The following is a 57054-nucleotide window of genomic DNA, read 5'->3' on the forward strand; positions in this document are numbered from 1 at the left end:
CAAAACGAAAGGTCAAGAGTCAAATCTTGGCCTTTTTTATTTGGGAAAGAATGGAATCGCAAAACTCTATCTTTTCCCAGAGACCTTCTCCCTACCCTCGCTTCTTTTCAGTCACACTCCTTCAAAAACATATAAGCTGTTATAACACCCGTCGACGAACTTCGACCAAACATGTAAGATACGATTCAAAGCAAAACTTGAATCGAGGTAACATGAAATCGGAAACGAATCAGGTCATTATCATCACGGGAGCCAGCGACGGAATCGGAAGGGAGTTGTGCCTTCTATATGCGAATCGGGGCGCAAACTTAGTCATCGCTTCTCGCAATCTAGAATCACTTGAGAATTTAGCGACGGAGTGCGAACGAATGGGCGCACAAGCGCTTGCGGTTCAAACGGACGTGTCTTCCTCCGAAGATTGTAAAAAATTAATGCGACACGCTACGGAGCGGTTCGGAAGGATCGACATTCTCATCAATAGCGCGGGAATTTCCATGAGCGCTTTGTTCGATTCTTTGCAGGATTTATCCGTATTCCAAAAACTCATGAACGTAAATTATCTCGGAGTGGTTCATACTTCTTATTACGCCCTACCTTACTTGAAGAAAAGTCGAGGTATGATCGTAAACATATCGTCCTTACAAGGAAAGACGGGTTTCCCGAGATCCACCGGATATTCCGCATCGAAGTTTGCGGTTCAAGGTTTCAGCGATTCGCTACGAATCGAATTGATGGGATCTGGAGTCGACGTTCTCGTCGTTTCACCGGGACCGATTGCGACCAAAATGAACTATAGAAAATTCGACGCAAACGGAAACGTAACGCAAGAGGAGAATTCCGAATCCGTGGAAAGAAAACTCATGTCTCCGGAAGAGTGCGCCCGTCTCATAGCCAAGTCGATTTCCAAAAGAAAAAGAGAACTGGTGATGACCTTCGGCGGCAAGCTCATACCTTGGATAAAACTTTTTGCTCCTGTCTTCGTGGATCGAACGATTGCGAACGCGGTGAATCGATTCTATTCTCGGATTTAATTTATTTCCGGGCGTAACCGCGAAAAAAATCTTTTCTTTTTAACCGGGGTCATACAATACTTTTCGATTCTTGTGATCGGAGTATTCATGAAAAAAATTCTTCTCTATTCTATGTCCGTATTTTATCTTTTTGCGGGCATCAACCACTTCGTAAATCCCGCTTTCTATCTGAGAATGATGCCTCCTTATCTGCCCGCGCATTCGATGTTGAATTGGATCAGCGGAGGCGCCGAAATACTCTTTGCCTTGGGGCTTTGGTTTCGTCCAACGCGCACATGGGCTTGTTATGGAATTATTCTTTTGTTGATCGCGGTGTTGCCCGCAAATGTACAGATGCTTCAAGCCGCGTTAGCGGGACAGGATTTCGGTTTTCCGATCTGGGGTTTATACGTTCGATTGCCCTTTCAGCTCGTTTTCATTGCATGGGCTTGGTTCGTAAAAGACGTTGAATAGTTGAAACGATCATCTCGCAAAGATCCAGTCCGGCGGAATCCCCAAACGAAACGCGTCTCCTAAAACGAAAATTCCGTTTCGAATTCTCCAGGCTTCGATCTTTTTCATCGTTTCCGAATTCGCCTTTTTATTGAAGGCCGCAAAAACTTGGTCGAGATACCAATCTCCGTTGAAATGAAACAACGATAAGGTACAACGTTCGGGGGAGAATATTCGATAAATATAATATTTTCCTTCGACGATGTCCGCATCGTAACTGAAGATACAGTTGTGTTGGGTTTTCGATTCGAGGAACAATTCCTTGCGAGAATGGATCGGTTCCAGCCAATCTTCCGTGTCGATCTGTGGAAGTGGATAATTCTCATCCGGTCCCGCAAAAACCTCGGTTTGTAGTTTGGAAATCATTTCCTTTTCCAGACGATACAGATGATCCAAAGAACGAACCTTCCAATAAGGGGAGAATTTTTTGACCTCGTAATAGATTTGAAAAATCTCTTCACAGTTTTCGATTTTCAAATCGGAATTATGAAAGCGTGTCATAAGATCCGTTAAGAAGGGAATATCCCATTTGCCTCGCCAGCTTTTCCTTTGGGCGATCAAGAAGAATTCCAAAAGGAATTCGTTGATGATCGATAGATGATGGAACGGTTTTCGATAAGCCGGAACGGAATATAAACTCTGAAACGTTTTGAGATAACCTTTGTGAATCGCGGAACGGCTGATCTTATCAAGCGCCTTTAGGGAATCCGGATGAAAGCCGAAAAACTCCGCGACCTTCCTTCTTTTTTGAAAAGGAAATCGCAAGCGAACCTCTTCGAAATTTTCGGGAACGAACTCGAGGAAGAATTCCGGATGATCGATACAGAATTGCAGGGCGAAAATCATACGTTACGTATTCTACCTTACATATTAGACAACCGATTCACGTTTCTATCGTAACGTTTATAAAAATGAAACGATTTATAACAATTCTCCCCGATTTCTTAAGGAGGATATGAGTTTGGACAATAAGTCCTCTTTCATATAACTGCCGTATTCTTTCCAATTCAAATATAAACTTTTTTCAACGCGCTCCGACCAAAGGATTCGACCGGTTTGAACTTCGAGACATCGTAAGGAAAACGCGATCTTACCGTCTTTAGAAGAGGAACTCTGCGGGCCTTGAACGTAATCAAAATCGTCCATGAGAATCAATCGATCCGCGTTTAATAATTTTCCCAATTGAAGTCTGGAACTTTCCGTCAGACCGGACAATGAAAGTTGAATCTCCGCGATCACCGGATTCAAACGGTTGCGTTCCACGAGAGATAAGCCGTGTCTTAAAAAAATACTTTCTATCGATGTATAAAGTTCGGAAAAAATTTCATAACCGGGATCGCCCGTTTTTCCCATCGAAACAAAAGCAAAATGATGAGGTTCTCCTTGAATAAAACGGGAAGTAAGTTCCGGGGCCTGACCCAAATCGTTTTTCAAATCCTTTTCGAATTGTTGAAACGCGACTCTCATAATCGAAAACGTTTTTTTATTTTGCGAATGATCGAATCGATCGGTCAATGCGGGAAGAATCGGTCCGAAGAATAAGGGAGCGATTCCGAAAAAAGATCTATGATCGACCGCATATTTGTAAGTACGAATGACTTGATTTTTTTTCTCATCGTATAACTCGAATTCGACGCGCCCGTTCGTGGATTCGATCATCGGAAAAAGTCCGACGGTTCCGATAAACGGAAGAATGGACAACACCGGCGGTTTTACGTCTTCAACGGAGGATTTGATTCTTAATAAAATTTCGGCGTTCGGATTTAAGATAAACAATGGGCTTTTGCGGAACTGCGAAAGAATTTCCGTGGAATAATAACTTTCCACGTCGTCGTTCGAAACGGAAACGTTCAGACCCTTTCTTCTTAAGTCTTGAATCGCGGTGTCCTTTTCGTTCGGATCGAAGTGTATTCGAATGGGAACGCTACCTATAAACGGATTCTTACTTTTATGAAAGAATCTATGGGTTCCAAGCGCGTCTCCGTTTACGTTCGCTTGATGAAGATAACATTGAAGGGAAAAAAAGGAGATCAACAAGATTGTGGCAATTCGCTTAATAATCATAGGTTTACGTCTTTGTCTTAGTATCAAAAAATTTCCAGAATTCTACCTTCTTTTGCAACGGAGTCAATTCAAAAACTCAAGCGTGCCGGTTCCAAATCTTTCCGTGTACGTATCCGGTTTAGATATAAAACGAAAGGTTGGACGCAAAGTTACGGGTCTTGAAGAAACGATCAAATTATAAAATCCTAAACTATCGTTTCAAAAAAGATTTGCCCGTGTCCATAAAATCAAGTGAATTGCCTTCGTGAATCTTATGAACAAGTTTATCCTAACGTTGGTCCTTCTTCTTTCATTCGTATCGTTTCGATCGGATGCGTCTCCCGTTCTCGGTAAATGCGAAGTGTTTCCCGCAAATAATATTTGGAACACTCCGATCGATCAATTACCCGTACATCCTCTTTCCGACGTATATGTGCAAAACATCGGAGTCAAAAAGAAACTGAAAGCGGACTTCGGTTCCGGTCTTTGGGAAGGAAGCCCGATCGGAATTCCGTTCACTTTAAAAACGGGATCGCCGTTGCGCATAACGTTCGAATACGCCGATGAAAGCGAACCGGGACCGTATCCGATTCCCGCAAACGCTCCCATCGAAGGCGGGGAACAAGGCGACGGAGATCGTCACGTTCTCGTTTTGGACGAAAAAACATGCAAACTTTATGAACTATATCACGCGCGTAAAAAAGGAAACACATGGACCGCAGTTTCCGGAGCGATCTTCGATCTCAAATCCAATACGTTGCGTCCCGACGGTTGGACTTCCGCGGACGCGGCGGGTTTACCGATTTTACCCGGACTTGTTCGTTATGAGGAAGTGAAGGCGGGTGAGATCAATCACGCGATTCGTTTTACCGCGAAGCGCACGCAGAAAAAATATTTTTGGCCCGCGCGTCATTTTGCTTCTAAGATTACGGATGAAAAAGTTCCTCCGATGGGAGCGCGGTTTCGTTTGAAGGCGAGTTTCAACATAGACGGCTTTAGCAAAGAGAATCAGGTGATTCTGCGCGCGTTGAAAAAATACGGAATGATTCTCGCGGACAACGGATCCGATTGGTTTATGTCCGGAGAACCGAACGAGAATTGGAACAACGATCTTCTCCACAAACTCGGAAAGATCACGGGCGATCAATTCGAAGCGGTAGATTCAGAAAGTTTAATGCTTTCTTCCGATTCCGGAGAAGCAAAACAAAATTGATACGATGAAAGCGGGGCGCCTCCTTCCGATTCGCATCGGAAGGACCGCGCTCTTTCGCGACTCGCTCCGCTCGGTCACTGCGTGACCGCCTTCGGCGTCGCTTCGATCGCTGGCGCAGGGGTCGCCCGTTAAACGGATGTTATACGGAAAGACGAAACTTATTTTCCTTCGTACGCTTCTTTGAGCTTTTTGATATCGATCTTATTCATTTGCATCATAGCTTCCATAACCCGATTCGCTTTTTGACGATCCTTGTCCTGCAAATATTCTCCCAAGATCGGCGGAATGATCTGCCAGCTGACTCCGAAACGATCCTTCACCCAACCGCACTGTTGTTTTGCTCCGCCTTTGGAAAGTTTTTCCCAATAGTCGTCTATTTCGGCTTGTGTCTCGCATTGAACGAAGAATGAAAACGCTTCACTGAACGTAAACGCATGCGCCAACCCGCTGTCCATGGCCATAAAATCCTGACCTGCTAATACGAAATCGACTCGTTTTATGTTTCCTTCGGTTTCTCCGTCCTCTTTCGCATATAGTTCTATGTTTCCTATCTTTGAGTTCGGAAACTGGGAAGCGTAAAAACGAATCGCTTCCTCCGCCTTTCCGTGTTGTTTTCCGACGAACAATAAAAACGGTCTGACGTTATGAGATTCTTTTGAAAGATGAATCTGCCAAGAAACCCCACACTTGTCTTGAACCCATCCGAATTTTTCGCCGAACGGATAGGGGCCGAGTTCCATCAGAATTTTTCCGCCTTCGCTCAGTTGTTTCCAAGCCTGATCTACTTCGGTTTCCGTTTTACAATCCACAAAGAATGAAATCGCCGGGGTGAATTGAAAGTGAGGTCCTCCGTTGAATGATAAGATCGTTTTTCCGAAAACGGAAAACGTCGCGGACATCGCCGTGTTGCCTGCCTTACTCAAACCGGAAACTTTCGAATCGGAGAATGCCAAAGGGTATATTTCCGCGGCGTCTCCGAGGTTGTTGTTAAACATTAAAAAGGGGGATATTTTCTGCATGGGATTCCTCTATTTAGTAAATTCGAATATTCTAAATCGATTGTTCTCGTTGCGGTTTTAAACGGGAACTTTTTCGAAAATTTTGGCTCCAGCCCAACTGCAAGGCAACGCGATCGCAATGATCGCGAGGGAATACCAGGCAGGACCGGCTTCCCACATCACAACCGCTCCAATCACGCTGATGATGACACCCACGACTCCGAGCGCTAAAGCGTGTTGCATCGGTTGATCCGGAGCGAGACGGGCGGTAATATAACCGCTCAAAATTCCGAAGACGATTCTATAACCGGTCGCTAAAACAAAAAGCGGATCGGACATGATCACTCCGAACGGAGGATAAATTCCCGTTTGATGAAGAATCATATCCACGGCTGTGGAAAGAATTCCGATCGTTAAAAATCCGGCGAGAACCGCTCCGATACTTTTGAAAATTTTTCGATTCATATTCTTTCCTTTTAAACGAGAGTGGATAAAAATTCTTCAAGTCGATTGTAATTGTAGGTGAGTCCGCTCTCCATCGGAGAAAGAATCACTCCCTCTCTCGCTTCCTTGGATTCATACAATACGGTGATCGAAAGTAAGGTAGTCTTCGCATTAATTTCGGTGAGAACCGTCGTATCCAAAGCTTCTCCCGCGTACCAGGATTCGTCGAAAACTTCCGTGGCGATCATACGTTCAGGAATTATGATTTCCTTATATACTCCGCCCATACCCATATCTCTTCCGCCTTCATTGCGCCAAACATAACGATACGCACCTCCGACTTTTAAGTCGATCTCGCATACGACCAGAGTCCAACCCGGAGGACCTTCGAACCATTGTTTGAGCAATTCCGGTTTTGTTAATGCGTCGAAAACCAAGGGACGAGGTGCGTTGAATGTGCGGGTGATTAAAATTTCCCGTTCGCCTTGTGCGACTACTTGCAGATTTTTTGTATTTTCCATGATGAACTCCTAACTTTTTGTTCCGCTTTCTTTTTCTTTGATCTTCGTTTGTAATTCGTCGAGAAGCGCGTCCAATTTTTCGAATCGCCCTTCCCATAACTTACGATACTGCTCCAGCCAATCGAACGCTTCTGCTAAAGGTTTTGCTTCGATTTGTCTCGGTCTTTTTTGAGCTTCCTTTCCGCGAGAAATCAAACCCGCGTTTTCCAAAACCTTCAGATGTTTTGAAATAGCAGGTTGGCTCATCGAAAACGGTTTTGCCAAATCCATTACGGAGGCTTCTCCGTTTGCCAATTGAGCGAGAATGGCCCGTCTTGTAGGGTCGGCAAGCGCCGCAAACGTGGCGTCGAGACGATCGGATTCTTTGAGTAATTGACCCATCTTGAATATAACTAGTAGGTTATATAAAGAGAATATGCAAGTCTTTTTTGAGAAAAGGATCGTTTTTCGGGGAAGAAACGGTTTTTTACGGCTTATAGATCCGTTTTACATTCGTTTGTAACGGAACCGTGAGACATTGTATCGTTCTTAAAAGCGGAAGTCGATTCAAATGAAGCGAGTATACAAACGGTTCGTATTCGGTTTAATGTTTCTGCAAATTTTTTGCGGAAGAATGGATTTGCCATACTCTACGAAAACGCTCTCCGCAGAAAACGATCGACTCGAACAACTCGAACAACTCGCGGGTTGGGCTACCGAGAATCTTTTTCAGACTTCGAATGGTAGGATTCGCACCAACACGATCCTAGTCCAATACAAGGGAAGAATTATCCTCGAAGTATATTCGTCCGAGTTTAACGAGAATTCTCTTCAGCCGACTTGGTCCATTAGCAAATTCTTATTAAACAGCGCCCTTGGGCTCGCGGTCGCGCAAGGAAAAGTTGATTTGGATCATCCGGTGAGGGATTATTTAATCCGAAGTGGAAATTCTCTCCCGAAAGAATTGAAAGTGCGCGATCTTTTATTCTTCGTTTCGGGAATCGATTGGAGAGAAGGATACGAGTTGAATCCGTTTCGTTCCGATGTTCTGGAGATATTATACGGACATGGAAATTCGGATATCGCGCGATATGTTTTCCAAAAAGAATTTTCTCATCCATCGGGTGAAAAAGTATCTTATTCGAGCGGCGATTCCAATCTACTTTCCGCGGTGATCGCCGAACGATCGGGTAAGAATTTTCCCGAAGAATTCTTTCGTTCGATCGGGATTCGATCGTTTGTCTGGGAAGTCGACGGGCAAGGAGTTCCGATCGCTTCTTCTTATGTATATTTATCCGCGCGCGATCTAGCAAAAGTGGGAGAATTTTACATTCAAGAAGGTTGGAAGCATTCCTCCCGAACACTTCCGAAAGATTGGATCGCAACTACATTCAAAAAACACGATGTTGAAAAACCACTTCCTTGGTATTTATCCTGGCTTCCATTTCCCTCCATGGGCGGACACGTGTATTTGAATCATACGAAGGGAAGCGATTCCGAAATTCTTTTTCAGGGGCTTTCCTCCGATTCCTTTTTTGCTTCGGGTCATTGGGGACAATATCTCATCGTGGATCCTCGAAAGGATCTTGTGGTCGTCCGTTTTGGTAACGATCGTTTGGGAAGATTTCCGATCCGCGAGTTTTTGGAACGTTTACTTCCGCTTTTGGAATCGAGAGGCGATCAAAAAAACGATGAAACATTTTAGAAAATTATTATATTCTTTCCTGATCGTTGTCGTCCTCGGTTTTACGATTTACGGTTCCGTCTTTTTTCTGCGTATGATTCCGGATTCCTTGGGAAGAATTTACGCCACATTCGCTTCTAAGGAAGGATGTTCCTGTCTTTTTGTGGTCAGAGCTCCCGAAGACTATTGCAAAGACTACGTTCGTCAATTTTTTGCGCCCGATGTTTGGGATCGGACCGAGGATTCTCTTCGCATCGAATTTCATTCTTTCTTTTCCGATTTCGAAAGTAAGGCGATCTTTCAAGGTTCGAAAGGTTGTCGTCTCAATTTTTAAATGCAAAATTAGGCTTTTTAAAAAATCTGGTTTTAGTAACTCAGAGCGTATCTTTCATGATTAAAATATCCGGCCTGAATAAGGCATACACAACCAAGGTTCTTTTCGACGATTTAAGTTTGAGCATCAATCGCGGAGAAAAGGTCGGTCTCGTCGGCCGCAACGGTCACGGCAAGTCCACACTCTTTCAAATGATTCTCGGGAACGTGGAAGCGGATTCCGGTCTGATTTCGGTTCCGAAAGGTTATAAGATCGGTCACCTTCAACAACATCTTCATTTTACGAAACCTACGGTTTTGGAAGAATGCGCGCTCGGTCTTCCCGAAGGCGAGGAATACGAAACCTGGCAGGTTGAGAAAATTCTTTCCGGCTTGGGATTTTCCGAAGCGGACATGGAGAGAAATCCGAACGAGTTCTCGGGCGGTTATCAGATTCGGATGAATCTGGCGAAGTTACTCGTATCCGCTCCGGATATGCTGATGCTCGACGAACCGAACAACTATCTCGATATCGTAACGATCCGTTGGCTCGAAGAATTCTTACGCGAATGGGAAGGCGAAATCATATTAGTAACTCATGATAGAGGTTTTATGGACGCGGTTGTCACTCATACGATTGCGATCCATCGTACCAAGGCGATCAAGGTTCAAGGCGACACGGATAAACTTTACAATCAGATCAATCAATCCGAAGAAATCTATGAGAAGACCCGTTTGAACGAGGCCAAAAAAAGAAAACAGGAAGAGATCTTCATCGCAAAATTTAAAGCGAAGGCGAGTTTTGCAAGCCGCGCTCAATCTCGAGTCAAGAAATTGGAAAAACAAGGAGAGATGAAAGCTCTCGAAAAAATCGAAGACTTGGAATTGTATTTTAACAGCGCTCCCTTTGCGGCGAGTCAAATGCTTTCCGCGGAGAATATTTCGTTCTCTTACGATGGTAAGGCTCCGTATCTGATCGAAGATTTTTCGATCAGCATAGGCAATCGGGAAAGAATCTGCATCATCGGTAAAAACGGTAAGGGTAAGTCCACTCTTTTGAAAATTCTCGCGGGCGAACTCGAACCTTCGAGCGGTGTGGTTAAAAAACATCCCGTGTTAAAAGAAGGTTACTTCGGTCAAACGAACAAACTCAATCTAAACGAAAGTGCGACCGTGGTGGAAGAAATCATGATTTCGGATAAATCCTGCACCGAGTGGCACGCGAGAACGATCGCGGGCGGTCTGATGTTTTCAGAGGATCAAGCTCTTAAAAAGATCAAGGTTCTTTCCGGAGGGGAAAAAAGCCGCGTGTTGCTCGGAAAAATTCTCGTGACTCCTTGTAATCTTCTCTATCTCGACGAACCTACGAACCACTTGGATATGCAATCCTGCGATTCTTTGATCGAGGCGATCGACGGATTCGACGGTTCGATCGTGATGGTTACCCACGACGAACTTCATTTGCGCGCGGTTGCAACCAAGTTGATCGTATTCGACAACGATACGATTCGTATCTTTGACGGTACATACGACGACTTTTTGAGCGATGTGGGTTGGTCGGACGAGGATATATAAGGAAAGGATTCTTCTTTTTGAATATTCTGTATTTTGAATTTGTAATCGATTGCGCTCCGGACCGGATTCTTTGGTGAGAACGGTTTTCGGAGCGCGTTTCGTTTCCGATTTTACTTGGCGGTCATTCTTGTGGAGATCGCAATTCGATTCCACGAGTTGATCGTGTTGATCAATACGATCAGAGCGACGAATTCCTTTTCGTTGAAGTGTTTTCTGACTCTTTCGTAAGTTTCGTCGGGAACTCCTTTCTCCGAAATTTTCGTAACAACTTCGGTCAGTTCCAGCGCCGCTTTTTCCTTATCCGTGTAGAACTGAGCTTCCTTCCAAGCGTCGAGAAGATAGATTCTTTTTTCCTCTTCGCCCATCGTTCTCAAATCCTTCGTGTGCATATTGATACAGTACGCGCATCCGTTCAGTTGCGAAGCGCGGATCTTGACGAGTTCGTAAAGAATCGGATCGAGCCCGCCTTGTTTTGCGAAATCTTCCATTTTCAGCATCGCCTGCAACGACTCGGGATATACGGTCGCGTAATTCAATCTTGTTTCCATGTTTTCTCCTATCTACAAAGGAAGACGGGTCGTGTAACGTTTTGTGACGGAGAAAGGAAAAATTTTTAGGAAGATTCCCAAGAAGAAAAGTATGCGATGACCGCATCCGTCGCTTGATCGCGCATCATCTTTGAGATCCGATTCTCCAGATAATAACCCCGTTTCATACAAGCGAACGCGATTTCAACGCCGAGGGTGGCGACGTCCGGTTTTTTCGGAAGAAAAAAGGGTTTGTCCAGATTGGCGAGTTGGATGCGAACTCCGGCCCCGATATGATCGATCGTAATCTCCTGCGCGAGATATGCGTTTCGACTGAACGGACCGCCTAACACGAGTATGCTGGCCACCGGCGTGGAATCGTAATAATCCGAAGCGGCGTTTACGAGAATCCGTACCAGTTTCTGCCAGGAAAGTTTCATATCCTTGGAACCTTTTGTCCCGAGAATTTCTCCCACCTTCGCCAAATGTTTTTCCGCGAGATGTGTGAACAACGAATACTTATCCGGAAAAAATTGATAGATACTAGCGCGCGGAACTCCCGATTTTTTGGCGATTTCAGGAATCGAGGTTTCTTCGGGTCCGAGTTTTGCGAGCATTCTTTCCGCGGTTTCCAAAACAAGGGCGACTCTCGCTTGGGAACGTTCCTGCAAAGGGGGTTTGGATCGGACGATCGAGGAACCGTTCGATGCGGTTTTTAGTTTAGATTTTAAATTCAATTCTTCCCCGATCTAAAAATTCCTTGCACTCAAATCCGACTTAAGTAAGGTCTTTCGAAAATATAACATTTGTTGGATTTTTATTTTCGTCAACGAATGTTCTTTTAACGGTAAGGAGAATCGGATGAAATCGAACGTTAAAGTTTGCGTGGTCGGCGCCGGGCCGAGCGGGATCGCGGCGGCTAAGAATTGTGTCGAGTACGGTTTGAACGTGGTCGTTTTTGAAAAGAACGATAAGGTCGGAGGGAACTGGGTCTTCAACGCTAAAACGGGCCATTCGAGCGTCTATGAAAACACGCATATCATCAGTTCCAAGGCTTGGTCCGAGTACGAGGACTTTCCGATGCCGGACGATTATCCCGAGTATCCAAATCATAAACAACTTCAGGCTTACTTCGAATCTTACTCGAAACATTTCGGTGTGTATAAAAAAATCCGTTTCAATCATACGATTCAAAAAATCTCGAGAATGGAAGACGGAGATTGGAAGGTGGAATATCTAGACGCTTCCAAAAAGAAGAAGGTCGAAGTATTCGACGTTCTTATGGTTGCGAACGGTCATCACTGGGATCCTAAGTATCCGGAATACGAAGGAAAATTTACGGGCAAGTTCTTACATTCGCACGACTTCAAAGGAGTTACGAACGAGTGGAAAGGCAAGGACGTTCTTGTGATCGGAGGAGGGAACTCCGCTTGCGACGTAGCAGTTGAATCCGCAAGGGTTGCAAATAGCGTAAAGTTGTCTATGAGAAGTCCTCAGTGGTTTTTTCCGAAGTTCCTTTTCGGTATGCCTTCCGATGTGTTTGCGGCGAGAACTCCGGGATGGATACCGTCCATCATCAAACAATACACGTTGACTAAGATGCTTCACGTATTACAAGGTTCTTATAAAAATTACGGTCTTCCCGTTAATACGACATTGGCTTTGAGCCATCACCCGACTTTGAATTCGGATCTTCTCGATTTTATCCGTCACGGAAGAATCAAACCTCGTCCTGCGATTAAAAAACTGCACGGCAAAGAAGTCGAGTTCGTCGACGGCACAAGGGAGAAGTTCGATATAATCTGCGCTTGTACCGGTTTTTGGACTACGTTTCCGTTCTTTGATAAGTCGCTTATCGATTTTCAACACGTGGAAAAAATTCCTCTTTTCCGCAAGATGATACACAACGATTATCAGAATCTTTATTTCATAGGTTTGTTTCAACCCGTGGGTTGTATCTGGCCTATGGCGGATTACCAAGCTAAACTTGCGTGCCTCGAGATTTTAGGAAAATACAAACGACCTAAGGATCTAAAAGCCGCAATCGAATACGAAATCGCACATCCACATTTCACGTTCGGTGGAGGTCAAAGACACGCAGTGGAAGTGGATTATCACGCTTTCCGTAAGGAGCTTAGATTGGAACTTCTGAAAGCGGGAGTCGACATAGGCAAACCACCCGGCGGCAATAAGAAGTTGTATAAGAATTTCGCGAAAGTCGCGAGTTAAAACATACAAAAAAGAGTCGGCCTATGTCCGCAAAAACATCGGCCGACTTAAGTAACTTTTTGGATTCGAATAAAGGAGAACGTTATTCTTTCTTAGCGCTTCCGAAGATTCTCTTATGCCAATCCCCGTCGAAGCTTCATTATAGAAATTACATGTACCAATGCGATGAACGGAACTCCGAATCCGGGAATCAGGATCAAAGGCAGGTTCCCGATCAGACTCGAAGAGGGCGTTTCTAAGATCAAACGCTGAGGCCCGTCGGACGATAGGGTTCCCAAGGTAACCGCGGTCATAAAATCGAGAATTCCTAATATATTAAATATCCATAATATTTTTGTGGGATTTTTGTTTTCGTCGCGTTTGATCGCCCAAATTACGAACGGAGCGAGCGTAGCTACGAAACAATCTCCGAGTCCCGCGGTGAACGCGAATGTCGGCGGTAGTTTTCCGTTTAAGTGAAACCAAATGAACAACGAGCCCACATAACGTGCGATATGCAAAACGATCCAAGTCTCCTGTGGGATGTTCAATAAAACTTTTTGAATGAAAGCAGACCGAGCGATTACGATACTTCCTAAAAGTACCGGCAAGAAGATCGCGAGACCGACTGGGATCGGGGAAGGTTTTTCGGGTCGAAAGACACCGTTTGCGCCCAATATCCAGATCAATCCGAACCAAGCGCTCAGAACGAGGGACAGAGGTAATACAAACCTCGAATTTATCCTTGTGACCTGTTTCAGGATGATGAATAAACTCAATACGAAAGTGAGTCCGGTCGCAAAAATTCCGAAAATCAGTTCAAACTGTGTAATCATAGAGGGTGCCTGCATATTGATTTGGTAGTAACTATTATTTTAATAGTTACTACCAAAACGTCCTTGACACCGCCTTGTCAACAAACTTTTTTTAAATCAATATGAAGAAAGTGGAACGATCCTACGGACTCGACTGCCCGGTGGCAAAAACCTTGGATTTAATCGGAGAACGTTGGACGATTATGATTCTGAGGGATTTTTTTACCGTGTCCGAGGTACGGCGTTTTATCGATTTTGAAACGGCTTTGGATGGAATAACGCCGGCTCTTTTGTCCGATCGGTTGAAGAAACTTGAGAGAAACGGTTTTATCAATAAGATTCTTTATTCCGAATCTCCACCGCGTATGGAATATAAACTTACGGCAAAAGGAAAGTCGCTGGGTCCGATTCTCAAAGCCTTGCGTACATGGGGCAACACGAACACGTGACGAGTGAGAATATTAGTTTTTTATAATCAACTCGCCTGCGCCTTTTGATTCAAACGTTTTTGAGCGGATCTAAGTTCTCCGTCCGCAATGAGCAAGGTCCATTCCGGAAAATGTCTCGCTAAAAAATACTGAAGCCAGGAATCCCAAGTCGCATAACCTAAGAATTTCTTCCCCGGAAGCCATTTCAAAAAAGCGTTCGCGACTTTTTCGACGGAGTGAACGGCATTGATCGCGGAACCCATTTCGATTTCCTTAACAAGATCCGGTTTGTCCTGATTCTCTTTTTCCAAGCCGGGAGTATCCGTGGTCGGCGGAAGAAAAACTTTAACTCGAACTCCGTGAAGCATCATTTCCTGACGTAGGGATTGCGCAAATCCTGTGATCGCAAATTTACTCGCGGAATAGGCGCCGTAACCGTAGATCGAAAAGGTGGCGAGCATGGAGGATATCATCACGATGTCGCCAAATCCCTGTTTGACGAACTGATCCTGGAACGCGCGGATGGTGTTGACGTGCCCGAAAAAATTCACGTCCATCAACTGACGAAAGTCGGATTCTTCCAGATCGCTTACTTTTCCCACTTTCGCATAACCGCTGTTACATACGAGTAAATCAATATTTCCTAATATTCCTAGCGCCTTTTTAGCGGCCTTTTTGATTTGGGAAGGATCGGAAACGTCCGCGACTACGAAGTCGAATGTCGCGTCTTTCGAGCCGATCTTTCGGAGTTCGTCCACGGCCGCTTCCAAGGTTTTTTTATTTCTCGCGGAAACGACGATGCTCGCTCCTTGTTTCGCCAACGCGATCGCAAGCCCTTTGCCGATTCCGGTGGAACCGCCCGAGATAAAAACTTTTTTACCGTTGTAAGAATGATTTAGGTTCATGATTTTTTAGATTCACTTTTTGATTTTGTATCCGGTTTTAAAAATCAACCAGACCAGGGTTAAACAAATCGTAAGAAACAAGAAGACCATCGAAAGGCTTACGCCAACGCTTACATCCGCGATCTCGTAAAAACTCCAACGAAATCCGCTTACGAGATAAAGAACCGGATTGAAAAGAGTTACCTTTTGCCAAAAAGGTGGAAGCATACTCGCGGAATAAAAACTTCCTCCTAAAAAAACAAGGGGAGTGATGATGAGTAAGGGAATGATCTGAAGTTTTTCAAAACTATCGGCCCATATCCCGATGATGAATCCGAATAAGCTGAATGAGATCGAAGTCAACAAAAGGAAAAGAATCATCACAAACGGGTGTGCGATTTTAACGGGGACGAACAAGGACGCGGTCGCAAGCATGATCGTTCCTAAGATCACCGATTTGGATGCGGCCGCTCCGACGAAACCGATCACGATTTCCGCCATCGAAATCGGAGCCGCAAGAATTTCGTAGATCGTTCCCGTAAACTTGGGGAAGTAAATTCCAAAAGAAGAATTGGAAATACTTTCCGTCAATAACGACAACATGATCAAACCCGGAACGATAAACGAACCGTAACCGACTCCGTCCACTTCTTGGATTCTGGAACCGATCGCGGAACCGAATACGACGAAGTAAAGAGAAGTTGAAATGACTGGAGAAGCGATGCTCTGAAAAAGTGTTCTCCAAGTTCTGGACATCTCGAAAAGATAAATGGCTTTGACAGCGTGCAGATTCATTGTGACTCCTTAACCAACTGAACGAAAATTTCCTCCAAAGAACTTTGGGTCGTATTCAAATCCTTGAATTCGATCTTCGCCTTTTTGAGATCCTGAAGTAATGCCGATATACCGGTTTGTTTTCCGTGAGAATCATACGTGTAAAGAAGTTGTTTTCCGTTGTTTATGATCTCGAGTCCCTTCGTCTTTAACGTAGCCGGAATTTTTTTCAAGGTCTGAGTCAGATCGATCGTCAGTTGTTTTTTACCGAGCTTGTGCATTAGCTCTTTCTTATCTTCGACGAGGATCAATTCTCCCTTGTTCATCACGCCGATTCTGTCCGCGATCTCTTCGGCTTCTTCGATGTAGTGTGTCGTTAAGATGATAGTCACTCCGTTTTCACGAAGGTTGCGGACGATGTTCCACATATCCTTTCTGAGTTCCACGTCCACGCCCGCGGTGGGTTCGTCCAAGAAAAGAACTTTTGGTTCGTGGGAAAGAGCCTTCGCGATAAGGACGCGGCGTTTCATTCCTCCCGAAAGGGTGAGAATCATCTGATCCTTCTTTTCCCAAAGAGAAAGGGACTTTAAAAGTCTTTCGATATAATCGGGGTTAGGCGATTTTCCGTAAAGCCCTCTCGTAAAACTTACGGTAGCCCAAACGGATTCGAACGCGTGAACGCTGAGTTCCTGAGGAACCAAACCGATCAAGGATCTCGTGTAACGATAGTCCTTGAGAATGTTCTTGCCTGCGACGTGCACAGAACCGCCGCTCGGGTTTACGATGCCGCAGATGACGGAGATTAAAGTCGTTTTACCCGCGCCGTTCGGACCGAGGAGCGCGATGATTTCTCCGTCTTGAATTTCTAAAGAAACGTTTTTCAAAGCCTGAAATCCGTTCGCATAATATTTAGAAAGATCGTTTACGGAGACGATGGATGATTTCGTTTTCGGTTTCATATTCTTTCCTGAATTTTTTCGTAATGTAAAATCAATTGGATAGAATGTCTAAAATACTAAATCAGGTTTCCCCGCCCAGCATCATTTCGATTTTTCAAAAGGGATTTGGAATATGATTTTATCATTCATTCCCCAAAGAGACTGCGAGTAGGGTGAGGTCGTCCGTAAGATCCTGCGATTGTCTGAATCGATAGAGGATTTGAAGATGAGAATCCAATATCTCCTGAATCGGAGTATAAACGTTTTGCTGAAGATAAGAATGAAATCTTTCCTCTCCGTATAACTGCATTAGGCTTTTATCAAATACTTCGAAGGCCCCGTCCGAAAAAAGAAAAAGTCGGAACGGGTTTTCGAATCGAAATGATTTTGTCTGAAACTTCGCCGCGTTTTTTAAACCGAGAATCGGACCCGTTTTAGGTAACACGATCTTTTCCTTTTCCGAAAGAATCAACTGCTCCGGATGACCTCCCGAAGCGTATTGAACCTTCCCCGATTTCGGATCCCAATCCAAAACGAAAGCCGTAAAAAGGGAGTTCAACGTTCGGAACATGGGAAGAATTTTTTCATTCAATTGTTCTAATATGTTTCCGGGTTCCTCGTCCGAGTCTTTCAGTGTATCGTAGTCCGCTTTGATCGCCATTGTCAAAAGCGCGGCTTGGGTTCCGTGTCCCGTCGCGTCGGCGATAAAAAATCTCCAGGAACCGTTTTTCGTTTTACGAATATCGTATATATCGCCGCCGATCGGGCCCATAGGAAGATAGGTAACGGACCAAAAAAACGGCCAGTCCTTGGATTGAGGATTCGGGAACATGGACTTCTGTAATTTTTCGGCGGTATGAAGATCCGATTGAAGCACGTTCAAAGCGTTGTCCCTCTGAGATTCCAAATTTTTTCTTTGAGTGACGTCGCGAATGATGATTCCTATGTAATGATCCTTTTCGATTTTCCAATCGGTAAGGGACAACTCCAAAGAGAATTCGGTGTCGTCTTTTTTCAATCCGATCATCTCGAACGGTTTAGGAGTTCCTCGTTTGCGCTTCGAAGAAAAATAACGTTGTACACCATTGCGGTGTTTTTTTCTATTTCTTTCGGGAAGAATTCTTTCCAAGGGAGAATTTAGAATCTCTTCTCCTTCCCATCCGAAAATTTTTACTGCGCCTTCGTTCCAGAAGAGGATCTTTCCCGATATATCCGAAACCAAAATCGCTTCCTGAACCGAAGCCGAAATCGCGCGGAACTTGATCTGTAATTCCTGATTGAGAGTGTCCGTAAACTTTAAAAGACTTCTGTAACGGATCGAAATCAAAAGCGATTGAAACGCGATGAACAATAAAAACGTATAAGGGACGATAAACGGAGTCGGAAGGATGCTAAGCCTGGATAACGTGTCGTTGAGCGCTCCGATCAGAAGAAGAAAACAAGACGCCAAAAAAACGAACGAACCCGTTCTTTTGTGGATCGTCGCAAGGACCATCACTACGAACACAACTCCGATCATTACGATCATATAAAGTAGATACGATTCCACGAGGGTTTCCAGAGGATCTCCTTGAAGGAACCAGAAGGCCGCAAAGAAGACGAGGTTCGGCGCGAGAAAAATCCGAAAAGGAATCGTTTTGAATTCGTTCGGAAACAAGGAACGGATATAACTCAAAAACACGGAAGCAAGTATAAAAAGACTGCCCACGTCGATCCTGAATTCCAAAACGGGAGGAAAACCCGGAAACATTTCAAAAATGTAATGTTCTTCGGTGAAAAGAATTCTCAGTGCAAGGATCGCACAAACCGAGGAGAGATAAAGCGAAGAGGATTCTTCCTTCGTAAGAAGATAAAATACGAAACTGGAAAATCCGAAAAAAAGAAGGGCTCCGAACGTCAAAAAATCGAAACTACGTCTGGTCTTATCGGCTCCGGCCATAAACGAGTCCGTTCCCAATTCGGGAGTTCTTCGTATGCCTCCGACTCCTTCAAACCAATTCGAAATTTCTAATACGATTTCGGTGTTCGGGTTTTTTTCGTCCACGGAAAAACGAACGATCGGCTTTCCGATTTTTCTCACTTCTTCTTTTGCGTCCGGAGAAGGGGTTCCGAATTGCAAACCGATTCTTCCGTTGACATACGCGCGATATGCGTTGTGAATCTCGTGAAACTTGATCGCGTATTCTCCGGGCGCGAGCCCGGTTATTTGCAGGCGATACGTCGCAAAGCCGAATGCCTTTCCCTTATAGTTCGGGTATTCGCTATTTTCCCAAAAGCCCGGAACTTGGATTGGGCCGAGCGGTTTTGTTTTACCGAAACCTTCTTCGAATTTCCATTCTCCCTCTAAGGGAAGAATATGACCTTGTTCTAATAGGTTGGCGGGAATCGAAATGATTCCGTTCTTCGCTTTTGGAAACGGTTCTACGGATCGTTTACAAAAAAAGACGAAGCAGGAAAGCAATAAAATCGTAATACAGTTTCGAATCGTTCGTCTTGATAGGCGAATCATGAGGACCATTCATAAAACGTAAACCTTAGGACAGCAATCCTTTTCTATTCGTTTTAGATTTTAAAACCGGTATTTCTTTTTTGGGAATTTGCGATTCCGATTTCCCAAGTTTTCGGATTGCCCGCGAGGATCACTTGGTTTTTGGCTCTTGTGATTCCTGTGTAAAGAATCTGCCGATTGAGAAGTTTGTGCGATCGTTCGTCCTCTTTGGATTCGGGGTGATCGGGAACATAGATTAGAATTGTATCATATTCCGAACCTTGACTTTTGTGAATGCTCATCACAAACGCTGGTTCGTGTTCGGGAAGAGTGTCGAGCGCGAACGGAAATAATTTTCCTTCGATCGGAAACACGGCTCTGAGTTCTCCGGTCGATTCCATTCTCAATACGATTCCGATGTCGCCGTTGAATAGTTTTCTACTTTTGTCGTTTTGAAGAATCAGGATCGGAAGTCCGATAAAGTAAAGTCGTTTGGCAAGACGTTTCGGATGGAGGTTCACGAACGAATTCTGATTTCGTTTGCGAAACAAGTCCTGAACGGCGACGTTCATAATCCTTGTTTGAATCGCTTCTACGCCCCAGTAGCCGTTTCTAAAAACCGTAAGACAGCGGAATCGTTTGAGTTCGTTTTGGAAATTTTGAACGAACCCGGGTTCGTTTAGATCGGAAGAATTTTTTATCTTCCAAGTTCCGATTCTTGAAATCTGAGGAAAGAAAATTTCGTTCCAAAGTTTATCAACTACCTCGTCTCTCGAACTCAGATCCTTGTTTTTATTCGAAGGATTTTGCAACCATACGACTTCGCTTTCGTATTTCGAATCTTCTTGGATCGATGTCGTTTTAGCAAAATTGTCGTCGATCGCGGTTCCTAAGTTTAAGTTTTCGGGAGAATATCGGAGAATCTCCTCAGCAAGCGTTACGATTTTGGAAACGTTTCCTTTTGCGTTCGGTTTCTGACGGTTGCTTTCTTCGAGCTTGGAGATATAGTCCGTTTTATGAGATTCTAGAACGGAAAGGAAGTCGCTTAACACCGCGCCTTTGTCCACTGAGGGAAGTTGATGCGGATCTCCGATGAGAATAAACCGGAACGGAACGTCTTCGTCCTTCGGATTTTCGGGGATCGCGTTCCATAAGGAAAGCATTAAGTTTAAATCGACCATCGAAACCTCGTCCACGATGATCAGTCGATGCGGAAGATAACGTTGTTTGTTGTAATAAAAATCGCCTAACGACTGTTTGTAGGAAAGAAGTCCGTGGATGGTTTGCCCGCGTAGAAAGTGAGAATCCCGTATTTCGGAAATCTTTTTTAGATTTTCCTGAATCGCTTCGGTAAGTCTTTGAGCCGCCCTTCCGGTCGGTGCGACTAACGCGATTTCTTCCGGAGCCGGGAGTTGTCCGAGCCCGTTCAAAATTTCCAATAGAAAAGCCACAACCGTGGTTTTTCCCGTTCCGGGTCCGCCGCTTACGATTTGAAAAGAAGAGTTGAGACAGGAAAGAACCGCTTTCGTCTGCGCTTTTTTCAACGGGAAACTTTTTGCTTCTAAACTTTTTAAGATTTCTTCGGCGCGTTGTAAGTCGACCTTCGGTGAAACTTTATTTTCGATTCTTTTTTTAAGAAGTTGTTCCAATTCGATCTTGGATTGATGCGTTTTTTCGAAGTAAACCCATTCTTCGTTCGCGATTTTTTCGACGACCAAACCGGGTGGTTTTAATTTGAATACGTTCTTCCATTCTTTGGCGACCGGAACACAGAGGTTTCCTTCTTCGGTCGCGTCCCAAATCGAATTCAAAATTTCTAATAGAGTGTTCGAATCCTCTTCGGAAAAACTTTTCGTGCTCGGATTGGACAAGGTCGACTCGCGAAGATCCAGGATGTCCGCTTTCAGTTTTTCGATAAATTTTGGAAAGAATTCTTCCATCAGAGTTCCTCTTCCCAGGAAAACGAGGTGAGTTCCCTTACGGTTCTACGGATTTTTTCCATTCTCTCCAAACTCCAATCGAAATCGGAATAAATTCCGGAGGTTTCTCCGCTTTTCATGCCCCTTAGAAAAAAGTAATATACTCCGCCTATCTTTGAGATCGCTTCGTCCGCGCCGAAAAGGTTCTTTAGATATTCGTAAAGTATCATCGCGTAGATATCCCTTTGCAGATCGTATCTGCTTTCGGCGTTTTCCACGTTTCGTTTTAAGGAAGAAGGAGAATAGTCTTCGAGGAGGTTGGATTTATAGTCTGCAAGATAGAATTTATCTTCGATCTGAACGACTAAGTCAATGGAACCTTTTAAGAAATTTCCGGGACCGATTTTTTCCGGATCCAGATCCAAATGAAAATCCATTTCGGAGATTCTATTTTCCTTCGAAAGATTTACGAGTTGAAACGGTTTTCCGTTTTGTAAGGGAACATCCGCGTTGAGAGTGTTCCACAGTATTTCTGCGGATCTTCTTTGATAAATTTCTCTTTCGAAAAATGAAGTTCGTGTGGATGTTTTTGAAAGTTGAAAGTAATCCAGATGGAAGTCCATTCTCGAAAGAATTTTATCGTTCGTTAGGATCTCTTTCGGCGATTTCGTTTTAAAAATCGAAAAGTCGAATTCTTCCAAAAGCGCGTGTAAAAAAGAACCGGTCGAAGCCGAAGATGGAAGCGCGTCCTCGATCGCGGTTTCCAGATTCTCCGCGTCGTCGGATTTGAGCAGACCCGCTTCGTCCAAAACACTAAGAGCCACGTTATCCGTAACATTGGCCTTGGTTCTCAAGGAAGAATAACTGTGCAGATAAATCGTTTTTTGTGTTCCCGATTCGTGATGAATCAGCGGTGTTAAACGGACATCGGAATTTTGGATTCGATTTCGTTTGCTAACATCCGTCTGATCCAAAGGAACTGGAGTCCACGAAACGCTTTTAAACAGATTCGGATCGGGATCGTTTTCTAATATACTTTGAAGTCTCGGATAAAGAATTTTATAATATGCGGAATCCCTTGTTTTCTTATGATTTACGGGAGTGTAAAACGGAAGATAAAGCCGAACCTTGGGACGCGTGATTCCCACATACAAAAGTCTTTTGTTTTCGTTTAGGGATTGATAAGAATATTCTTCTTTGCTAAATTCTTTTTCCTCGGGTTCGTCCCAGAAATTGATTTTCCAAAATCTTTGTCCGTCCTCTCCCATCGCAGGATAATCGTAAACGTCCGGAACAAAATTACCCGAAAGGTTGAATAAGAACACGACCGGCCACTCCAATCCTTTGGACGCGTGTAAGGTAAGAATCTGGACCGCGTCCTTTTCGGTTTCTTTTTCGAAAAGCGGCAGTTCCTCCTCGTTTCTGGAGCTGGTCTGGAGTAGTTTCAATTCTTCTAATACTTCTTCGAGATCCGCTTGGTTCGTAATTTGAAATTGAAGTAGTTTTCGAAAGATCTGTCTGTAGTTCGTTCTTTTTCTTTCCCAGTCGATATCCGTTTCGTCTTCCGTTAAAAAGATTCTGCTGTCTTCCTCGATGGAACGGAAAAGTTCCGAAAACTTTCGATCCATCGCAAGAGTTTTCCATCGATCGAGCGTTGTCTTTTCATAAGAATCGATGGAATGTTCGTCGAATGCCGGAAGGTGATTCGGATGAATCTGAAACAAGTCGCCCAATAAAAGTTTTCGATAAGAGGAAGGTTTGTTCGGATCTAAAAGACATTCGAATATATTGGAAATTTGATACGATTCCGGACTCTGGTAGATCCCTTCTTGTTTGTAAAACGAACAAGGAATTCCTCTGAGTTTTAAGGATTGTTCTACGAGTTTCCCTTCGGCCTTGCTCTTTACGAGAACCGCGATTTCACGGAAGTTCAATCGTTTCTCCGTTATGCGCTCTTGTTCGTTCGATTTTTCGCGGACTCTATACAAGAAAGGGTTTTCATCCTGTGCAAGCTTCAGGATTTCTTCCGCGATAAATTGTCCCCAAGCGTTTCTTGCGTCGTCCGTTTTCCAGAATTCCCTTCCGCCGAACTTCACGATGGTGATCGGACCGTCCTTGTGTTTGTCGCTTAACAAAATCTTGGCTTCCTGTTCGGGATAGGAAACCGGAACGTATTCGATCGGAGTAGATTCGAAACCTCGTTCCACGATCGGGAAAAAACTTTGTTCTCCTTTTTTTCCGCCGAAGATTTCGTTATAGGCTCGGATCAACTCGGGGACGGATCTGTAATTGACGTTCAAAGGAATTTCTTCGGCCTGTTTTTCCTTTAATTCTTTTTTGGCGCGCAGATAGGTTCCTATATCCGCTCCTCGAAAGCCGTAGATGGATTGTTTCGGATCGCCGATGAGATATAAGAATCTTTGCGATTCTTCCTTGGATTCCATTTCTAAAAAGAGACGTGAAAAAATTTCGTACTGAGCGGAGTCCGTATCTTGAAATTCGTCCAAGATTCCGATTTTATATCTTTCCTGAAGAGCCTTTCGAAGATGAGGATTTTCGAGAGAGTCCCTCGTTTTTAAAATCATCCGATCGTAACTCATCCATTCTCCGGTTTTGAATTCCTCGGACACCATTTCCACCGCGATCAATGCGGTCTTTTGGTTGAACGTTTCCGCGCTCATCGGAGTTGTTTCGTTCGAATACGGATATTTTTTTCCGCTAAGAAGTTTGGAGCCTACGGAAATAATATTCTCTTTTTGTGATATATAATCGGATTCGGAAAGAAAATTCTCCAGATGATCCGGTTCGACTTGTGTATTCCATTCTTCGTGTTGAAGACGATATAGGGCGGCGCTCAGTCTTTCTTTGGAATCGGTGAGAATCCAGTTCGGAGGAGTTTCGGTTTCCACGGGATATTCCTGCAGAATCATATTACAAAAACCGTGTATAGTTGAAATCGTAACCTGGTCGAGTTCCCTCGCTTCCTTATCGAACCCGGATGCGATCAATTTTTTTCTAAGTCTTTCTTTCAGTTCCCCCGCGGCCTTTTCGGTGTAGGTAAGAATTAGAATTTGAGTCAACGGGATTTTATAAACGGAAATGAGATCTCCTACGATTTCCATGATCGTAAACGTTTTTCCGGTTCCGGCGGAAGCCTCTATAAAACTCGATTTTAATTGATAAGGACGGTTTCCGCTCATGAATCCTTTTTCCAATCGAGGAGTGGTTTGTAAAAATTTTTAGCCCATCGTATTTCGGATTTTAAGATCAAGTCCGGGGTTTTCGGATAAAGTTTTACGAGAGAAGACAATCCGTCTTTCACTCCGTTCAATTCTTCCTTGAGAAAGTTGAGCCAACCGGCTTCATCGTCAAACTTGCTCGAATCGTCCGGCGTTTTGTTTTTTCCGGTGTTTCCTTGGATATTTTTTACGTAATAGTTGAGAAAGGCTCTTCGTGGAAAAAACACCGGCTCTTCTTTTAGATAATCGGAGACGATTTTTGCGAGATATTCGGTTCCGATCGAGGAGGTTTCCACATTATATTCTATTTCTAGAATATTCTTCTTTTTTGATTCTTGAGAAGGGCGGGGTTTGAAGGAGTAGATTTTGAAGTTTTCGTTCGAGGATGCGAACGCGATTCCGGTTAAAAACGGAAAACTCATCACCTTCCAATAATCTTTATAACCGAAGTAATCGTCGCTCGGTTTGTCTTCGAGGCTTTTGGAGAATAGCCAATAAAGATTTCCGTCCTTTTCGACTACGTGTTCCCATTCTCCACGGATGCGGAAGTCTCCGGATTCCAAAGGGACTTTGAGCGGAGGTAATTTTTTGCAGATCGCGTCCGGCAATCCGGTGTCGCCCAAACTCAAATACGGATAATATTTTCCGCCTTGAAACAACGGTTTCCATTCGGAAAGAAGTTCGCTTGTGGTAACTAAGTATTGAACGAGATCGGCTTCCTGAAGTTTTCCGAATACGGACTGAGGAAACTTCGCGGAAGATTTTTCCATTTCCAAGATAGGGGATAACGCTTCCGAAATTTTTTCCCGATCCCAAGTCCAAGGTTTCTCCGAAACCAGATCGGGAATCATCAACGCATGCACTTTCTTTAATATAGAAGCTTCCGCGATCGCGTCCAGATCGAACGGTTCTTTTTCGGTTTCGGAGGATTCTTCCTCTTCGAGATACATTCCGAGTTTTCGTTTGAGATATGTGTCCAAAGGATCGCTCAAAAATTGGGAAAGTTCCTTTACGTCGATTCCGGAAGCGACGGAGGTTGAATGAATTCGAGTGAGTTCGTTCGGATCTTGAAAACGATCGAGTATGTGCTGATCCTTTCGGATTCCGTTCACCCAGGTTCTCGCAAAGTCGTAACTTACGAGACCCTGTTTTAGTTGTTCGGGACTATGTTCGTATTTTATACTATACGAATGCAATGGGAGTTGGAGCGCTTCCTTCGTTTGAAACGCCTCCATGATCTCGAAAAGATGGGAACAAGGTTCGAACGTCTTATCTTCTTGAAGATTTTTTCCCACGTAACTGAACGTTACGGACTCCGTTGCGGAATGAATGGTTTCCCACAAAAGCGATTCCTGAATTTCTCTTCGAGAAATATCCCATTCTTCCTGAAAGTCTTTTCTTAGATTGAGTTGAGAACGATCGTTAGAACCGGGGAATTTTCCTTCGCCGAGTCCTAATATATAAATGTGTTTGAAAGGAATCGGACGCATCGGTTGTAAAAGTGAAACGGTAACGCCGCCGGTGAGATACGCGCCTTTTCGATAAGGAACCTGATCGAATATCTGTTCCGTGATGAATTTTAAAAGTGCGATTCCTTCTTCCTTGTTTTGAAGTCGAATTCCTTCCCATTCGAAAAAAGATTCGACCCAACCGTGAAAGAGTTTTCCTTCCTGTTCGTATTCTTCCGTGAACTCAAAAAGTTCTTCGAGAGAATACTTTACGTTTTTTAAATATTCGGAACTCCAGTGAATCGTTTCCTCTTTTGAAAACGAAAGAATTTTCGCTTTCGAACCGAGAACGGTTTCCCAGAACTCGGTCAGTTGGGAAGAATTTTCGTCCGTCTCCAGCGCGATTGGCGCGATCTTATATTTGTTCCAGGAAGTTTCCCGAGAAAGAATCGTAGAAAGACGGATCCTTTTGAATCCATTAGAGATTTGGAATGAATCCTTTTCTCTTCCCGTTTCCTCGTATCGAACTCCGGACGTTTCGATCGTATTTTCGAGATCGTTTAGGTTTTGAGAACGCAGACGAATTCTTTTTTGAAGAAGCGGGTTTCTTAAAAGTTTGAGTAATGCGTTTTTATCGACGGAGCTTCCGGAACAAATCTCCCAAAAACTCATCAGTCCTCGATAGAGCAGAGAAGCTTCGTTCGCCTTGATATCCGTCAAGGAATAGGGGATTTTTTTCCGGATCGGATTCGTATTCTCCGCGGTTTGTAAAAGAATTCCACCGTCTAACACCCATTCAACGGCGGGACGATAAGTCTGCATGTCCGTGACCAAAACCGCAAAGTCCAAATACGTCAGACTCAGATCGTTATTCATCCTATATAGAATATCGTTTGCGACGGATTCCGTTTCCCGATAGGCGGAAGGAGCGTTCCAAAAACGAACGGAAGAATCTTCCGACAAAGACGACACGTTATGCGCTCTTTCTTTTCCGGCCAAAAGATTTCTAAGATTCTCCAGTTTTTTCGGATACGGACGTAAGTCCTGAAGATTCCGGATTTTTACGCCGGGAATTGCCGCGGTTCTCGATGCGATATGAATCTGCGGGTTGGCCCATCGTTCCGGTCCTTCGGATTCTACGTTATGCGAATTTGAAATTTGGCCCGTATGAAATTGATAAAGATAAACGGGGAGTTTGTCCTTTTTGGAAAGAGATTCCAAAATTCCGAGATACGTATCCGCGAGATTGGAAAGGCAAAAAAGATGAAGGGACGGAAAATTGCGCGGAGAATGTATTCGATTCTTCTGCGTTTCCTTCAATAGAAACTGAACGAGAGTGTTCGGTTCTTTCGAATTCAAGAACACGTTTTGATATAATGCTTTTTGAAAGTGATAGTATTCGTCTTCCTTCGGAAACGGAGTTGGACGACGCGATATGGAGGGAATCTCGATTCCTTTTTCTTTGGCCCAAGTTTGAATCCAAGAAGATCGGTTTAATTCGTAATCTTTATAAAGCGAAGTGAGTTTTGCGCTTAAGGAGAAAGCCCTTGTCGAACTTTTCAAAAAAGAACGCAAAAACTTCGTTTCTTCCTCGTCCTTATTCTGAATTAGATAGGAGAGAATTTTTCTTTGAGTCGCTTCCTGACTGGGGAACGCGCGTTGAAACGGATCGTAGTCAAGTCCCGCTCTGAGATGATAATATTCTTCCAGAGCTTTTTCGAGATAAAGAAAACGAAGGTTCGCGGAAAGTCCGTCGATCCGAGAAAGATTCAGATTCAACCAGAGTTTCATGTTCGTGCTCGGAACCACGATCACGGGAGAATACAACGGGAATTTTTTTCTTTCCTCGAAAATATTTTTAGAAAGTTCGGACGCGATATCCTCGAGCGATAAACTTGTGATATGCGTGATGGACAATCGATTTTTCCCCGGTCTCGAAATACGAGCATTCCAAGAATTCGACGCCGTGGCAAGTAATTACATTTTCTCTTGCTCTTAAAGATCGCTCGCAAATTCTAATCGTAATGACTTCCCTTTCTTCTCTCAAAACTCTTTTCGGAATTTCATCGTTTCGAACTTCCCAAGAGAAGATCATTTCGGACGTTCTTTCGGGTAAGAATTGTCTGGTTATCATGCCGACCGGTATGGGTAAATCGATTTGTTATCAACTTCCCGCGCTCGCCTTGGACGGCTTGACGGTAGTCTTGTCTCCTTTGATCGCGTTGATGCAGGATCAGGTCGTGAAGTTGAAACGTTTGGGGATCGACGCGGCTTTTATCAATTCTTCCCTTTCCAAACAGGAACGATTGTCGAGTTATGAAAATTTAAAACAAGGGAAATACAAAATCATCTACGTTTCCCCGGAGAGATTTCGTAAGAAAGAATTTATCGATTGTTTAAAAGATCGGAAAGTTTCTCTTCTTGCGATCGACGAGGCTCATTGTATCAGTCAGTGGGGCCACGACTTCAGACCGGATTATACTAAGATCGCGGAATTTCGAAACATTCTTAAAAATCCAACCACGATCGCGTTAACCGCAACCGCAACTCTGGAAATTCAAAAAGACGTGATTCTTCAGATGGGTTTGAACGAATCCGAGATCGAGGTTTACAACGAAGGAATATGCCGTCCGAATCTTTTTTTGGACGTTCAGACCTTTGTGGATGAACCTTCCAAGTCCGATGCGGTTCTTGAACTTTTAAAAAAACAAAAGAAAAGTACGATCGTTTACTTCAATCTCATACAAAGTCTCGAAAAGTTCAGCGAGAAACTCGACGTTCAAAAAATTTCCCATAAAGTGTATCACGGAAAGTTGAATCCCGATCAAAGAAAGAAGATTCAAAATCAATTCTTAAAATCGGAGGATACGATTCTTCTTGCGACGAACGCTTTCGGAATGGGAGTCGATAAACCGAACATAAGAACGATCATACACGCGGAACTTCCTTCCTCTTTGGAAGGTTATTATCAAGAGATCGGACGCGCGGGAAGGGACGGGGAAACATCCGATTGCCACGTGTTTTACAATCAGGACGATCTTACCGTTCTTATGGATTTTATCGAATGGCAAAATCCGGACGCGGTTTTTATTTCGCGTGTGTATAAGACGATGGAACAACTCGGTGAAAAACTTTCTTCCGTCGAATACGACGAACTTCAATCGAAGGTCGTTCATAAAAATCGAGGAGATCATAGACTTCAAACGGTTCTCAACTTGTTCGAACGACACGGGGTTACATCGGGCGACATGGAGAAGAATTCTTTGACATTGGATGACCCGTTGCCGGAAGAATTGAAATCAGTCGAACTCTTGGAACAAAAAAAGAAAACAAGCCTCAAACGTTTGTATCAAATGCTCTTATATCTTAAATCGGAAAAATGCAGACGGGAATTCGTATACGAATACTTCGACGCGAAATTCAACGGATGTGATAACTGCGACGTCTGTAAAAGAATCTGAAATTTTTTGACCGAGTTTGAATAGGAATCGATACCACTTTTAGAAGAGGTGATTATGATTCGTAAGTCGTTTTGGATTCTTTTATCCCTATCTCTATTTGTCAATTGTGCGACTTGGGAACGTTTGACTTTTCCCGAACGTTGGGAATGGATCGGAACCGCGCGTTATAAGTCCGTTCAGATTTTTGTGATCGATCCCACAAGGGATTCCGAGATCGAAGCGGAAGAAGGAACCAAAATTCGTTTTCCTTCCGGAAGTCTTTTGGGATCGGACGGAAATCCGATTCAATCTCCGATCAGAATTGAAATATCAGAATATTATAAAAATGCAGACATCTTACTTTCCGGTTTGAGCACCTCGTCCGGTCAAAGTCCGATTCAAACAAAGGGAATGATTTTGTTAAACGCATTCACCGAAAAGGGCGTGAAAGCGAAGTCCAACCCGAAAAATCCTCCACAGGTTCTATTTCCATCCGCTTTCGAGCCCGGATATCAGGTTTTTTACGGAACTAAAACGAACGAAGGGAACGTGGATTGGTCCACGGAAACTACAAAGACGTCTAACGTTTCCAAAAACGAGGAAGGGAAGAATCTCATTCGATCCGGCGCGGAGGAACGAATATCAGCTTTGCCTTCGCTTACCAAAAATCAAAGTGCGCAACCGACACGGAGCGAAAGCGTTAACATGTCCGAAGGAATGGAGGTGTCCCGGTCGTTTTATTATCCGATTCTCAACTTGGGTTGGATCAACTGCGATCGTTTCCTGTATATGAAAATTCGTTTATTGCCCCTGACTCTGGACGTGAACCATCCGACTTGGGAAGACGAAACTACGTATAATTTGATTCTTCCCTCGATTCGTTCCGTGATGCCTTCTTACAAAGATCCCTCCGGTAAAGTGTATTTTCCGAATCTCCCCATGGGAGAAAAAGCGATTCTTTACGCTTTGAAACGATCCGGAGTCAAACGTTGGCAACTTTGGATTCGTGAAACCGTAATCGGTAAAGAGGAAAAGATCGTTCCGGAATGGGAGCTCATGGGACCTAAGGAATTGGAAAGAAGAATCCAGTCCCTGAATTTCTAAAAATGATAAACGACATTCAGATTTTATAAAATAGGGTGACGCAGTTGCCGATCGGCTTCGTTTTGATACCGGTCGGCCAGTTCGAAAATTTTTTCTTCCTCGTGTTGTCCCGCGACGATCTGAAAACCGATCGGCAATCCATCCAAAGAAAAACCGGATGGAATGCTGATCGCGGGGATTCCGTAGTAGTTTGCGAAAAACGTATTCTCGGAAGACAAGGCCAAGGGACCTTTTGAGCTCGCATCCGAAATTTTCAATACGGTTTCGGTGGTCGTGGGTAAAATCAAAACGTCGCAATCCGAAAAAAGAATCTTTGCGACATCGGCGCGATGTTCCCGAACGCGGCTCAAATCAAAGCCGGGTGAAAGCGGAACATCAATTTCACATAATGTATTTCCGAGTGAGGCGAGTTTTTTCTTTACGATTTCAAAGTTGGTTCGGATCTCATCGGAAGCGACGAATGTTTTGGGAAATCCGATTTTGAAAGAAGTAGTTTGATTTGTGTCGAACTTCCATTCTAAGATTTTTTTGTTTCGATCGTCCTGCGGGTCCAACAAGGCTTTGAAAAGAATCGCAGTATCTTCCGCGCTTCGAGTCATCACACCCGCGTGTGCCAGAGTTAAGATGGTTTCGTCAACAGGTTCTCCTTCCAGAACTCCTTGTAAGTTTAAAAGTCCGTAAGTCGCTTTAAAGCCGACAACCCCGCAACAAGAAGCAGGAAGTCTGCAGGAACCGATCGCGTCCGTATCCAATGTCGCATAACAAAGACCTGAAGCAACGGCTACCGCCGAACCCCCGGAAGATCCTCCCGCGATATAATTTAGATTCCACGGATTGTGAACCGTTCCGTAATGACTTTGTATGGAAGTTGTGCCCGCGGCGAGTTCGTGCTGATTCGTTTTTCCGATGACGATCGCTCCGGCATCTTTCAATCTTGTGACGGCGATCGCGTCTCGATTTGGAATTCTATTTTGAAAATGAACGAAGGCCGCTGTGGTTTTGATCCCGGCCGTATCGAACATATCCTTGATACCGATAGGAACTCCGTGTAGGGGGCCTTTCCAGTTTCCTTTTTCGATTTCCTGTTCTGCGAGTTTGGCTTCTTGAAGGGCTTGTTCCGCGGTTACGGTGATGAATGCGTTCAGTCGAGGATTGAGACGTTCGATTCTTTCCAGACAATCGGATACGACGGTGACGGGAGAAACTTTTCGACTTCGTATCAATTCTCCGAGTTTGTTTATGCTTAAAAACGTATATTCCGTATTTTTGATATTATCATTTGGATTCGGAGCTTGTTCATTCATATCATTCTCCCTTAAGATCGAACGATCCGCCTTGTAGTTCGACGGATCGATCGGGAAAGAATAAGGTCCGTTTTCGTTTCGGATCTTATTTTTTGAAGATGTATTTATCAATCGAGAATTTGCCGCTTCCCGAAACGAACACAACTACGGATAACAAAAGATAGACGAACGGCAAGGTCTTCACTTGAAACGCGTCGTTTGCGTGCGCCATAAAAAACGCGACAAACATCGTGATAAAAATCGGAATCACGGTAAGGCGTGTGAGCAAACCGATCGCGACACAAATTCCGCAAAAGAATTCGGCGAATACGACGAGCATCAAAGAGGTTTTTGCGCCGATTCCGATCAGATCGGGAAACATGGGAATGATCTGGTCGAAGTTCGTCAATTTCGGATAACCGTGATAGATGAACAGACCACCGAAAATGAGTCTGAGCAAAAGCGAAGCGACGTCCGCGCTTAAAGTATGAATTCCTAATATTTTATCTTTCATGTTTTCCTCGGATAAGATCCTTAATGTTAAAACAGGAGAGACTGTATCATGGATAGATACTCCGGTTTCAACCGTTTTTCGAAATCCAAGTCGGTTTTATCGGATATGTATAAATCTTTTAGCGCCGGATGAATCAGAATTCTTCCCCGGCTTGATTCGGGTTTTACGGTCGGACTATTCGTGGCACCTTTGATTTCGATTCTTTTTTTCATATTTGCAACCAGTCTTCATTCTATGTCGTTCGGATTCTTTATCGATTTGTAATATTATTTTTTTGTTTTGGACAACTCTGCTTCGAAACGTACGAGACTTTCGGTCCAACCTTCGATCATTCCCATTTCTTTGAATGCGTCCCTTACCTTGTTAGACGCGAACGTACTACGAATGGTTAGTTTTGTTTTCCCCTGATAATCTTCGAACGTCACGGTGGCGATAAAGTTTGATGTGTCTTGGGCGCCTTCGAGTTTATCCCGCAATTCGTTCTTCCATTCGATCGGATGATCTTCCATCAGGTCCGTGCTTACGATCTTTTCGTTTTCTACGATCTCGAGATAAACTCCCTGCAAAGGATAATCGATTCCTTCCGGAGAACGCATTACGAAACGATATTTGCCGCCGACTTTGAGATCGACTTCACAAATCGGGTTCGTAAAACCTTTTGGCCCCCACCAGAAAACGATATGTTTCGGATCGGTCCAGACGCGATAGACTAGATTTCGAGGAGCTTCGAAGATTCTGCTTAGAATCAGTTCTCGCTCCCGAATTTCGACGTTTACTTCGTTTTGTACGCTCATGATTCTTCCCCCTTTTCCAAACTCTTACGCATAAGAATGACTGTAATCGCTAACAGAAAGGAAATCGCCGCACAGATGATCGAAACCAGTTGGAAAGAATCGGTGAACGCCTGTTTGGCGAGATCCAAAAGGGAAGGTCCGATGTGATCGGGAAGTTCTTTTGCTAATGCGACAGCGGCGCCTAACGTTCCTTTGGCCGGTTCGATCGATTCGGGAGTGATTCCAGAAAGAACAACCCCGTTCATCTGATTTTTGTAAACTGCGGTTCCGATACTTCCGAGCACCGCGATTCCCAATACTCCGCCAAACTCCACACCCGTTTCGGAAATGGACGCGGCCGCTCCGGCTCTTTCCGGCGGAGCGGAACCTACGATCAAATCGGTTCCCAAGATGACTACCGAACAGATTCCGAGAGAGATGATTACGGAACCGATCACCACATACATCAATCCCGAGGTCGAATCGACTAACGCGTAGAAGACGAGTCCGATCATGGTGAGAACAAGTCCACCCGATACGACGAGGATCGGTTTGATTTTACGAACGAGAACGGGAACCGTAAGAGAACCGATGACGTTTCCCGCGGCGGATGGTAAGGTCCAAAATCCGGCAACTAACGGCGATAAGCCGAGAACCAATTGAAGATACTGAGCGAGAAAAAGAAAACTTCCGAGTCCCACGAAGATCGTCAACGAATTTGCGATTAAGGCCGCGCTGAACGCGGGAACCTTGAACAATTGAAGATCGATCAACGGATCTTTTAAGACTTGTTGTCTTCGGATAAAAAGCGCTCCCACTAGAAGACCCGCCAATATAAAAAGTAAGGGAAGAATTCCCCATCCGTTTTCGGCGACTTGTTTGAGTCCGTAGATGACGCTGAGCACGGAAACCAACGAAAGAACCGCGCTCGGTATGTCCAAACTTCCCGCATTCGGATCCTTGAATTCGGGTAATAGTTTCGGTCCCACGATCAAAAGCAAAATCATCACGGGAACGCTTAAAAGAAATACGGAACCCCACCAAAAATGTTCGAGAAGCAATCCTCCGATCAAAGGACCGATGGCTCCTCCGATGGAAAAGCTCGTTCCCCAGATTCCGATCGCAACCGTCCTCTGATTCGCGTCCAAAAACATATTACGAATCAGTGATAGAGTGGACGGAGCCAAGGTGGCCGCGGTGATTCCGAGTAAGGCTCTGGTTGCAATGAGCATCTCAGCGGTTTTGGAGAATGCCGCAAGAACGGAAGCGACTCCGAAGGCCGCCGCGCCGATCATCAGAAGTTTTCTTCTGCCGATACGATCGCCTAACGTTCCCATGGTGACTAAAAATCCGGCGACCAAAAATCCGTATATGTCCACGATCCACAGAAGTTGTGAGCCGGTGGGTTTGAGTTCCTCGGTGAGATGAGGAACCGCGAGATAAAGGACCGTAAGGTCCATCGCGTAGAGTAGGCAGGGAAGGGCAATGACCGCAAGGCCGATCCATTCTTTTTTTCCCGCTAGATTCGTATTTGTGGAATTCATTCTGTTTGCTTCTTACTGATTTTTATAATAGAGTAAAACGTTTCCGGATTGGAACGTTCTTGTTTGTGTGAGTTTCAGTTTTATCCGGTCTTTGATTCCTTGGAAGAGCGTTTTGCCCCCGCCTAAGACGACCGGGTTCACAAAAATTCTATACTCGTCGATTAAACCTTCCCGTATCAGATCGAGACTCAGATCCGAACTTCCGAAAACGGCCATGTCCTTTCCGGGAAGACTTTTGAGTTCGTTCAATTCTTTCCCTATGTTTTCGCCTCGGGAGAATTTTACGTTTTGCCAATCCGATTTGTTTAAGGTTTTAGAATATACGATTTTTGTTAACTCGGTCATTTTGGACGCGACGATCGGATCGTCTTCGATCGCTCCTTTGGTCGGCCAGTAACTCGCCATGAGTTCGTATGTTTTTCTCCCGAAGATAAGAGCGTCGACGTTGTTCAAAAGGTCGATCGCGTATAGGTTGAATTCTTCGTCGACGACGTGCCAGTCCAAGGTTCCGCTCGGTCCCTCGAAATATCCGTCCAACGACGTCATCATCTGAAAAATGATCTTTCTCATAGTTTGTTACCGTTTTGAGTCAAGCCGACATTTTTGCGAGTTCGGCCTCGAGTTTGTCGAAGTTTTGCTCGTTTCCTTGTATGACGACCTTCTTGGATCTTTCACATTCTTCCGCAGTTTCAAAAAGCATACGAAAAGTCACCTTTGTGCGGTTAGGCGATTCTTCCTCGAATGTGGTCGTTACCCGGAAGAAATGTCCGGAGATATGATCGAAAACGAGTTTGTCCGGTTTTGAAATTTCGACGAATACGCTGTGATTCGGATAATCGGTTCCGTCCGGACCGTGCATCGTAAAACGCCAATTGCCTTCGGGTTTTAGATCGTATTCGTAAAACGTGTTCGTAAATCCTTTCGGGCCCCACCAGTTCTGGAGGTGTTGGGGATCGGTCCAAGCTTGGAACGTGAGTTCTTTGGAAGCGTTTACGACTCGGATGCTGACCACTTCCCGATCGGAAACGGAAGGTAAAGATTGATTCGAATTCGTCATGATCATTCTCCTTTATGTTTCTTGAATATACTTCGAAAGATTCCGCTCGGATCGCCTTGTCGCGGATGCCGAGCTTTTGGAATCTTCTATTTCGGATTTATTTTCCTTCGGAGATCGATTTGATGTTTTTCAAACCGGTTTCGAATTCCTTTCCGATCATCTGATCCATATCGCAGAACAATCCGAACACTTTGGAAACGAACGCGTTCGGGCCATACATCGCCCAAGTCACGTGAGTCGCTCCGTCCTTTGTATGAAACGTAAACTCCGCGGTGTTGTGCGCTTCGAAGGGAGAAAGAAAATCCAATTTCATTTTGATTTTCGCCGGAGAATCGGATTCGATGATTTCCATACGACCTTTTCCGATGTCGCTATTTCCTTCCCATTCATAGATGGAACCGAGACCGACCGATGCGCCGCTGTAAGTTCTTTTGACCGCGGGATCCAATTTTTCCCAAGGAGACCAAGTGGGCCAGCTATGATAGTCGTTGACCAATGCGAAAACCTTTTCCGGTTGAGCGTTGATGCTCAAGGTTCTTTCGTAACGGAATGTCGCCGGTTTTGTGGAAGCGACGGCTAACGTCCCGAGAATGAAAAGGATTAGTACCGCAAGAACGGCCAAAAGGATTGTTTTTAATTTTGACATAAGATTCTCCTAATATACTTTTTAAACTTTTTGTTTGGCGAGATACGCGACCAAACGATCCATAGTCTGTTTGAGACCTTCGACGGCTCCATATTTTTCAACGGTGTCGTTTCGTTGTTCCACGGTTTGGAAAAGCATCGTCATTTCCAAGGTGGTCTTTCCGTTTTGTTCCGAAAAAAGAACCGTAACGTGAAAGTCCCCCGGATGATCTTCCATATCCGAGCCGTGTTTATAGACCAACTTCTCCGGAGGAACCACTTCGAGAAAAACGATCAGATTCGGATAATCCGTTCCGTCGGGGCCGTGCATGATAAAACGCCAAACACCTCCCGGTTTCAGATCGAATTGTTCGAACGTGTTCGTAAAACCGTTCGGTCCCCACCAATGAACGACGTGTTCCGGTTCGGTCCACATCCTGTAGACAAGATCCCTCGGCGCGTCGAAAACTCGAATCGCGCGGATCTCTCTGTCCGCAGTGGAGGTATTTGCTTGATTGCTTGCGCTCATCATTGACTCCTAACGTATATTCTATTTTTCTAATTGAACGATCGGTTCGAGTTTATCGAACATTTCGTTCCAACTTGCCTTCGTCATTTCGAAGATTTCTCCTTCCGGAATTCCGGAATGACGAAGGGTGAATTTCGTTTTTCCCTGTTGATCTTCGAAAAGAAGAGTCACCAAAAGAAACTCGGGCCATTCGCCTTGCATTCCGTAATGCGAAGCGGGAACCGGATTGCCTTCCTTGTCCGCAAAGCTGTCGGTTTGAACGAGTTTTTCCGGTCTTGTGATTTCACGATATTCTCCGGTGGACCAAAATTCTTGGCCGTCGGGAGCGCGCATACAAAAGAGGAATCTTCCGCCGACACGAAAGTCGACCTTACAAACCGGAGTGGTGAAGCCGTTCGGTCCCCACCATTGTTTGAGTTGTTCCGGAACGGTCCAAGCGTCGAAGACGATTTCTCTGGGCGCGTTGAAGATTCTCGTGATGACAAGATCCTTGCTGGTTTGATTCGGGTTCGGCATTTTGATTCTCCTTAAAGATGCCAGATTCCTTCCAATCTGCGGGACTCGGGACGAAGAGCCCAAGACAAGGCCACTAAAACGAGAAGGATCAAAGGTGCGATTGCGTGAAACGTTTCCATTCCGGATATCGCGTTGGAGAGGGAAGCCGACGTGAGGTTGATGACCATACCCGCGTAAGCCCATTCTTTCACGAGAGCGAAACGGGGAACCGTGATCGCGATCGCGCCGAGGAGTTTCCAAACTCCGAGAATGCTTACGAAGTAAAGAGGGTAGCCGAGTTTCGCCATTCCTTCCACGACCTCGGGTCCGCGAGAGAGATACGCATAACCCGCAAAAGCGTAGTTAGCCGCAATCAGCGCGGTCAAAATCCAATATACGATGGTTTTAATTTTGTCTTTGTTCATTATCCGTTTTCCTTTCTTGGTTGTTTTGAGTTTCTTTTTGCTGGAGTTCCCGCAAATACTCGTCGAGGCGATCCAGTCTCGCTTCCCACATCTGTCGATATTCGTCGATCCAGTCCGCCACTTCTTTCAAAGGTCCCGCTTCGAGCCGGGACGGCCTCCATTGAGCTTCACGACCTCGGGAAATGAGCCCGGCCCTTTCCAAAACCTTGAGGTGTTTGGTGATTGCCGGAAGGCTCATGGCAAATGGTTCCGCAAGTTGCTTAACGGTAACTTCTCCATAACGGAGGGTTGCCAGGATTTTGCGACGGGTAGGGTCGGCCAGTGCCGCAAAGGTAAGGCTGAGATGATCTGTTTCTGCTTCTTGTTGAACCATATGGTTAATTAACCTAAAGGTTAAATTAAACTAGTTTCGAAATCTTGTCAACCCCTTTCGTATAGGAAGATTTCCAGAAATTGGGGAAAAAGGGGAGAATCCCCAAAAATATATCCGAAAAAGTCGTAACGTCTACTTCGAATCCTTGGTTTTTCAAACAAATTATAATTTTATATCAAACTAATGAATTGAATCGACCTTAGATTTGGCCCTCAAATCTTTGAAGAGAAACAAACAAAAGAGGCATTCAATGGCGCTTCGATCAAAGGAATTTAGTTATGAGATCCCGGTTCTTTGGAGTCAGTGCGACCCGAACGGACATTTAAACGTAGGGAATTTTCAGGTTTTTCTTCACGAGGGGAGAATGGTCGCCTTGGAAGAGGCAGGCTACAGTTATACAAGGCTTCAGGAAGAGAATGTCGGTCCGATGATTCTCCGTTCGGAAACGGATTACAAGGCAGAAATTCGATATCCCGAAGCCGTTACGGTCGTAACTACTTTCGGGGAGTTCGAGGGTTCTCGCGTAAAAATCTTTCAGAAACTCGTGCGGAAATCGGACGGGAAAGTCGCTTGTGAGTCCGTATCTTCCTGCATTCTATTCGACTTCGCCAAAAAAAGACCCTGGAAATATCCCGAGGATTTATACACAGGTTTGGGGTTTCAAGAAATCGCATAAACGATCTCTGCAAGAACTTGCAGAATTTTGAATATGCCTTTCATGACGCAAAAATCGACGTTGGCTCCGAGATCTCGACTTATAAGAACGGAGTCTCGGATTTTGCTCGCAATATTTTGACTCAATTCTTAGGATTCAGAATCATGTCCAACCCACTTTCTTCCGTAGAACCTTGGTCCTTAGTTGCAGAAGGATATACAAGATCCACCAAACAATTCTTAGCCGCTTATTCTTTAAAAGCAGTGGATCTTTTGAATCCGGCATCGGATGCGATCGTGCTCGACGTAGCCGCAGGTCCGGGAACTCTTTCGATTCCACTTTCCAAAAAAGTAAAAGAAGTTCACGCGATCGATTTTTCGGATTCGATGATCGCACAGTTGAAGAACGGCATTCAACTCGAAAGTGTACAAAACGTTTTTCCTCTCGTGATGGACGGACAAAGATTGGAGTTTGATGAGAATCGTTTCGACGCCGCATTCTCCATGTTCGGTTTGATGTTCTTTCCGGACAAACTCAAAGGTCTGAAGGAAATTTATAGGGTTTTAAAACCCGGCGGAAAAGTCGCGGTTTCCAGTTGGGCTCCGATTTCCAAATCTCCTTTGATGCAGTGTTTGTTCAGCGCGCTTCGTACGGCGAATCCCGATATTCCGGCGCCTCAAACGAATATCGCAAGTTTCGAAAACCCCGATTACTTTCGCGATCACTTGAAGTCAGCAGGTTTTCAAGAAATCGAAATTATTCCTTACTCAAACTCGATGGAAATCAAGGACGTAAGAACGTTTTTGGATTCGATGATCGAAGGCGGCGCGCCGCTTCAATTGATGAAGAATAAGATGGAACCTTCTCTTTGGAAAGAAAAGGAAAAGATCATGTTCGAACATCTCAAGGAACATTTGAAAGAACTTCCGATCTCGCTTTCTTCGGAAGCGTATATCGCGACCGCGAGTAAGATTTGATTCTTTTTTGAATTAGAATATTATAACTTTCAAAACCGATTTCAATCCTTTTGGAACCGCTTAGATCGAGAATTTGCAACCCTCGATCTTCGAGTCTTTCGTACTTCTCCCGTAAAAATACTTTTCCCGGATCCGTTCCAAACGATCAAAATGGAACATTACTCGGGTTCTAAGCCGAAATCCCGGGAAATCCTTCCCTTTGTGGGGAAAAAAGTAATTTCCAAGTTTTGATTTCCCGGTATCCTTCATAAGCTCCTTATGTCGAAATTCCTGACACAACTTACGAAAACTCTCAAAAGCGAGATCACCTTTTCGCTTCTTCAAGGAGCGTTCGGAGTTCTCGCGTTTTGGATCGTTCTGAGATATTGGATCAGGGACGCGGTTACCCCCGAGCCGATTTGGGTCATTCTTAATTTTTCATACACTCTCGCAGTCACGATCTATTCCAATTTTAGAATGATCACCGGACGATGGTCCGCCTTGCTTTGGGCCAATCGATCCTTGTTGTTTTCGATTCCTCTTCCGGCGTTTTACGGATACTTTACGTTTTTGGCGCCTTCGTATTTTCCGGTGATGTTTATTTTTGTGATCAGCATACAACTTCCGGTTCTGGGTCTTGCAAGAAGGGTGTATCTCACTCTTTGGTTCATAACGTATTATTTCGTATTTTTCGGATTGTTGATCGTGTTCAATCCTTCCTACTTTTTGGAAAACTTAAAGTCCATCGGAGTTCTTTTTACTATATTCTTTTTTATGCATATATGGCTCTTGAAAGCCTCCGAAAGCGTAAAGAAGATGGGAAATCAACTTACGAGACATTTGGTGGAAACCAAAAAGCATAAAAGAAATCTGCATAGACTTCATAGGATTCAAGCGATGGATTTGACGTTGGCGAGAAGACTTCAACAAAACGCCCTTCCGGACCTAACTCGTGTTCGGCGGACGGATCTTCTTCTTTGTGCAAAATACTTTTCATTGGAAAAAATCGGAGGGGATTTTTACGATATCATCGATTTGGGAAACGGTAAAACCGGATTTTTCATTGCGGACGTTTCCGGACACGGAGTGGCTTCCGCTTTGGTCACCATGATGACTAAGGCGGCGTTTCGAAATCATTGTCAAGAAGCGGAAGATCCGGCCGAACTCTTGGGTCTTGTGAACCGATCCGTTTGCGAAATGTTGGAGAAACAGGATTTGTTCGTGACCGCTTTTTACTGTATTCTCGACTCGGAAGGAAACCTAACGTATTCGAGCGCGGGACATCAACCCGCTTTGATTCTAAGCGGAATTGAACCGAAAATCCGAGAATTGATTTCGAAGAACACCTTTATCCTCGGTGTGGAGCCCAATTGGAATTATTCTTCCGCAAAGTGTACATTAGAAAAGAATGATAAATTAATGCTCTTTACGGACGGGGTGATCGAGGCTAAGAATAAGATGGGAAAAAGCTACGGAGAATACCGGTTTCCCGAATTTATATCGAACAACTCGGATAGAACCGGAGATTCCTTTTTGGAACTTTTGATGTTCGATCTGGAGGAGTTTATGGGCGGAAAAAGTCCCGAAGACGATATTGCGATTCTTTGCGTCGATTATCTTCCGAAAGAATCTTCCTAAACGAAAATACATTCGATTTTTATTGAATTAGATCCGCGGAAAAACCTCTTCGCATCGTATTCTCGGTGATCGTAACGGGTTCCAAAAAACTTTTGAGGTAATCGGGGCCTCCCGCCTTGGCTCCCACTCCCGAAAGTTTAAAACCTCCGAAGGGTTGTCGTTCCACGATCGCTCCCGTAATCGCACGGTTGATGTAAAAATTTCCGGCTTCGATTTTCTCTTTTGCCTCTTCGATATGTTTCGGGTTTCTGGAATAAAGTCCCGCCGTAAGAGCGTAATCGGAATCGTTTGCTTTTTCGATCGCTTCTGAAAACGATTTCACCTTGAAAAGAGCGACTAACGGGCCAAAAAATTCTTTCTTAGCAAGATCTCCGTTCCAATCGGACGCTTCAAATACCGTGGGCGAAACGTAATTCCCTTTGTCTTTGAGAGAACTCGGAATTTCCTTTTGAAACAGAATGTTGTTTTTATTTTCTTCGAGAATCTTTTCCAAACGATTTTTAGATTCTTCGTTGATTACGGGTCCGATCTTTGCCGAAAGAATTTCCGGAGAATCGATTTTCAACGAGGCCACCGCGTCCAAGAATCTGGTCTTAAAGGTTTCATAACAAGATTCTAATACGATCAAACGCGACAGTGCGCTACATTTTTGACCTTGAAATCCGAACGCCGAATGAATCGATCCTTCCACGGCCAGATCCAAGTCCGCATCTCCGTCTACGATGATCGCGTTTTTGCCGCCCATTTCGCATAATGCGCGTTTGATGATCTTGGATTTTGAAGGAACGTTTCCGCATTCCTTGAGAATCGAAAGTCCCACCTCTCTCGAACCCGTGAAGTTGATTACGGAAACATCCGGATGTTTTACGATCGCGGCTCCGATCTCTTCGCCTTTGCCCGGTAAAAAGTGAAACACTTCCGAAGGAACACCGGCCTTTATAAAAAGACAATAGATAAAATACGCGATCGCCGAGGATTGTTCAGCAGGTTTTAAAAGAACCGCGTTTCCGCAAACTAAGGGAGCGGCGCACATTCCGGTAAGAATGGCCGCGGGAAAATTCCAAGGAGAAATCACTCCGACGATTCCTTTCGGTCTATACGAATAAAGATTTTCTTCGCCGGGAAGATCGACTCTTTGTCCTTTGAAAATTCTTTCGTACTCGGTCGCATAATATCTGCAAAAGTCCACGGCTTCCACGAGATCGGCCTCCGCTTCGGGAATACTCTTACCCGTTTCCAAAAGCATCAAAGAACAGAGTTCGTTTCTATTTTCGCCGATCAAGTCTGCGGTTTTGAGAAGAATGGAAATTCTTTCCCGGGCGGGAGTTTTACTCCAACGAGACGAATGTTCTTTGGAATCGGCGATCGCTTTTGTCAGAAGTTTTTCATCGCTGAACGAGAATTTGGCGATCACTTCCGAGTGATCGGACGGGTTCGTATGAATTTCCATATTAGAACTTTTGAATTCTTTTCCGGAAACGACCGAAGGAACGGATATCGGAAGTTTGTTTCTCAGATTTTGAACGGATTTTGAAATCCATTCTCGGTTGATTTCTTTTGCAAAATCCCGGGCGGGTTCGTTTTTAAATGAGGTCATTCGTAAGTTCCTTCGGGTTCTTTAAAAGATTTTCGTAACCCATTCTTCCCGTTAAAAAGTTCTGTAAAAATCCCTGATTCGAAGTGTTTTCCAAAAGTCTTCGTACTAGATACGCCATTCCCGGAAGAATTTCACCTAACGGCGTATATTCGCGGATTCTATAACCCATTGCGGTCAATACCGCCTTGTAAGAATCTCCCATCCCGTACAACATCTGGATCTCGAAATCCCTTCGGTTCAGTCCCTTATGCTCCGCGTATGTCAAGGAGAATGCAAGACTTCGAATATTATGAGAAGCGAATGCGGACAGTATGTGTGGAAAAGAATCGATCAGAAGTCGGGAACATTCTTCGTAATTGGAATCGGTCTCCGTTTTGTTTTCAAAAACGGGGATCTCCCATCCTTTTTCCTTGGCCTTGATCACCTCGTATTCCCAATACGCTCCTTTGACAAGTCGCACCGTGATCGGAACCTTTCGGTTTTTTGAATATTCTATGATTCTTTTGAGATCGTCTTTGGATTCCTTGAGGTAAGCCTGGATTACGATTCCGAAATGAGGATAATTTTTGAATTCGTCTTCGAGAAAAATCTCTTCCGCTAAGGACATTAGAATTTCTTTATAGTCGTATTGTTCCGCGTCGAGATTGATGAAGAAATTTTTATCCCGCGCGAGTCCCAGGATCGGCCTCAATCTTTCCTTTAACACAAGGACGGAATCCTCCTTTGCCAAGGATGAAATTTGAGAATACAAACTGGAACATTTCACCGAAACGTTTACGATCGGACAAGCGCCGTAACTCGTTTTTTCCGAATCGGAAAACGGACCCAAATGATTCAACAGATCCAGATATTGTTTTTGATAGTGTAAGGCTTCCCTCTCGGATAGGGCCGCTTCCCCTAAAATATCGAGCGTGAAAACTCGTCCTTTTGTTCGAATGGAACGTAGTTTTGATTTTGCTTCTTTAAAGTTTTTGCCCGCGATAAAATTTTTAGATGCGTATAAGATCAGAAAACGAACGAGGTTTCCGGCAATGTAAGAAAACGGGAATAGAGTAAATCCGATTTTGAAAAACGGTTTTAACCAAAACGGTATCTCCGTTTTGCCTTCGAGAAGATATAAATTTAAGTGATCCGTAATGTCCTTTGCGGAACGCAACGAAGGCAATACGTCCACGAAACGGAACAATTCTATCTTGAGTTTCGGAAAACGAAATGATAAACGAAGTAGGTGTTTGATCCAAAAGTGTTTCGAGAGATATTTCGAGGAATGTCTTTCGTTTTCACGAAATATATCGAGTCCGAAGCGAGTGGTTTCCGATTCCGTATTTTCGGACGCGATTGTAATCATCTTGTGATTCCTCCGAAATATAAGAAAAATGGAATGCGGCTTTTTGAAATCGATCTCCGGCCGTGAATTCTATAATTTTTATGATCTCAAAAAAGAATAAAAATGAAAACTATAAAATCACCGGCCTATATAAATTCTTGGTAACAACTTATTTCGATTCGTTCCAACGTTCCGCAAATTGAATTCTTTGCAATGTGGTCGGATGCGAATGATAGTAAAAAATTTCGCTCGGATGAGGATTGAGTCTTCCTTGATTGTCCTTTGCCATTTTGACTTCGGTTGAGATAAACGACTTCTTATCCCGAGTAAGAACCAGTGCTTCCAGATCGGCTTCGGTTTCCTGATAACGACTCAAAGAACTCCAAACCGGTCTTGTCAATGATCCGAATAGGGATAACAGTAAAAATAAAAACGGAAGAGTGGAAGGAGAATACAATTCGCGTAACGAAATCGATCCTTCCTTTTTGAATTTTTGAAATAAATAACCAAGAAGAAAACACAACAACAAGGTTTCGATCGTGCTGATCGCGATGTCCTTGATCTGATGATTGTGAGTCCAGTGTCCGATCTCGTGGCCGAGTACGCTTATGATTTCCTCTTCGGTATGATTTTGTATGAGAGTGTCGTAAAGAAATATCTTTCTGTTCTGTCCCCAGCCGGTAAAATACGCGTTCGTATGACCCGAATATTTGCTTTCGTTGATGACGTATACGTTTTCTACTTGGATCTTTGCGTGATCACAAAGAGAGATGATCTTTTGTTTGAGACTTCCTTCTTCGATCGGTTTGTATTCGTAGAACAAGGGAGTGATCACGATCGGAAAGAGGATCGAAATCAAAAGCCCCAAGATCAAGGTTACGATCGGAACTAGAACCTTCCAAGCCCTTTCGAATTTTTTCAGAAGGAACGCGACACCTAAGACCGCGACGCTTCCTCCCACGATTCCAATCCCGAGTCCCTTCGCGGTATAAATCACCCAATCCAAAAAGGTCATCTTGGAGAATCCGAATTCGTGTTCCAATACGAAACCGAAGTAGTATTGAAACGGAATAGAAACGAAAAATTGAATCGCGCTGAAAACGAAGAAGAAAAACAAAACAGTAAGATAAAAACGATTCTTCGTTTTTCTTTCGATCCATTCCTCAAGACGAACTGCGAGAGGAGAAAACACAAAAAGACCGGCCACTACGAAATCGATCAGATCGGAAAGAACCGAAGCGAAAAAACCGCTCCTTGCGTATTCGATTCCCTTAACGACGTCTTCTTGCGTAAAATACTTTAGAATTTGCTCATGTATTTGGGGAGATTCGTCCCCTTGATACGAAAGAAATTTCATCGTCAGAGTGAATAGGATTTGGAATACGTAAAAGATAAACAGAACGGTTTTGAGTTTCATTTTTAATCCGAAGAATTTTGACTGAGTGATTTTTTTCGACTAAGCCGGTCCGGTCAAGCCCATTTCGAATCTTATCTTCGATCGCCGGGTGGCGGAGGTGGAAGGGCTTCCCTACATTTTGCGGATAACTCGGATTCGTGAGATTTCAGACAACGCATCGGACCACCATTCTCCCTTGTCGCATCCTTACAGAATTTTTCTTCGTCGTTTGCACAAGCTTGTTTCATCGCGTGATGTCTTGCTTCCCTTTCTGCGAGTTGTGTTTTGCAAGCCGCGGAAAGTTTCGATTCATTCTCCTTTAAACAACGATGTCCTTCCGGTCCCGGACGAAAATCCTTACAATAGGTTTCTCTTTCGGTTCTGCACGCGTCGTTCGGAGGACCCCCCGAAGGTTGTGCGTATGCGGTTAACAAAGGGAGGAAACAAACTGCCAATACAAAAGTTTTTAAGATCGATTTCATTCGATGCTCCTAAGTCGATTCAACGGTTTCTCGTTTCGAATCGATATGGCGTTGGACCTTGTTCGTATGGATCGGGTTTCAAGAATTTGCCGTGAAAATTCTTTACAAGATCGAACGATTCGGTTCAGAATCGAAGTTAAAGATCATGTCGAACTCTCAACTTCAAGAAAGAATCTGGCCCGCAAAAGAAATCGTAGAGGACCTTTCCGAATTACGGAAACATTCTCCGTTAACACATGTCATCACGAACATCGTGGTTACGAATTGGACCGCGAACGTTTTACTCGCGATCGGAGCTTCGCCCGCTATGGTGATCGCGGAAGAAGAGGTTGGCGATTTTGCAAAGATCGCTAGCGCCTTGTTGATCAACGTCGGCACGGTGACTTCCGTCGATGCAAAAGCGATGAGGATCGCGGCGGCAACGGCGCATCAAGCGGGAACTCCTTGGGTAATCGATCCGGTGGCGGCGGGTGCGCTTCGTTTTAGAACGGACCTCGTTCGAGAACTTCTCGAATTCAAACCGACCGTGATCCGAGGAAACGCTTCCGAAATACTCGCGTTAGCCGGAACCGTGGGAGGCGGGAAGGGAGTCGATTCCACGGCGGGTTCTTCGGAAGCTCTTCCTTATGCGAAAGAACTTTCCGAAAAAACCGGCGCGATCGTCGCGGTAAGCGGTGAAGTCGATTATATAACGGATGGGAAAGAAGTTATTTCTGTTCCGGGTGGTGATCCGATCATGACCAAGGTGACTGGAGTAGGTTGTTCTTTGGGTGCGCTGATCGCTTCCTTTTTAGGCGTACAAAAAAATCCGTTGCGTGCATCCGTGTCTGCTTCCGCAATTTTCGCAGTGGCGGGTTCCAGAGCCGCAAAGGAATCTAACGGTACTGGAAGTTTTGCCGTGAATTTTTTGGATCAACTGACTCGACTTTCCAAAGAACAATAAGTAATTTCCAATCGAACGAAAAACATTTGTAATTTCAAAGAGTATTTCGAATATGTTCCCGTTCTTGTTTCGAGGAATCGTCTCGGATATAACGAAATTTGAAAATGTTTTTCGAAAAACTCAATCGAATTTACGGAAGAAGGGATTATCTTACCCGCCACAAAGTCCGTCATCTTTACGTGATGGACTTAATCATCTTTTTCGTATCGCTCGCCGCTTGTTTGATGTACATTCGAGAAGGAATCCGGGTCGGATTCCTGATATTTGGAGTTTCCGCGCTTATTTCCATCACCTTACTACTGTTAGGTTATCTTAAATACGCGATTAAGGCCATTCTATATCTGACTCTGATCGCTTGGACGATCGGTCTTCAATTCGGAATGAAGAGCGGGAACATCTATTTTTCGATGACTACGATCATCATTATGTTTCTTCACTTCGCCGGCACGCGTCAAACGGTCGCCGTTTCGATTTATACGGGAAGCCTAATGGCCATACGATTGTATCAAGCGTTCGGTCAGGGAGAGGTTACTTCGGCGTTTATCATAGATACGATTTTAAAGTTGATCCTGTTTTGTACGATCGCGATCATCACGGTTCGTGTGTTGACGAGTCACGCGAGGGAAAAGGAAATTTTTATCCGAGAAATTCATCACAGAGTTAAGAACAATCTTCAGATCCTAAGCGGCTTTGCGAATCTGCATCAGTCCTCCAAGGGAGAATCCGATACGAAACAGATCGAAAATTTCAACGAAAGAATTCTTATGTTGTCGAGGATTCACGACGCGATCTACAAAACGGAAACGAACTATGAAGTCGACTTAAACGCCGTTTTGGAGGAGATTATACGTTTGATTTCGTTTCAATCCTCTTCTCATAGGATAGAATTGAACGTAAGCGAGAACGGAGCGCCTTTGAGTATAGAAATTTCCGTTCCGTTCGCCATGATCGTATGCGAACTTTTGAATAACGCGCTCCGTCATTCTTCGGCAGAACATAATGAATCCATCATACGTGTGGAGTTGAAATTTTCAGATAATCGTTATACTTTGATCGTTTCCGATACCGGGCCGGGAATCGTGAAAAAATCCACTTGGTCGCAACCGAAAACGGCCGGATTCACTTTGATCTCGGTGATGGCTCAACAACTGAAGGGAAACTTTCGTTTTGAATCGAACGGAAGCGGGTCCAAAGCAATTTTGGAATTTTCCGATCAAGATACGTTTGCCAGTCTTCTCAATTGAAAAGGGGGAATCGATTTGAAACTTTCGGAGATCGCGGAACTCAGATTATATTCGCATAGAATTTCCAAGATTCAAAATAAGAATCCGGGAGAAGTCGTCGCTTGGCTCGGCGCTTTGCAAGGTCAGGACTATTTCGGGACGAAGTGGTCGATCGGACTTCGCTTAACAAATTCAAAGGATGTCGAAATAGAAAAAGCGATTTCGCAAAAAAGAATCGTTCGTTCCTGGCCGTTGCGCGGCACGCTCCACTTCACCGATGCGAAAGACTTACGATGGATGTTGGACTTGCTCGGTCCGAAATTGATCCGAAACAACACAAAACGATACGAGGAATTGGAACTCGATTCTTCCATATTCAAAAAATGCAATCAACTGATGATCCGAGAATTGAAGGGTAACAAAAGTCTTACCAGGGAAGAATTGACCGATCTGTTTTCGAAAGCGGGAATCGACGCGACCAAAAATCGTTTGTCCTTTATTCTTCAGAAAGCGGGTTTGGAAAAAATTCTTTGTTTCGGCGAAAGAAGAGAAAAGGAATTCACTTACGTTTTGTTAGACGAATGGCTCGGAGAAGCCGAAACAAAAACAAAAACTTCGGAAGAAGCATTAAACGAATTGGCGATTCGATATTTTCGAAGTAGAGGACCCGCAACGATTTTTGATTTCATCTGGTGGTCCGGCCTGAACGCAAGCGACGCGAAGAAGGCTCTGGATGGCGTTGTTTCCAAGTTGAAAAGCGAAGTTGTAGACGATCAAACCTATTGGATGTCTAAAAATCTCCGCGACTCAACATTTGCAGATTCGGTGAAAGACGATGTTTATCTATTGCCCGGTTTCGATGAATTCTTACTCGGATATACGGACAGAGGAGCGTCGATCGATGTCGCTTATCAAAAACGGATGATTCCCGCTAACGGAGTTTTTAGCGCTACGATCGTGGTTTCCGGAAAGGTCATCGGGACTTGGAAAAGAACATTCAAAAAAGATCATGTGTTGATCGAGATTTTTCCGTTTAGCAAGCCGAACGGTAAGATCAAAGACAAAATTTTGGAAGCCGCCGAACGATATTCTTCTTTTTTAGAACTTCCCTCAAAGATCGTTTTTTAAGCCGATCGAATGTGAGCATTAAAATTTCAAATCGAGGATTTAAAAATATGTTGACTGGTCTATTTATAATGTACTTTTAAGGCCCATGGGCGAAAAAGGGGCTACATCGAAGGAAAAAATGGTTCGAGCCATGGCATTCTCCTTAGAAACGAAAGGTTATAACGGGACCGGTTTAAACGATATCGTGGAATCTTCGGGTTCCCCGAAAGGATCGATTTACTTTCATTTTCCGGGCGGAAAGGAAGATCTCGCCGCGGAAGCAATCACAACTTCGGGAAGAAAAATGGGAGAGATGTTGGGCTCCTTATTGTCGTCTTCCAGATCCGCTTCGAGTGCGATCGTTTCGATCTTTAAGGCATTGGAAAACAAACTCGTCGAAACCGATTACAGCCAAGGTTGTCCCGTTGCGACGACCGCATCCGAAACGGTCTCCAAAGGAAACCCGGTCAACGAAGCTTGCAGAAACATTTTTGAAGAATGGAACCAAGGGCTTGAATTCTTTTTCATCGGCAAGGGCTGGGAAAAAAAAGAAGCGGCCGTGTTATCAACTTCGATCCTTTGTCTTTTGGAAGGTGCAATCCTTCTTTCTCGAACCCATCAAAACCCGGAGCCTTTGAGATCCGCTTCCAAAACCGCAAAAATTTTAGTACAACAAGGAGAAAAAAATCTATGAAATATCTATGGACTTTGTTAGGCGTATTGGTGGTTTTATCGATCGGGTTTGTTTATTTATTAGGATATCCTAAATTAGAAATTAAGAATGAATTGAAGATTACGGAAACAAATTCCGCCAACTTTCGAAACCCGGGAGTTCGTTTTACGATGATTCGAACCGCAAACGCCGGAACTTCCGAAGCCTTCCTGTTCGAAGGTGGAAATCTTTTTAAAAAAAGAATCGTAGCTCATTCCGCATTGCTCGTGGAACATCCGAACGGAAAGTTTCTTTTTGATACGGGACTTGGAACCGATATCCGGGAACAATTCGCGTTAAAGCCGATCCATTTGAAAATTCTAATGGCTTATACGGATCATATTCCCGTCGTCGAGGTTTTACAAAAAGCGGGATACGATCTGAAACAAATCGGAAAAGTTTATCTTTCTCACATGCACTGGGATCACGCGAGCGGTATCAAAGACTTTCCTTGGGCGAAAATCATAACCACAAAGGAAGAAAGAGAAGCCGCGATCAAATCCAATACGAGACACGGTTACATTCAAAGACAGTTCGACGGTGATAAAATTCTGTGGGAAAATATTTCCTTCGACGACGTTCCTTACGAATCCTATTCGAAAAGTTTGGATCTATACGGAGACGGTAGTATAGTATTCGTTCCGATGGAAGGACACGGAGGAGGTTCGGTGGGTTTGTTCGTCAATCTATCTAAGGAAAAAAGATATTTCTTTACGGGAGATATTTCCTGGTCCAAGGAAGGGTTTTTGATTCCCGCGCATAAACCGAGACTCTCCAGAAGAATCGCGGACGCTCATCCCGAAGATCTCGGAAAAGAATTGAATCGCGTTCATAAACTCGTCTCTAAAAAACCGGAGATTCAGTTGATTCCTTCTCACGATTCAATCGCGCAGGAATCCCTCGCGCATTTTCCGAATTGGAACGAATGAAACCCTTTTCACCATAAATTCTTCTTGCATAAGACGCGCCCGAAGTTAGGATCGAGCGCGTTTTTTATTGGAACTCGGAAGGATCGATGTATGAAATATGAATGTCTACTTACGGAGTTGAGGGATAAAATTCTGATCGTAACTCTAGATCGACCGGAAAAATCCAATGCGCTAAACGTTCGAATCCGGGACGAACTGGAAACCGTATTCAACTCCAATGCAAAAAACGATTCCGTAAAGGCGATCGTTCTCCATTCTTCCGGTAAACATTTTTCAAGCGGTTACGATCTCGAAGAGGTCGTACAAACCAAAATGGAATCCTTTCGTCATAGAATATTAGAATATCATTATGCACTTTACAGTTTTCCGAAACCGGTCGTTACGGTTCTGAAAGGTTTCGCGTCCGCGGGCGGTTTTGATCTGGCTCTTTGCGGAGATTATATCGTTTCCGAAAAGAAGGCGATTTTATTTCGTCCCGAAATTCGTTTCGGAGGTCCTCCATTGATTACGACTCTTGCAAGAAAAGTGGGTCCTTCCAAAGCTTTGAGTCTCACCTTAAAGGGCGATCCGATTCGTTCTTCGGAAGCTTTGAGTTTGGGAATCGTCGACGAGATCTACGAAAAGGAAAACGTTTTGGAACGCGCGGTCCAAGTCGCATCCAAACTTTCCCAGTGGGATTTTAATATGTTATCCGTCCTAAAGGGGATCGCTAACAATTATTTCACGGGCAACTTATACGAAAATTTGAAAAACGAATTCGACGAGTTTGCTTCCGTTTTAGACGATCCGAAATTTTTTGAGAGGGTGCGTGCTTATGCCGGAACGATTTATCAATAAGATCGATTGGAAAAGAAAGTTCGCGCGTTATGGCCTCGTCCTGTTGATTTGGATTCTTACGGTTTCCGTTCAAGCGATTCCTAGTCTTGAATATCTGGAGTATTATCCGAAAGACTACGATAAGAATAAGGGTGTTCTTGTTATCATTCACAGTAAGGCTTATGATTGGGACAATTATCTTCGTTTCGGAAAACCGATCGCCGATAAACTGAACGTTCCTATGATCATTCCGATTTTTAAGAAGGAACTCTGGGACGATTACGCCACCGTGATCAACGGAGATCAAAGAGGGGATTTATTTCTTCGCGAGATTCTTAAAAAGGTAAAATCCGAACACGATCTAAATACGGATCGTCTTTACTTCTACGGCCATTCGGGCGGAGCTCAATTCACACATCGTTATATTCTAATGTACGGTCCTCAGGTTCAGAGAGCGTTTATATCGGCGCCGGGTTGGTATACGTTTCCCGATGGCGAAAGAAATTTTCCGAGCGGTCTTAAAAGGAAGAAGGATTTTCCGGAAAACGTTTCTTTGGAGTTCAAGAATTTTTGTAAGACTCCGCTCAGCGTCACGGTCGGAGAGTTGGATACGGTCGATCCCGCGATTCCCAAAGACGGTTCGTTCGGTAAAAATCGTCTCGAACTTTCCAAAAACTGGGTGGTCGCATTGAACAATACCCTCAAAAAAGAATGTCCGAACGTTCCGGAGGTTCCTTTGTTCATCACCCCGAATCAAGGTCATTCCGGTTCGAGCAATTCGGCTCAAAGGGAAAGAGTGATCGAGTTTTTAACGCAGTGATGTTATGGAATCGGAGATAAGTCGGAATCTTGAAGATATCGTATTTCCGATTGATTCGTGCTCTTGACCATTAAAACTTTTGAATTGTTTTTATCGGATGAAATGGAATGTACTAAACCCGCAGGAACAAATAACACTTCTTCGGGTTGAACTTCTATACTTTCGTTGCCCGGAATCGTAAGTCGAAGATTTCCGCGAATTACGTAATAAGTGCAGTCGTCTTGTTCCAGGACAAGATTGACCTTTCGAGGTAATTTAGGAATATTTAATACTTGAACTCCGATTTTTCCCTGAGCGAGTTCTATTGAAAATTTTTTAGATTCGGAAGAATTTAAAAACGATTGCAGATTGATTTTTCGAAAAGGCGAGGAAGTTGGAGCTTCCGAATTCTCTTTTTGACAGTTTAAGAGTAGAAGGAGGACAGAAAAGGAAATTGCCGAGAAAATTTTATTCATAACTAAGAGTAAATGCAAAGGGTAGAATGAGATCGAAAGAAAACCGCGAGCGGCTTTCTTTCGAATTGCTATTAGAATCCGTAATTGACAGTTACTTCTTTGCAAGTGACCGCGTTTGTTTTCGCGTCTACCGCACAGAATTCAGCTCTTGAATTACGATATTGGTCTTCACTTGTTTTAAAGAAACGGTAATATCCTTTCGACGTTCTTACTACATCGTTAGAAGCCACTCTAATACCGCAGTTGATCGCAAAGAAACCAACTAACATTGCGAGAATGAATCGTGTAAATACTTTCATTAGAATGCCTCCTTTGTACTTGGGGTTTTATACTTTGTATTTGAATCGGTGCATGCTAAATCGCCGGTTTTTTCGACAACACAGATATAATCTTCGACATATCCGTAACAGCCTTGCAAAGTACTTGCTTGGCAAAAGTTTCTTTGAACCAGAATTTTATCCTTATCAAAAACGGTTACTTTTGCGGTATGTAAAGGAAGTTGGCATTGTGCAAAAAAGAACGCTAATGCGATCGCGAAGCTATATTTGATTATATTCTTTTTCATCTTAGTTCATACCCTTTGTTAAAGCCGGCTTGCAGTTCAACGAGTCGTTTGCTTCAATATTGCAAAGAACCAATTGGCTTGAAAAACGTTTTGGATCATAAGGGTTTCCCGAATCCTTATGAACGACCAAATACAGTCGCTCACCAGCTTGCGCTCCGGAACCAACATGGTAAGATGCGCAGTTCGCCATTAATAATAGCGGGAACAAAATTGCCCCAAACTTTAGAAATCGCATAAAATCTCCCAAATTTTTAGTAGTTTTGAGTAATTACTACGACAAGTTCTTTTCGGTCAATTAAATAGTATACCTAACGTGGAATTTAATAGAGTTGATTTGTCAAAAAATATTTTTTGATGTCTGTATCCAAAGAGTGATAGTATATATGATTGGAAGTCCTACTTCGTTTCCCCGAAGGACAGAACATTCGTGGGACAGTTGACTACACAAGCGGAACAACGAACACATTGAACGTTATCCATAGGAAGTCCCTTGTTCGCGTAGCTCATAACGTCGATTCCTTGGTGACAAACCTTGGTGCATATATTACAGGAAATACAACGTTTTTTCTCGGAGAAAATTCGGAACTTGCTAAATCTTGCATATATATGCATCAACGCGGAAAGGGGGCAGAAGAATCTGCACCAAACCCTTCCGCTTAAAAAGAAGTAGGCGCCTACGCCGACTACACCGGCTAACAATAAGTCTACGACTACGTCGTAAATCTTTTTACCTCCGTCGCCTATACTTCCTAAGACGTGTGTGAAAGGAAACCAAGATGACAAAAAGATTTCACTCAACTTAAGAAGAGTGATGATCGTAGCAAACAAAAGAATCCACTGACCCGAGTTTTCCAATTGATTGGCGAATTTTCCATGAGGCATTTTGGTTCTTGTTTCATCTCCGAGAGTTTCCGCAAGTCCTCCGCAGGAACAGATCCAACCGCAATAAGCGCCTTTCCCGAAACGATACACGAGATAGGGGATCACCACGAAGGTTTGAAGAATTCCGTAGATCAACCAAAAGGAAGTGATCCCAGTGTTGTAAAAAATTCCCATGTTCAACGGCCAAGCGAGAATAAAACCGTACGCGTTCCAGTACGCGCCGTAAGGAAATACCTGAGTCAATAAAAACCCATTCGGATTTCCTAATAGACCGTTTTGACCCAGAAAAGGAAGAATGATCTCCGGTAACAGAAACAACGGAAAGATCTGGATTAAAATCAAGGTCCAGGTTTGTTTTCGAATGTAACGAGTCGGTCTTACTTTCATTCTTCTTAAACCGAAGGTGAGAATGGTAAGCGAATACAAAAGCGTATAATGAAAGCCGGGTTGTTTTCCGAAAACGTGAAAGTCCAAATACTTGCTTCCCACGTAAACCGAACAAAAATAAATCGAAGCGAACAATATATAAGAATTTTTGAATACATTCCAAAAGTTTGAAAAGATCTCTTTGGCGTTTTGAAACAAATGAAACAGGATCCCGGTCCCGAGAATCACGAAACCGATCAAAGAAACCGAGGCGATCCACGCGTAAACCGAATTGCCGTAGAACGAAGCCTTTCCGAAATAAATCACGTTCGCAAAAAGAATCATCGCAGTGAATCCGATCCAATCCCATATCCGTTTCTGATTTTGAATCCGGAGTCCGATTTTTTTTAGAAATTCTATCGGAGCGTTCGAGCCGATTTGAACAAGCACGCTAGTGTTCGAAATGTTTATAGAATCATGCGAACCTTTGTTTTGATTTGTTGAATCGGTTTTTTTCAAGCGAACTTCTTCGGTTGAAATTTCCTCCAAAACGGTTTCGTTTAAGAATTCGATTTTTCCGGATTCGACTAAGGTTTCGAATTTTTGTTTGTTATCCGACTTGGGTCGAACGAGTTCTTTTCCTCGATAGGAAAGGCGAACCGAATTCGCATAATCGCTGATTGCGATCGCGGCTTCTACCGCGGAATCTCCACCGCCTACTACGAGCACCTTCTCGTTTTGAAAATCTTTCGGATCGATCAGGCGATGAAACACTTTCGGCAATTCTTCTCCGGGTACTTGGAGGTTTCTTGCGTCTCCGCTTTTACCCAAAGCGAGAATCAATTCTTTAGTTCGAAAGATTTCCCCGTTATCAGTAAAAATCGTAAAACCGAAATTCTCTTTTTGCACACGAGAGACGTTCGTTTTTGTTTGAATCGGAAGTTTCCATTTTGCAAGAGCGTCCTGCAGATCTTTCAAGAGACTTTCTTTGGTTCCGTTTTGAATTACAATTTCCGATTCGGTTTGAAGGTCTTCCGGTTCGGCAAAGATCGGCTTTGCTTTCGGATAACTTTTGACGGTGTGAAACGGATCATTTGCCTCTAATATAATGAAATTATAATTTAGTTTTTTACATTCGATCCCGGCGGAAACCCCGGCCGGACCCGCGCCTACGATCAACACGTCGTATACGGAAGAATCCTTCTTTTCATCCGTCGAGTTACGTTTTCCATTCTCCCTTTCGATTTCTTTTACGACCTTGGCTCCGCTTTCCACGGCGAATTTCAAAAGAGGAAGTCCGGTAAGATCCCCGATGACTCGAATTCCCGGAACTGAACTTTCGTAGTTTTCGGAAAGTTCGGGATAAATTTCAACAGCGCCTTCGGGGGCGTTGTTGTGAAGCCAGGAAAAATAACGCGAAACGAACGGGATTTTTATGCTCATGATTCTTCCTATCGTGGGATCCGGATTTCGCATTAATTTTCGATCCCATACATTGGATTCTACAGGATCGATCCTTAGGTTTCAATTCGGTTTTTGGGTTTCAAAAGTTACAAATCCTTTTTGGGAAAGGAAAAGGAAGCGTTCCCAATAAAATTTATAAAATTCTAATATCCTTTGAATTTTGTACAAAGAGTTGATCCGAGTTGAAAAAGTGTTTCAAGAGAATTTATTTTTTAAAAGTCAACGAATTTTACCGTGATAAACTTTGTCGGAACAATTAAAAACGGAGCCTAAAACGGGTTTGACAACCGAGAATGGAACGAAAGTGCGAATGGTTGCGATTCGCATTCTTCCTTTTTTTCAGCCATTCCAAAAGCCGCCGAATTAATTTTAACATATTCAAAAAATTGAATATGTTAAGCCGGAAAAATTTTTACGAAAACTTAGATCGGTGTTTAAAAAAGAGGGAAGTTTTTATCGAATCGAGGGAGGATTCGATATGGAGCTTGTCGGGATCGAACCGACGACCTTCTGAATGCAAATCAGATGCTCTCCCAGCTGAGCTAAAGCCCCTTGTCAAATACCGGATGGGCCTGATGTGATTTGAACACATGACCCCAC

Annotated in this window: 56 protein-coding genes and 2 tRNA genes (1 of these 58 only partly in view); 20 read left to right on the forward strand and 38 right to left on the reverse strand. The window is 44.0% G+C overall.

Going from position 1 to position 57054, the window contains the following annotated elements; all coding sequences use genetic code 11:
• Positions 1 to 212 precede the first annotated feature (212 nt).
• A complete protein-coding gene (locus CH367_RS18825; RefSeq protein WP_100764221.1) occupies positions 213 to 1031 on the forward strand; it encodes an SDR family oxidoreductase in 819 nt (272 codons plus the stop codon).
• An 87-nt stretch (positions 1032 to 1118) separates the two neighbouring features.
• Complete coding sequence (locus CH367_RS18830; protein ID WP_100764052.1) at positions 1119 to 1484, forward strand: DoxX family protein; 366 nt, start codon at positions 1119 to 1121, stop codon at positions 1482 to 1484.
• A 9-nt stretch (positions 1485 to 1493) separates the two neighbouring features.
• Here CH367_RS18830 and CH367_RS18835 read toward each other — a convergent pair whose 3' ends face one another.
• Together CH367_RS18835 and CH367_RS18840 are read right to left on the reverse strand one after the other, a co-directional pair.
• A complete protein-coding gene (locus CH367_RS18835; protein WP_100764053.1) occupies positions 1494 to 2369 on the reverse strand; it encodes a PcfJ domain-containing protein in 876 nt (291 codons plus the stop codon).
• Positions 2370 to 2444: 75 nt separating this feature from the next.
• Positions 2445 to 3560: a hypothetical protein gene (locus tag CH367_RS18840; RefSeq protein WP_125226147.1), complete on the reverse strand. Its 1116-nt coding sequence runs from the start codon at positions 3558 to 3560 to the stop codon at positions 2445 to 2447.
• A 280-nt stretch (positions 3561 to 3840) separates the two neighbouring features.
• Between CH367_RS18840 and CH367_RS18845 the strand changes: the two genes are divergently transcribed.
• On the forward strand, positions 3841 to 4779 hold the full coding sequence (locus CH367_RS18845; RefSeq protein ID WP_100764055.1) for a hypothetical protein: 939 nt from the start codon (positions 3841 to 3843) through the stop codon (positions 4777 to 4779).
• 158 nt (positions 4780 to 4937) lie between these two features.
• Here the strand turns inward: CH367_RS18845 and CH367_RS18850 are convergent, their stop codons facing one another.
• From CH367_RS18850 to CH367_RS18865, 4 genes are read right to left on the reverse strand one after another with little or no spacing between them, the layout of a single operon-like run.
• Positions 4938 to 5798 (reverse strand): VOC family protein, encoded by an 861-nt coding sequence (locus CH367_RS18850; RefSeq protein WP_100764056.1) that lies wholly within the window; start codon positions 5796 to 5798, stop codon positions 4938 to 4940.
• 57 nt (positions 5799 to 5855) lie between these two features.
• Positions 5856 to 6242, reverse strand: coding sequence for a hypothetical protein (locus CH367_RS18855; RefSeq protein WP_100764057.1), 387 nt, complete (start codon positions 6240 to 6242; stop codon positions 5856 to 5858).
• Between the two features lie 11 nt (positions 6243 to 6253).
• Positions 6254 to 6742, reverse strand: a complete 489-nt coding sequence (locus CH367_RS18860) for an SRPBCC family protein (protein ID WP_100764058.1) — start codon at positions 6740 to 6742, stop codon at positions 6254 to 6256.
• 9 nt (positions 6743 to 6751) lie between these two features.
• Positions 6752 to 7123 carry an ArsR/SmtB family transcription factor gene (locus tag CH367_RS18865; protein WP_100764059.1) on the reverse strand — a complete coding sequence of 124 codons (372 nt, stop codon included), beginning with the start codon at positions 7121 to 7123 and terminating at the stop codon, positions 6752 to 6754.
• 238 nt (positions 7124 to 7361) lie between these two features.
• Here CH367_RS18865 and CH367_RS18870 point away from each other — a divergent pair, with 238 nt between their 5' ends.
• Genes CH367_RS18870 through CH367_RS18880 form a run of 3 tightly spaced genes read left to right on the forward strand, consistent with a single transcriptional unit; the run spans position 7362 to position 10292 of the window.
• Entirely contained in the window at positions 7362 to 8426 is a 1065-nt protein-coding gene (locus CH367_RS18870; protein WP_165783340.1) for a serine hydrolase domain-containing protein, read from the forward strand.
• Complete coding sequence (locus tag CH367_RS18875; RefSeq protein WP_100764061.1) at positions 8413 to 8739, forward strand: hypothetical protein; 327 nt, start codon at positions 8413 to 8415, stop codon at positions 8737 to 8739. The genes CH367_RS18870 and CH367_RS18875 overlap by 14 nt, the downstream gene beginning before the upstream one ends.
• Before the next feature lie 56 nt (positions 8740 to 8795).
• Entirely contained in the window at positions 8796 to 10292 is a 1497-nt protein-coding gene (locus tag CH367_RS18880) for an ABC-F family ATP-binding cassette domain-containing protein (RefSeq protein ID WP_100764222.1), read from the forward strand.
• A 110-nt stretch (positions 10293 to 10402) separates the two neighbouring features.
• Here CH367_RS18880 and CH367_RS18885 read toward each other — a convergent pair whose 3' ends face one another.
• Positions 10403 to 10840 carry a carboxymuconolactone decarboxylase family protein gene (locus CH367_RS18885; RefSeq protein WP_100764062.1) on the reverse strand — a complete coding sequence of 146 codons (438 nt, stop codon included), beginning with the start codon at positions 10838 to 10840 and terminating at the stop codon, positions 10403 to 10405.
• 65 nt (positions 10841 to 10905) lie between these two features.
• A complete protein-coding gene (locus CH367_RS18890; protein ID WP_100764063.1) occupies positions 10906 to 11556 on the reverse strand; it encodes a TetR/AcrR family transcriptional regulator in 651 nt (216 codons plus the stop codon).
• 124 nt (positions 11557 to 11680) lie between these two features.
• On the opposite strand from CH367_RS18890, the gene CH367_RS18895 reads away from it, so the two are divergent.
• Complete coding sequence (locus tag CH367_RS18895; protein ID WP_100764064.1) at positions 11681 to 13048, forward strand: flavin-containing monooxygenase; 1368 nt, start codon at positions 11681 to 11683, stop codon at positions 13046 to 13048.
• Between the two features lie 113 nt (positions 13049 to 13161).
• Here CH367_RS18895 and CH367_RS18900 read toward each other — a convergent pair whose 3' ends face one another.
• Entirely contained in the window at positions 13162 to 13863 is a 702-nt protein-coding gene (locus CH367_RS18900; protein ID WP_100764065.1) for a hypothetical protein, read from the reverse strand.
• A 110-nt stretch (positions 13864 to 13973) separates the two neighbouring features.
• On the opposite strand from CH367_RS18900, the gene CH367_RS18905 reads away from it, so the two are divergent.
• On the forward strand, positions 13974 to 14291 hold the full coding sequence (locus CH367_RS18905; RefSeq protein ID WP_208862014.1) for a winged helix-turn-helix transcriptional regulator: 318 nt from the start codon (positions 13974 to 13976) through the stop codon (positions 14289 to 14291).
• A gap of 26 nt (positions 14292 to 14317) precedes the next feature.
• Here the strand turns inward: CH367_RS18905 and CH367_RS18910 are convergent, their stop codons facing one another.
• From CH367_RS18910 to CH367_RS18940, 7 genes are all read right to left on the reverse strand, one after another.
• On the reverse strand, positions 14318 to 15175 hold the full coding sequence (locus CH367_RS18910) for an SDR family NAD(P)-dependent oxidoreductase (protein WP_100764067.1): 858 nt from the start codon (positions 15173 to 15175) through the stop codon (positions 14318 to 14320).
• Between the two features lie 12 nt (positions 15176 to 15187).
• The gene (locus CH367_RS18915) at positions 15188 to 15949 is read right to left on the reverse strand and encodes an ABC transporter permease (protein WP_100764068.1); all 762 of its coding nucleotides are present in this window, start codon (positions 15947 to 15949) and stop codon (positions 15188 to 15190) included.
• The gene (locus CH367_RS18920) at positions 15946 to 16887 is read right to left on the reverse strand and encodes an ABC transporter ATP-binding protein (protein ID WP_100764069.1); all 942 of its coding nucleotides are present in this window, start codon (positions 16885 to 16887) and stop codon (positions 15946 to 15948) included. Before CH367_RS18920 ends, CH367_RS18915 begins: the two co-directional genes overlap by 4 nt.
• A gap of 121 nt (positions 16888 to 17008) precedes the next feature.
• The gene (locus CH367_RS18925) at positions 17009 to 19375 is read right to left on the reverse strand and encodes a SpoIIE family protein phosphatase (protein WP_165783341.1); all 2367 of its coding nucleotides are present in this window, start codon (positions 19373 to 19375) and stop codon (positions 17009 to 17011) included.
• A 53-nt stretch (positions 19376 to 19428) separates the two neighbouring features.
• Positions 19429 to 21294 (reverse strand): exodeoxyribonuclease V subunit alpha, encoded by a 1866-nt coding sequence (recD, locus tag CH367_RS18930; RefSeq protein ID WP_100764071.1) that lies wholly within the window; start codon positions 21292 to 21294, stop codon positions 19429 to 19431.
• Positions 21294 to 24473, reverse strand: coding sequence for a UvrD-helicase domain-containing protein (locus CH367_RS18935; RefSeq protein ID WP_100764072.1), 3180 nt, complete (start codon positions 24471 to 24473; stop codon positions 21294 to 21296). The genes recD and CH367_RS18935 overlap by 1 nt, the downstream gene beginning before the upstream one ends.
• Complete coding sequence (locus CH367_RS18940) at positions 24470 to 27877, reverse strand: exodeoxyribonuclease V subunit gamma (protein WP_100764073.1); 3408 nt, start codon at positions 27875 to 27877, stop codon at positions 24470 to 24472. Before CH367_RS18940 ends, CH367_RS18935 begins: the two co-directional genes overlap by 4 nt.
• A 107-nt stretch (positions 27878 to 27984) precedes the next feature.
• Between CH367_RS18940 and CH367_RS18945 the strand changes: the two genes are divergently transcribed.
• Positions 27985 to 29421 (forward strand): RecQ family ATP-dependent DNA helicase, encoded by a 1437-nt coding sequence (locus CH367_RS18945; protein WP_100764074.1) that lies wholly within the window; start codon positions 27985 to 27987, stop codon positions 29419 to 29421.
• A gap of 54 nt (positions 29422 to 29475) precedes the next feature.
• The gene (locus CH367_RS18950) at positions 29476 to 30504 is read left to right on the forward strand and encodes a hypothetical protein (RefSeq protein ID WP_100764075.1); all 1029 of its coding nucleotides are present in this window, start codon (positions 29476 to 29478) and stop codon (positions 30502 to 30504) included.
• Positions 30505 to 30527: 23 nt separating this feature from the next.
• Here CH367_RS18950 and CH367_RS18955 read toward each other — a convergent pair whose 3' ends face one another.
• From CH367_RS18955 to CH367_RS19010, 11 genes are all read right to left on the reverse strand, one after another.
• Positions 30528 to 31919 carry an amidase gene (locus tag CH367_RS18955; RefSeq protein ID WP_244284641.1) on the reverse strand — a complete coding sequence of 464 codons (1392 nt, stop codon included), beginning with the start codon at positions 31917 to 31919 and terminating at the stop codon, positions 30528 to 30530.
• Positions 31894 to 32301, reverse strand: a complete 408-nt coding sequence (locus tag CH367_RS18960; RefSeq protein WP_100764076.1) for a DoxX family protein — start codon at positions 32299 to 32301, stop codon at positions 31894 to 31896. Before CH367_RS18960 ends, CH367_RS18955 begins: the two co-directional genes overlap by 26 nt.
• 266 nt (positions 32302 to 32567) lie before the next feature.
• On the reverse strand, positions 32568 to 33095 hold the full coding sequence (locus tag CH367_RS18970; protein WP_100764078.1) for an SRPBCC domain-containing protein: 528 nt from the start codon (positions 33093 to 33095) through the stop codon (positions 32568 to 32570).
• Positions 33092 to 34618, reverse strand: coding sequence for an MFS transporter (locus CH367_RS18975; RefSeq protein WP_100764079.1), 1527 nt, complete (start codon positions 34616 to 34618; stop codon positions 33092 to 33094). Before CH367_RS18975 ends, CH367_RS18970 begins: the two co-directional genes overlap by 4 nt.
• Positions 34619 to 34630: 12 nt before the next feature.
• A complete protein-coding gene (locus CH367_RS18980) occupies positions 34631 to 35188 on the reverse strand; it encodes a dihydrofolate reductase family protein (RefSeq protein ID WP_100764080.1) in 558 nt (185 codons plus the stop codon).
• Positions 35189 to 35207: 19 nt separating this feature from the next.
• Positions 35208 to 35675: an SRPBCC family protein gene (locus CH367_RS18985; protein ID WP_100764224.1), complete on the reverse strand. Its 468-nt coding sequence runs from the start codon at positions 35673 to 35675 to the stop codon at positions 35208 to 35210.
• 97 nt (positions 35676 to 35772) lie between these two features.
• A complete protein-coding gene (locus tag CH367_RS18990; RefSeq protein ID WP_100764081.1) occupies positions 35773 to 36321 on the reverse strand; it encodes an SRPBCC family protein in 549 nt (182 codons plus the stop codon).
• A 21-nt stretch (positions 36322 to 36342) separates the two neighbouring features.
• Entirely contained in the window at positions 36343 to 36828 is a 486-nt protein-coding gene (locus tag CH367_RS18995) for an SRPBCC family protein (protein ID WP_100764082.1), read from the reverse strand.
• Positions 36829 to 36849: 21 nt separating this feature from the next.
• Entirely contained in the window at positions 36850 to 37344 is a 495-nt protein-coding gene (locus CH367_RS19000; RefSeq protein ID WP_100764083.1) for an SRPBCC family protein, read from the reverse strand.
• An 11-nt stretch (positions 37345 to 37355) separates the two neighbouring features.
• The gene (locus CH367_RS19005) at positions 37356 to 37748 is read right to left on the reverse strand and encodes a DoxX family protein (protein WP_100764084.1); all 393 of its coding nucleotides are present in this window, start codon (positions 37746 to 37748) and stop codon (positions 37356 to 37358) included.
• The gene (locus CH367_RS19010) at positions 37729 to 38121 is read right to left on the reverse strand and encodes an ArsR/SmtB family transcription factor (protein WP_100764085.1); all 393 of its coding nucleotides are present in this window, start codon (positions 38119 to 38121) and stop codon (positions 37729 to 37731) included. The genes CH367_RS19005 and CH367_RS19010 overlap by 20 nt, the downstream gene beginning before the upstream one ends.
• A 250-nt stretch (positions 38122 to 38371) precedes the next feature.
• Between CH367_RS19010 and CH367_RS19015 the strand changes: the two genes are divergently transcribed.
• From CH367_RS19015 to CH367_RS19030, 3 genes are all read left to right on the forward strand, one after another.
• Positions 38372 to 38797: an acyl-CoA thioesterase gene (locus CH367_RS19015; RefSeq protein WP_100764086.1), complete on the forward strand. Its 426-nt coding sequence runs from the start codon at positions 38372 to 38374 to the stop codon at positions 38795 to 38797.
• Between the two features lie 143 nt (positions 38798 to 38940).
• Positions 38941 to 39753 carry a class I SAM-dependent methyltransferase gene (locus tag CH367_RS19020; RefSeq protein ID WP_100764225.1) on the forward strand — a complete coding sequence of 271 codons (813 nt, stop codon included), beginning with the start codon at positions 38941 to 38943 and terminating at the stop codon, positions 39751 to 39753.
• 258 nt (positions 39754 to 40011) lie between these two features.
• Entirely contained in the window at positions 40012 to 41370 is a 1359-nt protein-coding gene (locus CH367_RS19030) for a PP2C family protein-serine/threonine phosphatase (RefSeq protein ID WP_100764088.1), read from the forward strand.
• Positions 41371 to 41389: 19 nt separating this feature from the next.
• Here CH367_RS19030 and CH367_RS19035 read toward each other — a convergent pair whose 3' ends face one another.
• From CH367_RS19035 to CH367_RS19050, 4 genes are all read right to left on the reverse strand, one after another.
• Complete coding sequence (locus CH367_RS19035) at positions 41390 to 42967, reverse strand: aldehyde dehydrogenase family protein (protein ID WP_100764089.1); 1578 nt, start codon at positions 42965 to 42967, stop codon at positions 41390 to 41392.
• A complete protein-coding gene (locus tag CH367_RS19040) occupies positions 42954 to 44315 on the reverse strand; it encodes a proline dehydrogenase family protein (protein ID WP_100764090.1) in 1362 nt (453 codons plus the stop codon). The genes CH367_RS19035 and CH367_RS19040 overlap by 14 nt, the downstream gene beginning before the upstream one ends.
• A 148-nt stretch (positions 44316 to 44463) precedes the next feature.
• Positions 44464 to 45711 (reverse strand): M48 family metallopeptidase, encoded by a 1248-nt coding sequence (locus tag CH367_RS19045; RefSeq protein WP_100764091.1) that lies wholly within the window; start codon positions 45709 to 45711, stop codon positions 44464 to 44466.
• Between the two features lie 71 nt (positions 45712 to 45782).
• Positions 45783 to 46172 carry a hypothetical protein gene (locus CH367_RS19050; RefSeq protein WP_100764092.1) on the reverse strand — a complete coding sequence of 130 codons (390 nt, stop codon included), beginning with the start codon at positions 46170 to 46172 and terminating at the stop codon, positions 45783 to 45785.
• A gap of 145 nt (positions 46173 to 46317) precedes the next feature.
• Between CH367_RS19050 and thiM the strand changes: the two genes are divergently transcribed.
• The 7 genes from thiM (at position 46318) to CH367_RS19085 (ending at position 52722) form a co-directional block, all read left to right on the forward strand.
• Positions 46318 to 47115, forward strand: a complete 798-nt coding sequence (gene thiM, locus CH367_RS19055) for a hydroxyethylthiazole kinase (RefSeq protein WP_100764226.1) — start codon at positions 46318 to 46320, stop codon at positions 47113 to 47115.
• Between the two features lie 104 nt (positions 47116 to 47219).
• Complete coding sequence (locus CH367_RS19060) at positions 47220 to 48359, forward strand: sensor histidine kinase (RefSeq protein WP_100764093.1); 1140 nt, start codon at positions 47220 to 47222, stop codon at positions 48357 to 48359.
• A gap of 15 nt (positions 48360 to 48374) precedes the next feature.
• Positions 48375 to 49466 (forward strand): winged helix DNA-binding domain-containing protein, encoded by a 1092-nt coding sequence (locus CH367_RS19065; protein ID WP_165783342.1) that lies wholly within the window; start codon positions 48375 to 48377, stop codon positions 49464 to 49466.
• Between the two features lie 130 nt (positions 49467 to 49596).
• Positions 49597 to 50139: a TetR/AcrR family transcriptional regulator gene (locus CH367_RS19070; RefSeq protein WP_244284643.1), complete on the forward strand. Its 543-nt coding sequence runs from the start codon at positions 49597 to 49599 to the stop codon at positions 50137 to 50139.
• Entirely contained in the window at positions 50136 to 51086 is a 951-nt protein-coding gene (locus CH367_RS19075) for an MBL fold metallo-hydrolase (RefSeq protein WP_100764096.1), read from the forward strand. The genes CH367_RS19070 and CH367_RS19075 overlap by 4 nt, the downstream gene beginning before the upstream one ends.
• A 90-nt stretch (positions 51087 to 51176) precedes the next feature.
• A complete protein-coding gene (locus CH367_RS19080; RefSeq protein ID WP_100764097.1) occupies positions 51177 to 51923 on the forward strand; it encodes an enoyl-CoA hydratase/isomerase family protein in 747 nt (248 codons plus the stop codon).
• The gene (locus CH367_RS19085) at positions 51901 to 52722 is read left to right on the forward strand and encodes an alpha/beta hydrolase family protein (RefSeq protein ID WP_100764098.1); all 822 of its coding nucleotides are present in this window, start codon (positions 51901 to 51903) and stop codon (positions 52720 to 52722) included. The genes CH367_RS19080 and CH367_RS19085 overlap by 23 nt, the downstream gene beginning before the upstream one ends.
• A 2-nt stretch (positions 52723 to 52724) precedes the next feature.
• On the opposite strand, the gene CH367_RS19090 is transcribed toward CH367_RS19085, so the two are convergent.
• From CH367_RS19090 to CH367_RS19120, 7 genes are all read right to left on the reverse strand, one after another.
• Positions 52725 to 53177: a cupin domain-containing protein gene (locus CH367_RS19090; RefSeq protein WP_100764099.1), complete on the reverse strand. Its 453-nt coding sequence runs from the start codon at positions 53175 to 53177 to the stop codon at positions 52725 to 52727.
• A gap of 71 nt (positions 53178 to 53248) precedes the next feature.
• Positions 53249 to 53476 carry a hypothetical protein gene (locus CH367_RS21195; protein ID WP_425268877.1) on the reverse strand — a complete coding sequence of 76 codons (228 nt, stop codon included), beginning with the start codon at positions 53474 to 53476 and terminating at the stop codon, positions 53249 to 53251.
• Positions 53476 to 53742 (reverse strand): hypothetical protein, encoded by a 267-nt coding sequence (locus CH367_RS19100; protein ID WP_100764100.1) that lies wholly within the window; start codon positions 53740 to 53742, stop codon positions 53476 to 53478. Before CH367_RS19100 ends, CH367_RS21195 begins: the two co-directional genes overlap by 1 nt.
• Before the next feature lies 1 nt (position 53743).
• Positions 53744 to 53977, reverse strand: coding sequence for a hypothetical protein (locus CH367_RS19105; RefSeq protein WP_100764101.1), 234 nt, complete (start codon positions 53975 to 53977; stop codon positions 53744 to 53746).
• 161 nt (positions 53978 to 54138) lie between these two features.
• Complete coding sequence (locus tag CH367_RS19110) at positions 54139 to 56433, reverse strand: NAD(P)-binding domain-containing protein (protein WP_100764228.1); 2295 nt, start codon at positions 56431 to 56433, stop codon at positions 54139 to 54141.
• Positions 56434 to 56933: 500 nt separating this feature from the next.
• Positions 56934 to 57006: transfer RNA gene (locus CH367_RS19115), tRNA-Ala, on the reverse strand.
• A 15-nt stretch (positions 57007 to 57021) separates the two neighbouring features.
• Positions 57022 to 57054, reverse strand: a tRNA-Ile gene (locus tag CH367_RS19120); it runs 41 nt beyond the window's last position.

This window comes from Leptospira barantonii (assembly GCF_002811925.1).
GTDB classification, from domain to species: domain Bacteria; phylum Spirochaetota; class Leptospiria; order Leptospirales; family Leptospiraceae; genus Leptospira; species Leptospira barantonii.

Excerpts from the sequence above, each read along its gene's own strand:
- CH367_RS18825 (WP_100764221.1), top strand. The coding sequence starts at position 213 with ATGAAATCGGAAACGAATCAGGTCATTATCATCACGGGAGCCAGCGAC.
- CH367_RS18830 (WP_100764052.1), top strand. The coding sequence starts at position 1,119 with ATGAAAAAAATTCTTCTCTATTCTATGTCCGTATTTTATCTTTTTGCG.
- CH367_RS18835 (WP_100764053.1), bottom strand. The coding sequence starts at position 2,369 with ATGATTTTCGCCCTGCAATTCTGTATCGATCATCCGGAATTCTTCCTC.
- CH367_RS18845 (WP_100764055.1), top strand. The coding sequence starts at position 3,841 with ATGAACAAGTTTATCCTAACGTTGGTCCTTCTTCTTTCATTCGTATCG.
- CH367_RS18850 (WP_100764056.1), bottom strand. The coding sequence starts at position 5,798 with ATGCAGAAAATATCCCCCTTTTTAATGTTTAACAACAACCTCGGAGAC.
- CH367_RS18855 (WP_100764057.1), bottom strand. The coding sequence starts at position 6,242 with ATGAATCGAAAAATTTTCAAAAGTATCGGAGCGGTTCTCGCCGGATTT.
- CH367_RS18860 (WP_100764058.1), bottom strand. The coding sequence starts at position 6,742 with ATGGAAAATACAAAAAATCTGCAAGTAGTCGCACAAGGCGAACGGGAA.
- CH367_RS18865 (WP_100764059.1), bottom strand. The coding sequence starts at position 7,123 with ATGGGTCAATTACTCAAAGAATCCGATCGTCTCGACGCCACGTTTGCG.
- CH367_RS18875 (WP_100764061.1), top strand. The coding sequence starts at position 8,413 with ATGAAACATTTTAGAAAATTATTATATTCTTTCCTGATCGTTGTCGTC.
- CH367_RS18880 (WP_100764222.1), top strand. The coding sequence starts at position 8,796 with ATGATTAAAATATCCGGCCTGAATAAGGCATACACAACCAAGGTTCTT.
- CH367_RS18885 (WP_100764062.1), bottom strand. The coding sequence starts at position 10,840 with ATGGAAACAAGATTGAATTACGCGACCGTATATCCCGAGTCGTTGCAG.
- CH367_RS18895 (WP_100764064.1), top strand. The coding sequence starts at position 11,681 with ATGAAATCGAACGTTAAAGTTTGCGTGGTCGGCGCCGGGCCGAGCGGG.
- CH367_RS18900 (WP_100764065.1), bottom strand. The coding sequence starts at position 13,863 with ATGATTACACAGTTTGAACTGATTTTCGGAATTTTTGCGACCGGACTC.
- CH367_RS18910 (WP_100764067.1), bottom strand. The coding sequence starts at position 15,175 with ATGAACCTAAATCATTCTTACAACGGTAAAAAAGTTTTTATCTCGGGC.
- CH367_RS18915 (WP_100764068.1), bottom strand. The coding sequence starts at position 15,949 with ATGAATCTGCACGCTGTCAAAGCCATTTATCTTTTCGAGATGTCCAGA.
- CH367_RS18920 (WP_100764069.1), bottom strand. The coding sequence starts at position 16,887 with ATGAAACCGAAAACGAAATCATCCATCGTCTCCGTAAACGATCTTTCT.
- CH367_RS18925 (WP_165783341.1), bottom strand. The coding sequence starts at position 19,375 with ATGATTCGCCTATCAAGACGAACGATTCGAAACTGTATTACGATTTTA.
- recD (WP_100764071.1), bottom strand. The coding sequence starts at position 21,294 with ATGGAAGAATTCTTTCCAAAATTTATCGAAAAACTGAAAGCGGACATC.
- CH367_RS18935 (WP_100764072.1), bottom strand. The coding sequence starts at position 24,473 with ATGAGCGGAAACCGTCCTTATCAATTAAAATCGAGTTTTATAGAGGCT.
- CH367_RS18945 (WP_100764074.1), top strand. The coding sequence starts at position 27,985 with ATGACTTCCCTTTCTTCTCTCAAAACTCTTTTCGGAATTTCATCGTTT.
- CH367_RS18950 (WP_100764075.1), top strand. The coding sequence starts at position 29,476 with ATGATTCGTAAGTCGTTTTGGATTCTTTTATCCCTATCTCTATTTGTC.
- CH367_RS18960 (WP_100764076.1), bottom strand. The coding sequence starts at position 32,301 with ATGAAAGATAAAATATTAGGAATTCATACTTTAAGCGCGGACGTCGCT.
- CH367_RS18970 (WP_100764078.1), bottom strand. The coding sequence starts at position 33,095 with ATGAGCGTACAAAACGAAGTAAACGTCGAAATTCGGGAGCGAGAACTG.
- CH367_RS18975 (WP_100764079.1), bottom strand. The coding sequence starts at position 34,618 with ATGAATTCCACAAATACGAATCTAGCGGGAAAAAAAGAATGGATCGGC.
- CH367_RS18980 (WP_100764080.1), bottom strand. The coding sequence starts at position 35,188 with ATGAGAAAGATCATTTTTCAGATGATGACGTCGTTGGACGGATATTTC.
- CH367_RS18985 (WP_100764224.1), bottom strand. The coding sequence starts at position 35,675 with ATGACGAATTCGAATCAATCTTTACCTTCCGTTTCCGATCGGGAAGTG.
- CH367_RS18990 (WP_100764081.1), bottom strand. The coding sequence starts at position 36,321 with ATGTCAAAATTAAAAACAATCCTTTTGGCCGTTCTTGCGGTACTAATC.
- CH367_RS18995 (WP_100764082.1), bottom strand. The coding sequence starts at position 36,828 with ATGAGCGCAAGCAATCAAGCAAATACCTCCACTGCGGACAGAGAGATC.
- CH367_RS19000 (WP_100764083.1), bottom strand. The coding sequence starts at position 37,344 with ATGCCGAACCCGAATCAAACCAGCAAGGATCTTGTCATCACGAGAATC.
- CH367_RS19005 (WP_100764084.1), bottom strand. The coding sequence starts at position 37,748 with ATGAACAAAGACAAAATTAAAACCATCGTATATTGGATTTTGACCGCG.
- CH367_RS19010 (WP_100764085.1), bottom strand. The coding sequence starts at position 38,121 with ATGGTTCAACAAGAAGCAGAAACAGATCATCTCAGCCTTACCTTTGCG.
- CH367_RS19015 (WP_100764086.1), top strand. The coding sequence starts at position 38,372 with ATGGCGCTTCGATCAAAGGAATTTAGTTATGAGATCCCGGTTCTTTGG.
- CH367_RS19020 (WP_100764225.1), top strand. The coding sequence starts at position 38,941 with ATGTCCAACCCACTTTCTTCCGTAGAACCTTGGTCCTTAGTTGCAGAA.
- CH367_RS19030 (WP_100764088.1), top strand. The coding sequence starts at position 40,012 with ATGTCGAAATTCCTGACACAACTTACGAAAACTCTCAAAAGCGAGATC.
- CH367_RS19035 (WP_100764089.1), bottom strand. The coding sequence starts at position 42,967 with ATGACCTCATTTAAAAACGAACCCGCCCGGGATTTTGCAAAAGAAATC.
- CH367_RS19040 (WP_100764090.1), bottom strand. The coding sequence starts at position 44,315 with ATGATTACAATCGCGTCCGAAAATACGGAATCGGAAACCACTCGCTTC.
- CH367_RS19045 (WP_100764091.1), bottom strand. The coding sequence starts at position 45,711 with ATGAAACTCAAAACCGTTCTGTTTATCTTTTACGTATTCCAAATCCTA.
- CH367_RS19050 (WP_100764092.1), bottom strand. The coding sequence starts at position 46,172 with ATGAAATCGATCTTAAAAACTTTTGTATTGGCAGTTTGTTTCCTCCCT.
- thiM (WP_100764226.1), top strand. The coding sequence starts at position 46,318 with ATGTCGAACTCTCAACTTCAAGAAAGAATCTGGCCCGCAAAAGAAATC.
- CH367_RS19060 (WP_100764093.1), top strand. The coding sequence starts at position 47,220 with ATGTTTTTCGAAAAACTCAATCGAATTTACGGAAGAAGGGATTATCTT.
- CH367_RS19070 (WP_244284643.1), top strand. The coding sequence starts at position 49,597 with ATGGCATTCTCCTTAGAAACGAAAGGTTATAACGGGACCGGTTTAAAC.
- CH367_RS19075 (WP_100764096.1), top strand. The coding sequence starts at position 50,136 with ATGAAATATCTATGGACTTTGTTAGGCGTATTGGTGGTTTTATCGATC.
- CH367_RS19080 (WP_100764097.1), top strand. The coding sequence starts at position 51,177 with ATGAAATATGAATGTCTACTTACGGAGTTGAGGGATAAAATTCTGATC.
- CH367_RS19085 (WP_100764098.1), top strand. The coding sequence starts at position 51,901 with ATGCCGGAACGATTTATCAATAAGATCGATTGGAAAAGAAAGTTCGCG.
- CH367_RS19090 (WP_100764099.1), bottom strand. The coding sequence starts at position 53,177 with ATGAATAAAATTTTCTCGGCAATTTCCTTTTCTGTCCTCCTTCTACTC.
- CH367_RS21195 (WP_425268877.1), bottom strand. The coding sequence starts at position 53,476 with ATGAAAGTATTTACACGATTCATTCTCGCAATGTTAGTTGGTTTCTTT.
- CH367_RS19100 (WP_100764100.1), bottom strand. The coding sequence starts at position 53,742 with ATGAAAAAGAATATAATCAAATATAGCTTCGCGATCGCATTAGCGTTC.
- CH367_RS19105 (WP_100764101.1), bottom strand. The coding sequence starts at position 53,977 with ATGCGATTTCTAAAGTTTGGGGCAATTTTGTTCCCGCTATTATTAATG.
- CH367_RS19110 (WP_100764228.1), bottom strand. The coding sequence starts at position 56,433 with ATGAGCATAAAAATCCCGTTCGTTTCGCGTTATTTTTCCTGGCTTCAC.